Genomic DNA, 57,671 nt, shown 5'->3' on the forward strand with positions numbered 1-57,671 from the left:
CTTCAAGATAGTGTTTGGGAAATGAGAGAGTTCTTTGGACCAGGCTGGAGAATGTACTACATTAAAAAAGGTGATGTAGTAATTGTAATGCTTGGAGGTGGTGATAAATCTACACAGCAAAGAGACATTGATTGCGCTGTAGAGTTATCAAAATCATTAGAGGATTAAAAGATGGTTAAAATATCTGAACTACCTAGTTTTGATATGGCAGAAACTCTTAAAACTGAAGAAGATATTGTTACTTACCTCAATATTGTTCTTCAAGAAAATGATCCTGCCGAATTAGCTCATGCACTTGGTGTTATAGCGAAAGCAAAAGGTATGACTCAAATTGCAAAAGAGGCAGGCATTGGTCGAGAAGCTTTATATAAAGCCCTACGCCATGATTCTGCGCCTCGTTTTGATACAATTAATCGTGTATTAAATGCTTTAGGTTTAAAAATCACAGTTCAAGCTGTTTAAAAATTGCAAGAAGCAGTTGAACTTCTTGCAAGAAATTGAAAAAATCTACCGTCAAGAATAGGAGCTTTAACTGTCTAAAGCATCTTCCCAAACTTTTGCATAATCTGCTACTAATTGAGCTTTATCAGTACCATTGATGATTCGACGAGCATTAACATAGTCAGACTGCTGTAGATTAATATAGTCATCCAGCTTCTTGGTAGTAAACCATCCTTCTTTTGAACCAAGAACCAAAACTTCAGCTGAAATTGCAGATTGCATTGCTAAATCTGGGTTTTTAAGCAATTTACCACCTAGACCCAGTTTCTGGTCTGCTTTTTGATAATTTAATTGCCAGGTCAATTGAGTATGTCCACGACCATACCAAGGATAATAACGTAAGTTTTTCTTTCGCCAATCTTCACTTAACCAATAGGCTTCACGAACTGGTTCCATTGTCGCATTTGTCTCATGATATGCAGTCGCAAGCAAATATGCAATTTGTTGTAAATCACTAATTTTGTATTTACTTACTGCATTTAAAATTGCATTGATATTGTCAACATGAGCCTGTGTAAGTTTACCCTTAAAAAGTTTTTCGCGTACTAAATCAAAACCTTTCTTGCTTAAACCAATTCTAGGTATCGCAACTATAGGCTGAATTAATTGTTCATCAGGATGCAAAGATGGTTGCTTTTTTAAGCGAGCCAATATCATAGCAACACCGACAAATGCACCCACGTATTCTTTCCATTGTTCTGGAATTGAGTTTTTGACTTCTTGTGGAATAACATTCCATAAAGTCAAAAAGTGCTCAGAGAATAAACTCAAAGCAAAAAAAATGGCGCTTAAAGCGCCGATCTGTACTGATTTGAGTTTATATGACTGTTTCCAGTTATCTATTAATTTCATTATCTACCTTCTTTTCAATTAGATTGCTCACAAAATGAGTACCCATATAACCGATACCAGACGCCAGCCCGACAGCTACAATTTGCGGAATATGCATCCACTCTAAAAACGTCCAAACACCAACAGCAAAAAGACCGCACATGATTGATTCTGCGAAATCTCCTTTGCCTGCCTTCTTTTTCGTTCGTAAATACGCCATGACAAACCCCATAAAAAATGAAGTGATTGCAGTTCCAAATGTGCTAATCAGCTCTTGAAACCATTTCCATAATTCCATGCCACCCCCCTATTTTTGGCAATAAAAAAGCACCCGGTTGGGTGCCTTAGATGTTTGATGTTTAGTAATTTGTGACGTCTAGCACGAATGATGGTGCGTACCCTTGTCGTGTGGTTGAGTCAACCATCGTATCATTTAATGTTTCACTAAATTGGTAGCGCTGCTGATGCACCCTGTTATCAGATGTAATATAAAAAGCTGCTATGTTGATATTATGAATAGTCTGAGGTGTTCCAGTAGGACCCGGGGGAATGGAAGCATATACGTTATCACTAGCATCGCCTGTTATCATAATGGCTAACTTTTTTGCACTATCAAACTGTTCAGAGGTAGAAGAATTGGTACCTGAACCTGTAACAGGAACACCATTAACCGTCCACGTGGTTAAATTGTTGGCAGCCACACCTAATATTTTTAAATATGGCATGCCTGAATCGTATGTCACTCGACCATTGGCATCGTATACTCGCAGACCATAAGAAGATGATGTAACTACATTTGAACCATATAGGAAATATTTAAGAGTACCAGGATCTCCACTCACCCATATATAACATGTCATTCCAGAGGATGTATTACTCAGGTTGGTTTTGGAGACTCGCACAGTCTTATCCAACTGAATAGCTACACTAGGATTTAAAATAAAACTAGGATAGGTAAGTTTATACAATCTTCCCCCATAAGGAGGAATTGTATAACTACCTAAACTAGCAATAGTTCCTGAAACAATTACACCCTGATTCATGTAATTGTTATCAATAACAATGTTACCTGTATCAGGGTTATAAATAGTTAAACCATAGGTCATCAATAAACCCCATAAACAATAGGGCTATTGATATTTTCATATCTAATGGTACGTGCAGCATTATCAATAGCAAGTAATCGGTTAAAAGCGTAATTAGGCACATTAGTATCCTCTGCAGCAGGTTTTGTTAGACACAAATACGCAAATATATTTCCGGGTAAGGAAATATTAATTGTGCCTGTACTACCTTGCGCAGTTGCCGCAGGAGTCATAGTTCCTATAACTCTAGTTAATCGATCAGTTACCTCTTGAATCGGTTGTCCTGCTGCATTCCAACATTTTAATCCGTAAGTCATTACATCTCCTATTTTTTTAAGTTGCCTAATTGACAGCGCAACACTCCCCCATTTTCAGGATCAAATACCTTAATGAAATCATCAGATATTAAAAGTCCGTTAGTGAGAGTTCCTAATGTTCCGATTTTTACGGTTAAAGCACTTAAACTATCGGCATAAATGCGATTAGCATGCACATACCCAATATTTGCCATCTCAACATACATTCCTCTCGGTACCACGGTACCATTCGGTAATGTGATAGGCGTATTTTGCAAGACCATTAGCGGTTTTTCTGGTATCTCTTCCACGCCAGATGGTGCACCAAAATACACAGCATCATAGTTAAAGATCATTGTTGCAACTTTACCGTCATTCATTGAACCACGGCCTGCAACATGACCATTTACATCTGTTTTAATGAACTCTTGTGCATAAATGCCATCGATTGATGTTTGCTGAGTTTGAATACTCGCAGTGTTGTCATCTACAGTGGTTTGAATCGTATCAATACGTGAAGACTGTGCAGATTGAGCATCAGATATAGTTTTTATCTGAGTAGTCACAGAAGCTTGATTTTCATTCATCTGAGCAATCACTTGATCAGTACGAAGTGATTGAGCCACATCCTCCTCAATCCTCGCTGATTGTTCAGACCAAACGCCTGCAAAGCCACCCTCATTACCAATTAAGTCGTTTTCAGACCCAATTAAAGTGGGATTGACTTGAGCATAAACACCATCAACCTTAGTTGTTGTTGCTGTCAATTTATTGTCAACATCAGCAACTTTCGATTCAACAGTACTTAATGCACCAGTTGTCGCATAATTGCCTAGCTTCGCTTCAACAGCATCAACCTTCGATACAGCAGAACTTGCATTCGTCACAGCCACATCAGCCTTAGATAAAGCAGTTGCAGAATTAGTTAATGCATTATCGGCTGTACTTTTTGCCGAAGTTGCCGTTGCGTTGGCTTGTTGCGCCATTGATGCTGCTGCACTTGAATCGGTTACCGCAGTATTGGCTTTAGTTAATGCACTGGCTGCATTAGTTTTTGCTGTTGATACATCAGATTCAGCAACATCAACGCGGCTATCTAATGCCTCAATAGAACTACTGTTTGCTGTTGATTGTGTCACAGCAGTTTCGGCTTTTTGCTGTACTGAAGATAAGGCTGAATTATTACTCGAAATATAGTTATTTAGAGCAACTGTATTCGCAATATCCCCGTCAACTCGTGCTTGAACTTCTTGCTGTGCTAATGCCTGTACATCATTGATTTGCGCAACTGTTGTATCAATACGCTTACTAAGAGCAACATCCTCCTCAATTCTTGCAGATTGTTCAGACCAAACGCCTGCAAAGCCACCCTCATTACCAATTAAGTCGTTTTCAGACCCAATTAAAGTGGGATTGACTTGAGCATAAACACCATCAACCTTAGTTGTTGTTGCTGTCAATTTATTGTCAACATCAGCAACTTTTGAATCAACAGTACTCAATGCACCAGTTGTCGCATAATTACCTAGCTTCGCTTCTACAGCATCAACCTTCGATACAGCAGAACTTGCATTCGTCACAGCCACATCAGCCTTAGATAAAGCTGTTGCAGAATTGGTTAATGCATTATCGGCTGTACTTTTTGCTGACGTTGCTGTTGCATTGGCTTGTTGCGCCATTGATGCAGCCGCACTTGAATCAGTAACCGCAGTATTTGCTTTAGTTAATGCACTGGCAGCATTAGTTTTTGCTGTTGATGCATCAGATTCAGCAACATCGACTCGACTGTCTAATGCTGTAATTGCAGTTGCATTGGCATTTGACTTTGAAACTGCTGTTTCGGCTTTGGTCTGAACATTTGCAAGCGCAGTATCATTGCTAGACTTGTAATTGTTCAAAGCTAATGTATTTGCTGAATCTCCATCTTTTCGTGATTGAATTTCGGCCGTAAGTCCATCATTCAATTTTGAAACAGCGAGTAAACGTTCAGACTTTTCAGCTGCTAAATCAGTATTCGCTTTTTGAGCAATAGTCGTTACTTCTTGAATAGCAGTCTTGCGATCTGTAACTTCAGTGCTAACTGCTTTATTTACATCCTGAAATGCTTTTGTTCGCTCAGTACGTTCAGTCGCTAAATCATCATTTGCTTTTTGAGCTAAATCTTTCGCTTGCTGCACCGAAATTTCAAGTGCCGAAATATCACCATCAATCGCATCTATATGATCAATCTTGGTCTGCAAGTCTTTATGCAATTGGCTTTCAGTGATTTGCTCATGCAAAAGTTCAAGCACATCTGAAGCATCTGCAGAAGTCACACCACTGACCCAATCAGACCAATCACCCACATTACCGATTCGATCAACTAAACGACCACGGTAATACTGGCGTAAGTTTGGTTGCATCCCTTGAATGGTATGCACCGTTGTTGGATAGGCAAACAAACCCAGTTGAGTAATATTTGATGTGCTGTCTGGTGAAACTTCAATTTCGGTATAGGCAGTATCAAGTGCACCAACAGCAGGAAACAACCAAGTTAATTTCATACCAAATAAAATACCTTCAGCATGAATGTTCGCGAGTTTTGGTGGTTTGCCTTGCTTGCCTTGAAGTGCAGTAAGAGCTGAGTTTGCTGCTAAAGATGTAATATCGAAAGCAGAAATAGCCGTTACACGTGCTTGATAATTACCTGCATAAATGCCTGGTATTTCAACGGAGGTTGCACCAGTGGTCGGCATCTTGATCCAAGAATTATTATCTTTGCGCCATTCAACTAAGTATTTAACTGCATACTCTGCCTTGACCCACTTAATAATCATTGTTGCAACATTGATACCTTGTTGTACTGAATCATAGGATTCAATTTGCACATTCGTTGCTGGCGCTTGTACAACAGGATTAATGATTGTTGTTGGCACATCATCAATAAATGCACCATGATCAATGGCATCATATTTAGCAGCATTGTATTCAACAGCAGTAATGGTAAATTGATGTTCATCATCTTGAGTCAGTGAAACAACTCTAAATTTACGTGTTTTTAAATCCGTTGAATCAATATTCCAGGCATTTTGTGCTGCTATCTCCCCCACATTAAAAGCTTGTGTAACTTTAACGATCTGACCATTGATTGAAGCCAATTGACGTTGAACAGATTGGCCAGATTCACTATTAATATAAATAATGTCATTCGGCTGAGCCAAAACATCACGATCCAGAGTGATGGTTTTACGATCTGCTGAAATGGCTTTGATACGACCACCAATGAAACGGCCAGCAAAATCATTATCAGCCACAGAAATAATTTTCCCTGGTGGCGTGATTTGACCGTCTAGACCTACTTTAAAAGTGACTGTCTGAGTTTCATTTTGCTCTGAACGTAAAGCCCACAATCCAGCGCGCTGAGCCTGACCACGACTCGTACAGCCCCATGCATCAACATCTACAATTCGGACTGCTTTCGCTTCAGCAATTGCACGTTCATCCCGGACGATCTCATAATCAGTTTTGTAGCGATTCTTTGGATCATCCCATGCAACTTTCGCAACATTATGACGATCTCGATTACGGGTACCAGAGCCCTCAAAATTGCCATCAATCACATTGGCATTGGTATAGGCATAATAAACATCATCTGGGGCATCAGCCTCACAAATAATTGAATCACCATCCCAATAACTGATTGCACGAAACAAACCCGCCAATTTAGCGAGAATTGAATAAGCATCTTCAGCAGATTGAATATAAATATTGCAGGTGAAACGTGGTTCTAATCCCCCTTCACCATCTGACACCATGCCATCACAATATTGCGCTAAACGATACAGACTGGCTTTATCCAGCATTGCATCAGTGATTCTTTCACCTAAACCATATCTTTTAGCGGTACAAAGATCATAGTAAATCCATGCAGGATTGTTTGAATAAGCACGTTTAAATGAACCATTCCAAATACCTGTATATTGCCGTGTTTCAGGATTGTAATTTGTTGGTACACGTACCTTAATCCCCTTTGCTTCAACTGCTACCTTTGCAGCATTAGAAAAAGTTTGAGCATCATACTGAAGTGATAAAAGTGCTGTATTTGGATAGCTTAATTTTGCATCAATAACTTCAGAGTAAGAGTCGATATACATTTTATCGGTAATATAGTCGCTATTCGCTGGCGGTGTTAAGCGTCGAACACGAATATTCCAACCTGTTTCGGCTTTTGGCAGATCTATACGGTGTGGTCGTACATAAGCATCAGAAGTCTTGTCATCGATTGCTGTATTGATCATTTCAACGTAAGCCGCACCATCTGTACTGATATCAATTGCATACTTAATCAATACACCAGTCACATCACCATTTTTTGGATTAGTGGTTCTTAATGCACCAAAACGTAAAAGCACACGTATAGCATCAATACTGGTATTTGAAATAGATCTCACCCATTGAGTAGTAAGCTCTACATTGACATCGTTAATATTTGATGTTTCAACAAACCCCTCAATATAATCTTGGTCATTGGTCCCTGTGCGAAAATCACGTGTAACTGACTCAAAGTTGCTATTGCCTGAAGCATCTAGAATGGGTGTGTCATCAAGATAGACTGATTTCCAGCCATTGGCCAAGCCTTCAATTTCACCTTCAGTCATACCCATTAAGATTTTGTAATAAACAATACTTTGAGCTGAATCAGAGGCTACAACAGGCGTTCTTGATTTGCTTGAGCCTGCCTTAGCTCCTTTAATATTTGCATTCATACTTTATCTCAGGCAATAAAAAAGGCGCATAATGCGCCAGGAAATAAAAATAATTACAGTTGATCTTCGGGGTACTGGCCAGCGGAAATAATAAAACCACCAATCTCTCTTTGGCCGTATAAGATGGGGACTGGATTACCTTGGCCAACAGTGGTGACTGCACCGCCAAAACCTTTATTGGCTTTATTACCATCACTATTGGCTTCATCGGTTTGGGCTTTTGGCATGAGCATTGAGGCAATCCCACCGACCAACATCCCAATACCAGCTCCGATCACTGAAGGAGCCATAGCTTGCGTTCCAGGGATATACATCATCACCACGCCAACAACAATCATTACAGCCCCAAGAATGGTATTGAGTAATCCACCATCTCCACCGGCACCCGTAACAATGGGAACAATTCGAATTAATTCACTTGCTGTCTGCATGTCCACTTCTTTTTCGGAAATAGTTTTACGCTTATCAGTGAATACAGCAAAACGTAGGCCTTGTTTATGTGCATTCAACATAAAATGCTCAAGACCTTGTATTTGAGCTGAAAGTAATCGCATTGCTTCTTTTACAGAATTAACTTCTAGGCACCATTCTTTGCCAAACTGTTCTCTAAGCACTCCGTGAAATCGAATTGTTTTGTACATTTTTATGCCTCAATATTTTAACTGTGCGCTCTACCCAATTTGGTCCATATACAGTGCGTTCTGATTCACGGTTATATGGATGATGTAAAATCAAAGTCGAACCAATACATGGTTGAGTATTTTCAGATTTCAATGTCGCTTGATCGCCAAGCCATAAAACAGCATGATTAGGATGCTCAGTGCGTCCAACCTTACAAATGATCATGTCACCATACTGGGGTTCGAAAACTTCATAAAAGCCTGCTTTTTCAAAATTATCTAAATACAAAGAAGCATGTTCTTTTGATTCCCACCACTTATCATCACGCTCAAAATCATCAAGCTTTATGTCAAGTTCACGTAAATAAAAATCACGGACTAAAGCATAACAATCTTGCCAACCATGGAAATAATGACGGCCAATCAATGGCGCCTTATAGCCAGTTGGGTGAAACACCTGGATATCCGTATCAGGATAAGCACATATAATCCATGGTTTTCCGTGAAGTTCTATTTGATGCTTATCTAATGGTGAAGCAACTGCTGTACCATCAGGATGACTATGCACATAAGCGTCAATTTCACCTTGATCTTCTATTTCAGCTAAGGCTTGATAATCAATTTCAAAATGATTTTTTGCATCTGTTGAAATATTTGGAAGCCGAATAAATTCACCATTCTGAACAACTCCACACATTTCATGTGGATAGGCTTCCATAGCAGCAGTGACAATTTGTTTTTTTAGCTTTGCTTTGATTTTCATAGATCACCCAAACATATTTGAGGATGGAAACCCACCAAAATTTTCTTCGTTATCTCGTAATCGACATGAACCAAATCGCCCAACACACTTGTCTTGACTTGGATCGTCTGTTGGCTCGTCTTTATCAGTGAAATATTTCATCCCAGTATATTTACAAGATTCTCCACGGTAATCGCCACGCATTGCCCAATCACAATATCCAGTGATATTTCGAACAGGTATTTTTAACCCCTCAAAATCAATAGGATTTGAAAGTTCAAATGTCACTTGAGTAGAGTTTTCAGAGGTTTTTTGCTCAATGAACCAATGCTGTATTTTTGATTCATTTGGATTAGCCAATAGATTACCTTGTGTAAAGTTCTCAGCATCAAGGTACTTGGCCAAGGTACGAATTACTTTAAGTTTGGCACCTGCAAAATCTTTAAATCGATAACAATATGCAGATACAGCGCCTTGGATACCATTGATGTAATTGGCCATACTGAGTGTTGGTGATGATGCCTTACCATCACTGCGCATTTCCAAACCATCGACTTGTAACGCCATTGGCTCAAAAGTCTGGCCATTAAATATAATGTTGCGGTGCCAGACCTTTTCATCACCAACATCATATAGTTTACCGATTGAGCCTGTATCTGAACCAATCAAGCCATTTGAACCAATTGAGCTATAAATCTTTTCCCAGTCTTCATATGAAATATGGCCATGGAAACGCAAAACGCCAGCACCTAAAGGGCTGGCATCTAATTCGAATAATGTGATTAACCCATATACATACAGCTTTTGAAAATCACTGTTCAGGCTCATTATTTATACCCTTAAGTTGATCAATTTCAGCTTTTAGAACGCGAATAGCTCCCACTAAGTCAGCAATGATCGCACGATCATCCACTCCCCAATATTCACCCTCTGAATTAGGCGGTATTGCATATGCCGGGTCAATACCATTCACCTGTTGAGCCATGAAGCCTCTTTTTGGCTGAGATGAGACATCAGGATTAGTACTCATCCCCTCTTTTAATGTGTAATTCCAAAGTTCTAATTTTTCGAGACGATCAATACATTCATTTTCGTCAACAATTGAAACTTTATCTTTAATACGCTCATCAGAAGTCGCTAAAGCTAGTGTTCCAGATGCTCTTGGGAAATAGACATTTATACGACCAGTGTTAGATTCACCTTTATCCCTGTATGCGACATAAAAAGAAGCTCCAGATGATGACTCCAAAGCTGTAGAGTTACCAATTACAGAAGCATCAACAGAGTCGGGTGCGCTGAATCTCAGTCCAGCATAAGAGCCTTTAATTGTGGGCATAACAGCAAAAGTTTGCGCAGCAGCCCATGTATTTGGTGATGCTAAACGCGGTGGAGTCGGTAGCGTTGTTGCACCGGAAGTACCAGCCAGATTGTCATAAATTTCTGTAAAATTCGCATTCGTTTTAGTGCCAGTAGAGCGAAAAGTATCTCCACCAGCACCAGTAGGTGCAGTACCTAGATTGATTGTTTGCTTAGCCATATTTTTCTCACTAAAAAGCCCCAGCTAGTGGGGCGTGAAGTTGGTAGATTGAATTATTTTGCTCTAAGGGAGCCAAGCTCAGCTTGTAATGTTGTAACTTGGTTGGCTAAAGCAGTAATAGTGGCTGTACAAGAATCTATTTTAGATCGGTTTGCATCATTTGAACTTGTTAAGGCAGCAACCTCTAATTTCAAATCGGCAATAGTTTGGTTTAAATCTGACATTTTTGTATTCCTGTTTTAAGTTAAGGGTAAAAAACTTGGGTAAATGTGGTTGAGATTTGCCAAAGATTTGAACCCAAATCAGTAATCTGATAATCACCAGCTTTTACTCTGATCTGTCCATCATTAGGCGAAACCCATAAAAAAGAATCGGCACCTTTATGATCATCCAAGAAGTTCTTAATCTGTGTAATCACTGCTTCAGATGCTTTACGATTAAACGGCCAACTACCTCGCTTATTATTAATACCGACTGAGATATTTTGCTCGTAACCATCACCAAACTGACTACTTAAAACCTTAAAGCTACTTGTTCCTGAGTTGCCTTCTAAACTTGTTTCCCATGTAAAGATTCGATCACTCATCAACGACCTCTCACAAAATTAAATATCACACCACCTTGCCCGCATGCTTTTCTAGCCCAAGCATCCATAGCATTATTCAAACTTCCCGCGATTTGTTTTTGCCCTTTAGTATCAATTTTTGCACCTGAATCACTGAAAACAATACTTTGCGAGATTTGAATCTTTTCGGAAAGACTACCCTCACCTTTAGATTGTTGATCAAGGAATGCCGTAAAATCACTATTTTGACGCTTTGATAAAACTCGTTCACCTTCATCTAAAAGCCATGTTCCCTCTTCAGGAATATTATCTAAACCATCATGAGCCATACCGACTAAACTAATAGATTGAATAGTTGAAACAATATTTGCGGTTTCCATCGCTACAGTTGCAGCTGCTCCCAAATTTGCAGGGAATGGGAGTGACATTGCATTCGCAATACCAATCTGAATTGCCATAATTGACTGAGCAATCGCAAATCCTTTTTCAATTGCAAACATAGCCTTATAAGCTGATGACTGTTCACCCCCAATAGTTTTAAACATATCAGAAAATGAACCAGCAATTGACTCTCCAGAGTTAAATGCTAGAGAGGCCCGATCAGCTTGATATTGCCTCTCAGAATCCAAAAGTTTCTTTTGGTATTCATCCTGGGTAATTAATTGCCATTCGAGTGCTTGTTTAAATGCTTCATTTCGACTTGATTGTGCATCCTCTGCTGATGTGTCAATACCAGCAGCATTTTGAAAATCACTCCAAGCTGATCGACGTAATGAATCATTTTCAAAGTCTTGAGATCGATAGGAGGCGTTAATATAAACTCCTCTATCTTCAGGTGAGATACTTAAATCTTTTGATGTTTTTGCACGTTCAATCTCATATCGAGCTTCCATATTTTGAAGTTGAGTATGAAATATTTCTTGAGCATTACTTAACCTTTCAGCCTGCTCAAGTTGCAACCATGCCATCTGATTTTTATAAATTTCTTTTAAACTATTTATCCTTTCAGTTTTCTCACTATCGCTCATACCTTTAGTAGCTAAGACTTTCTGTTTTTCTAAGTCTAAAGTTTTTTGAAGCTTCTGTTCTTCTGTCCAAGACCATGAATCTAGATCAGATTCATACTCCAACAAAGTTACTTTCTTTTTTGCTTCACTTAAAGCTTTAGCCTCGTTAAGCATTAGAATTTTAGCATTAGGCTTTAATGCTGCACCTTGAATAAGTTTAGTTTGTTCAGCTAAATCGTAATCTATTCTTTGAAATTCGGTTCCATACTCATATAGTAGTTTCCTACCTTCTTCATATGCCTTATTTACATCTTTTTGTGCTTTATCATGTTTATTGGTCGATTTTGCAGCTTTATTCTGTTTATCTTCCCAATCCTTCAAACCATTGTTTAGACCTTGCATACCCTTTTTAGATTCTGCCATCGCTTGTACAGCTTTATTGACTGTATTGTCAAAAAGTTTAGTAATAGAGCTATCAACATCTTCCACAATTTTACTGTTGTCATCCATTGCCATTTTTGTCGCACTTGAGCTAGATGTTGCTACACCAGCCCAAAGAACAGCCATTTTAGAAAGATTAAATCCAGGAACAAAATCCATCATATTTGACTCTTTTTTAGAATCAATAATGTTTTTGGCATTAACAGCATCAACTGCTAATCCTGCTACTGCATTTGTAACCAATTTTACTGATGCATAAACTCCTAAAGCAATTGCAGCAACACCTTTTAATACAACACCTAAAGTCTCTCCAGCATCTGTAAATAAATTAGTTTCAGCAGTTGCACCTGATAAAGATTCACCTACCGCATTTACTGCTGGAATGAAACCTTGAATAAACTGATTTTTTACGCCTTTTACCTGAAGATTAAGCAGATCCATCTGAACTTCAAGCTCCCCAGCTTTTTCAATTACGGTTTCATCCATAATTACACCAGCACGTTCAGCTGCTTCGCCCCAAAATTTAAATCCTTCTCCACCATTTTTTAAAAGTGGTAATAGTTTAGTTGTATCTGAAGCAAGACTTTCTAAATAAAATGAAATCTGCTTTGTAGTCGCTCCTGCTTGTTCTGCCTTATCAACATATAGTTGTAAGGCTTGAGGCCCGCTTAGATTTTGCATTTCTAGGGCTAGTTTTCGGGCACCAGCTGCACCACCTTCTGTTTTAATTGCTATTTGTTCAAAAAAATCTGCAGCACCACCTGAACCTAAACTGGTAAATTCCCCTAATTTCTCATTTACATCTTTATATATATCAGCCAATTGTTCTGACTCGAAACCAAGCGTTTTGGCCCCAACTGCCATTTTTTGAAATTCAGTAGTAGAAGCTCCAGCAATTTCAGCAAAATTTGTAACTTCACTTGCTGCTTCGACATACTCTTTTGTCATTGCTGCAAGTGCTGCAGCAGCTACTGTTCCACCTGCTAATACTGCTGGCCCCATTTTTTTGGCACCATCTACAATTTTTGTGAAAGTATTAGATGCAGTTGTTTGAGCTGCTTGTAAACTTTGTTCAAAACGAGCGGTGTTTGCATCAAGCAAAATTTGCACACGGCTTAATATATCTGACATAAATACCACCCAAAAAAAACCTCGCATTTGCGAGGTCAGATTAAATAAATATGAATAAACCAACTAAAAACCGATTTATATAAAAAAATTACCAATTTAAATTTGATACATCAAAAGTAAATTGTTTTGCACCTTCTTGATAAAATTTAACTTCAATTACTAATTTTTTGGATGACTTTAGCTGCTTAACAATTTCTTCTTCTGTTTTATCAAATGCTACAAATAAAGTATCAGATTTATGTGTATCCGATTCTGACATTGTTATAGATTTAATAGGTTTATCGTCAAACTTAAATTGTGCCTCACATTCGCGAATACCACAAATAAATTGCCCTTTTGATATAACCAACATGACGTCTTGATTTTTAGAGCTTTTCCTCAAAACTAAAATCAATTTTGAGCCACCGTTATATGGAAAATCAAAATCTACACTATTTAAACTGTCATTGTAGGCAAAATTAGTCTCTAAGCTTCTCATATCATCTTTTTTGCTATGATATTGCCAATTTTCTTTCTTAACTTCTTGCTGTTCATCTCCTTGGTTCGAAGAAACTACAGTCTGTGAACTTTCTTTTGGTTTATTAGAAATACAACTATACACCCATGCACAAGCAATAAATATGACAGCCACAATTATCCATTTTGGAACATGCTTAACTATTGTCGCACCACATTGAGGGCAACTTTTTGCTTTATTACTTACAGGCCCACCACATTCCTTACAAGGCTGTATTGCCATTCTAACCTCTTAATTATTATCAAGAGGTTAGAATATATCCTTTACTTCATTAAGAATTCAAGCCAATTGGCTTTTTCTAATACATTTTAAAATGCACTAACACTATTTACCGAAAAAAGACTTTATATTGGCAATTAATTCAGCTTTAGATTTGCCAACTTTCTGCTTAAACAACATAAAACTATCAAGCTTTAAACCATGTTTAGGCGCATGAATGTCAGCCAAAGTTTTAGTAATATTAGCTTGCAATAAATCTTCACGTAAAACCCCAATGGGTTCTAAGGTACTGAATGACTGCCAATACTTGAATTCAACATATGACATTTTCTGCTGCAATTCACCTACTGTCATACCAAGCCGACAAGCTAACTGAAATAGAAACTTCAGTTCTGGTCGGCTTCGGAGTTTTTTAATTCAGTAGGTTCATCCTTTTCCAATTTCTCATCACCTTTTAAGGCTATATCATTTTGCTTATAAACTTTTTTGGTAATGTTACTGAGAACTTTTAAAGGTAATTTTTTTAATTCATCATCTGGAATTTGTTTTAAAACCAACTCTCCAGTTTCAGGATCACATACAGTATTTTTAATTAGTGTTACAAGACCTAAATCTTGACCAGCAGCAGCCCATTCTTGTTGTGCGGCAAGACTTAATTGTTTAATACCAATCTTGCCCAAGCCATCAATATTATGAACTTCAATGACTGGTTTTTCTGCTAATTGTAGAAATGCGGTTGCTAAAGCTGATGTAACTAATAATGTCATGATATATCTCACTTCAATACAAAAATAAACCCGCATATAGCGGGTAAGAGTTAATAAAAAATTTGAGTTATGGAACGGTTACAACCACATCATTTTCTTTGTGTACAACTTCACCAGAAATCCCGATTTCTAATTGCAAACGGTTTTTCTTATTGGCTGCACGAACTGGCGCACATTTGCTCAGAGTTCCACAAAACTCATAAGTGGTTTTTTCTTCATCACCTAAATCAATTTTCCATTCTAAGCATGTACCTAATTTAAAATGATGAATTAAAACTTTTTGCTGTGCGTCACCAGTTTTTTGTAATGTTTCTACAGCTAGATTTCCACTGGTAATAACACCTGCTGCTGCCTGCATCTGAAACAAAGATTTTACTGTTGTAACATCATCCAATGTTCTTGTTGGAGTTGGTAAAGGAATATCGGTAACATCCCCCACTTCCACATAAGATCCAGCTGGCGAACCACCTGGAATACGAAAAAATAATCCTACACCCTGACTATCAACTAAACCTTCTACACAACCTGACATAAATTTCTCCTAACAAGCTTTTTGCCATATATAAAAATCAATTTGTATTTGCCATAACTGGGTTTCCACATCTAATCCAGCATAGCGTTCGCCGATTAACTCACTTGAAGCAATTGATTGATCATCCATTGCACGTTTAACTTTGATTGCTTCTTTTTCACATTGAATATTATCGTGATTCATCACATTTACTTGAATTCGAACAAGGTCATGGCCTGTCCACTTTTTAACTGTAATTTCAGGTATAGCGGTAATACCTTCATAGGTAATGTATGTTTCAGATTTATCATAACCTTCAGGTAATGGGCTTGGCCCTACACGATCATTAAACAATGGGCCAAGTACACTATAAATAACTTCACTCGCTAGCATCTCCAGCCCCTTGTGTTAAATCTTCTATACGACGTCTTTCAATAATTTCCTGCACATATATGCGATATTTTTCTTTGAACTTATTCAAAGCCTCTTGTTTTTTTAATTCAAAAGATACGCGAATGAATGGAACAGCAACCAAATTGGGTGTGCCATATTCAATAAAACGCCAATAAAATGCTTTTGGCTTAATCATTATGGCTGTACCCACATTGTTATCGAACTTGACTCGTTTTCTAGAAACAGATTTTTTCAATGTTCCTGGCTTCATCAACTTTCTATTGTTACTTCCATGTTTCTTTTTACTGTAGTAACGGTAATATGCTGATTCTGCTTTTGGCGCTTGTTTTTTAACTTCATCTTGGAAAACTTTAGCTGCTTCAAATGTGGCTTTTTGGGTTTTTTGTTTCTCTCCAGCCAAAGTCGTTAGGGCTTGAAGCTGTTGATTTAAATCGTCTAACCCAAGTACTTGTGCTGATACATCAATCATTACAATTTTCCTATGCTACACATTAACGCTTGCTTACCCTTATGAATTGGTAACTTGCCATCAATTCGGTAAACATCTCTGCTGTCCACATCCTGAAGCATGTGAGTAGCATTCAAAGATGGAAAATCATCTGGGCGCATCACTACACGGCAAACCAGTGCTGATCCTTGAGTGTGTGATAAGGTAAAAACTTGTGTACTTAAGGGTTCTACACCACCATAAAACTGTCCAATGACTGACCATGTTTGTTTAACTTGGCCACCACTATTTTTTTCTTCAGTTCTTTGTAAAACATCAAAAAGAGTGTCTAAATCACCTGATTGCATCTAAACCCCCATATTTCTTGATGGATTCATTAAGTTTTCACACGCAAGATTTATATATAGATTGACTTCAGTTTGAGATGCGCGGTTCTGATACATATCAGAGATAATTAGTAATGCAGCTACAGACAAATTTTCAGGAATTTCACCTTTATATTTTTCTTTAACTGCATCCCAATCCGAAAAATCAATGAAATCCAGTACATTACGTGTAGCTGCTTTTATCAGTAACTCAATATATGCATCATCACGGTCATGTATGACTCGCAAATGCTTTTTTGTAATTTCTAATGTAATTAAGTCACTCATAAAAAAAGCCTTTTTTTGACATAAAAAGAGGTAAAAAAAGCAGTCCTAAGACTGCTTTTCTAAATAATTATTATGCTTCACCAGTAACAGATAAAGCTTGAGAAGTATTGTCAGCTTCATCTGTTGCTGTTACAGATCCAACCTCACCAACAGCTAATGGATTCGGCTTGATTGACCAGGCACCCGCGTTATCAGCATATGTAATTCCAATTAGGCCACCTTTAGCGGCACGAACTTTAATAACTGCACTAGCTTCAGCTGTACCACTTAATTCTTTTGCAGAATTGACCAATACTACTGGTAATGCTGGTGCAACTCGATCTGCTGGAACATTAGGCAAATCCCCTGCGACATTTGCATCAGGAATAATAACCCCACCCGCTGCACGCATTTCCGAACGAACTGTAGCCAAGTTTTTACGGAAATTATCACCATCTTCAAGCGAGACTTGAGTATCAACATCTTCACGAATATACCCATCAAAACCGATAGATAAATTTCCACACCAGAATTTGGCAGGTTTCTGAACAGGACTAAAACGAACTGGTAGACCCCATAAAAAAGCTTGTACACCAGTACCAGTAGGAACACCAATTAAATAGTGACCATCAGAACCTTTTAAGCGTTCAATAACGCCCCAGTCTTGTGGATTAAGCACATAACATTCTGGTTGTAGGAATGATAATGCTGCTTTGTATTTTGCGCGGTTCAATACATCAAGTGCTGTATCGCCAGCTTCAACAGTAACTGTGACGTGATTTCCTGCTTCCATCAAACCGCTAAAGTTTTTTGGTTGTCCTGCTGCTGGAATGTGTCCATTAACCACAAAGTATTCAAGTTTATAGCGGATACCATAGGCTAAACGGCTTTCAATATAACTTGCCAACATTGGCATATCTGCCAAAACTTGATTTGATACTTTGATCCAGTGCGCAATTACACCAACGTTTAGTACCAATGGGCCGAATTCGAGACTAGACTCTGGTTTTTCTTCACCTTCAGGCACAATATCTGCCATTAAATCCCATGCTGTTTCACGCAATAAAGTCACAATGTCATTGGTTAATGGTGCCCAATTGATCAAATCAACCAGACTTAATGGCTGGAAAGGCACACGATTTAAATCATTTTTTGCATATTGGTAATTCTCACCAAGACTACCTAATGACACGATATTACGTGCTTTAATACCATCAAACGAGACAGAAGTATTTTTCTGACGCTTTTCAAGCATTGTTTTAGCAATTTCTAAAGCTTCAGTATTACGAATTAAAATTGCAGCAATACCACCCTGCTCATCTTCGGAACGCGTTTTCGCTTGGTTGACCAAATCAGTTTTGATCTGATCGATATCTGCAACGAGCTTATTAATTTCTGAAGCACGTTTTTCAAGTTCAGCTTTAGCATCATCAGGTAGATTAGCTAACTGCGCCTGACGACTTTCAATTAAATCATCTAATTGTTTTAAACGCTTTTTTAACTCTGCGGATGCCGTATCAAGTGGGTTCCCGTTTTCGTCACGAGTTAAAATTTGCTTTGCACCTGCAAGTGGGCGTTTTTGATATGCAGTCATATTATTTCCTTTTAAAAAAGAAAACCGCCAGTTAAGGCGGTTATGTTTGTTTCATTAAAAAATTTAAACTTGATCTAACCAGGCAAGAGGATCTTGTTTTGGCGCTGGTTGATCTTGGCCAATTGATTGAACACGTTGGATTAAGGATGATGCAGCTGCTTCATCAAGATGGAACTTTCGTCCAAGATAAAGCTTCATATCTGTTTCTGTTTGAATATCTCGCATATCAGAATCAGACACACGCGCATTTCGATCACTTGGTTCATCACATACACTGATTTCATATAGACTCGCTCGTTTAATACGAACAAATTTGCCCATATCTTCAATGTCCATTGGATCAGGATAAAAGAATGCTATCGACAAACCATCTATCGTTTCATCTTCAAGCATTGCACGTACATCTTTGGCAAGACTCAAACCTGGTGTAAGCCGTCCTGAAACTTTAAAACCAATATCATCTTCTTCAAGTGTCAACCATTTGCCGATGCGCATCGCAAATTCAGGACTAATCCAGTCATAACGATGGCCATGGTTGTAATACATATGACATCGCATTGCACCAGCTGCCACCGCATTAATAAAATCTGTAAAAGCTCCTTTCACAAATTGTTCACCATGTGAATTGATACTTTCCCAACGAACAGCATATCCATCAAATTCAAATGCAGAATTCTTGTCTTGATTTTCATCGAATCTTAATTTGACATCTGAAAATGGCAAAAGCCGAATTTGGACATTCGGCTTTTGCACTTGTGCATCACGTAAATTTAAATGATTACGGCTCATTTTTTTGTCCACCTCGTTGCCCCTCAATAACACGATCCAGCGTCAATAACTGAGCTGCAACCATTAAATTATCTCCACCTTCAACAGGTGCATAACCTTCTTCGATACGTACTTCATTAATTGTGGACTGGCCACTTTCAATCCGAACTTTATTATTAGCAATACGAGAGGCTATAGAGGCACGTAACAAGTCCTTAATTTTGAATTCAAACTCGTAAGTATCCCAATCAACACGGTCTAATAGATTTAACCTTGCTGACTCTTCAATACGCTCAAAATAAGGACGCAATCCAAAACGGTAAAATGACTCTACAAGCTGCTCGATACCACTACCCCAAACAGTTGAACCACTGGTATCGTTAATCAATACACTTGGAACCCCATAGAAGCGACAAACTTCCTCAACGGTAAAACGTCGAGTAGACAAAAGTTCAATGTCTTCAGGTGTTAAGCTTATTTTTTCAAATTTTAAGCCACCTTCAAGTACTGGAAGAAACCAATCATCACCAGAAACAAGGTCTGACATTTCCTGACGGAGTGCATCACGTTGTTCTTTTTTCAAAGTTTTATCAGTTGAAAGTGTTCCCGATGGTTTGGCGCCATTTTCCATGACTCGTCCGACTTTATCATCGGTTGCCAACCCAATACCGATTGATCTAGCACCAAATGCCAAAGGCGACATTCCAACCAAGCCAGTACCAAATAATTTAACGTGCCAAATCTCTTTGTCCGTTAAAATTTCCTTTTTCCCATCAAAATAAGTGATGTGGTATTCTTTTTTGCCTTTATCATTCAATTTTGGTAAAACTGAAGCATTATTGATCACCACTAGCTGATTTAACTGCTTATGGTAATAATATTTCCGCACATAGACATTTCCACTGATTAAATTCAGCATAAATGTTTCTTTAAACTCAATATTTGTTTGATCATCGTTCGGTTTATTACGAAATAATCGTGCTAAATCATGGTCAAATATCTGTTTACGATGCCGATTTTGGTCAAAAATGAACATCTCAAGTGGTAAACTTGCAACTGTTTCAGCTAATATCTTATGACATGCAAAGACTGCTGAAAGCGTCATTGCTCGTTCAAAAGTAGCGGTACTGGCTATTCGGCTATTAGAACGTGGAAAATCAATCAAAACCCCACGTTTTGGACTTTCAGGGCCTGTACTTCTGGCCTGAATATCCTTGGTTTCATTAACTGCCCGCTGGATTTTGTCCTTTTCAAGACACTCAAACAGCCGACTTTTTGCAATTTGTGCTGTCATCGTCGCCCCACTACCATATTTTTGATGTAATCATCCGCATCCCATTCATCAAGATTTTCACCAGGCACTAAATCAAATACGCTTTCATCGTCATAATGCATTGCCCTTGAAGCTGCAATGATCATCCCAATTGCTAAGTCAATTTTTTTCCCTGGTGAGGTTTTGCGCGGGAAAATATTTTCTTTTGCATCAGGACGTACAACAACATTTAGTACACACCACTGCAAGACAGGATCACCATCATGATGCAACCGCCCTTCAGCAAGTAATTGTTCAAGCCAGCGCATCGGTTCAGACAGATATTGAGTTGTTTGTGGAACCTCAATGACATTAATTCCTTGATCCATCAGATTTGAAGTCAATTGCGCTGCATGGTATGGATCATGACCTAACTCATAAAATGAATTCTCAGTATGAAAATTCTCAATGTCTTGTTGAATTCGGTCAAAATCAGTAGATGCACCTGGTGTAACTCTCAGAACACCTTTATCACGCCAAACTGGATATTCATCTGGTCGCTTTTCACCGTTAATGGCTTCTTTGGTATCAACAACACGCTCATTGATATAAGGTGTTGCAAAGATATGCCAATGAATCTTGCCACCATGTAGACGTGGACGTAACCGCCCCCACCCAGCCAAGTCAAGACGACTCGCTAAGTCATAGCCGCCAAAACAAACTTGCCCCTTAAACTGTGATTCTGGTATCTCTAACTTGGCCGCTTCCCAAATCGAAGGTGCTATCCAACCGTCTACAGCTCCGACCCACTCATTTAAATGTTTTTGTCGTGTAATACCTTCCTGCTTTGGACTAACTTTGACTTTTTCAAACACTGAATGAAGATATTTTTCAGTAACTGAAATTCCAAAATTAGGATTAGCCTTTGGCCATACTTTAGAATCTTGCCAATCATCACCACGATCTAAGCAAAACACCATGCCAAAATATTGGTCATGTGCTGCTTTGCCTCGTAAAATATCAACTACAACTTGCCGTTCCTGATAACACTTGCTTGTCGTGTCATCACCTGCTGTGGTAATTGCTAAAATTAAAGGTTCTTCACGTGATGCTACACCATTGGCCACAATGTCATACATATCAGCAGTTTTATGTGCATGTAGCTCATCAATAATAGCTGCATGAACATTCAGACCATCCTTTGTTCCGCCCCGATCTTGTGATAGCGCCTTAAGCGTGCTGTTTGTTTCTGTTTGAAACACTGAATATTGTGAAAATTCAATACCGAAGTTCGAACGCATTCTTGGTGAGAATTCCACCATCTTTTTTGCATCTTCAAATACGATCTTAGCTTGATCACGCGAAGTCGCAGCTGTGTAAACTTCAGCGCCCATTTCACCGTCGATAAATGCCAGATACAAGGCAACGGCAGCCAACCAAGTTGATTTCCCATTTTTCTTTGCGACCTCAATATAGACATACAAAAATCGACGCTTATTATCAGAATCTACCCAGCCGAAAATATTCATCATACAAAATATTTGCCACGGCTCCAGCATTAGACGATGCCTTGTACCATCTGGTTTCATCTTTGCAAGCTTCCCTTTTACATGCGGGCAGGCTTCAACAAATTTACAAGCATGGGTAACTCTTTCCAGATTTAATTCATAATCAAAATCAACATCTGGCTTAGTTTTATATTTCAGGTCTTTTAATAAGTTCTGAGTATCTTCATCGACTAGATCGGTAATGAATCCTGATTTGGCCAAGTCTGATAAAAATCTTTTTATGGCAAGTTTTTCTAACTGTCCTGCAACGCGAACTCCAGAGCGCACGTCTAGGCAATACTGGAGCGCAATTTTAAAATAATCGCGCATAACTTCTCACTTAACTTGATCTAACAGACATTCCAGAAAACTCATCATCTTCTGTAGAAGTTGCAGCACCTAATAAATCAAGTTGCTGCTGTTTATTAACTTTGACATTTGAACGCGCGGCAGGCGTTAAACCAAATTCACGGGCAGTCTTAATAATTAATTCCTGTAACTTATTTCTAATCTGGAGCCATGCTGATTGAACTTCAAATTTATTTGGAGTAGTCGCCACCCAGGAATTAATATCTTGTAATTTTTCTTGGACATCTTCATAAGCTGCCATGTTGTCGCAGTGCAGTAAAAACACATCACCATCGACAACACTTAATAAACCTGCCTGTACTAATTTTGGTCCCAAAGTATCCCAATGTTTACGCGCTTTTTTATTTAACCATGCTGGGCATGGCGGCATTCCTAAATCTACTGCGGCATTTGCAACTTGCGCATCGGCATCACGATCATCACGAATGCGGCTACCACTGAGCATTTTTTCTTGCAGTGATTTAGGAGGGCGTCCAGCTGACATATAAACCTCCAAAATTTCAAAAAGTTTTAAATATTAGAGGTATACCCCCCTATGGAATTTTGACCACGTAAAAATTTGACGGGGGGCGGTCTTCTAGGGGCAAGGCCTTGCGACTTTGCACCCCCTATCCCCTATTTTTTTAAAAAATTATTAATATCTTGAACAAGAATATTTACTTCTGATTCTGGAATCTCATAGCCTGTGATCCCATGCTCATGTTTAACGTCTACAAACCATTTGCCATAACTATCAGAAGCGGTCTTTGTATTCCTTCTAATTGCTACAACGTCAGAAGCAAGTACAAAACGATTTGAATTAATTTTCACTAACATACTTCAATCCGATCCTTTACTAATTATTCTGCAATGTGTATCAACCTCTGCAAGTGATGCAGGTCGCAGTCGATCATATTGTTCAGTTCGTGAATGAAGCTCATCATTCCAAAGTACTTGAAGTGATGAACCATTTGATCTAGTCACCACACCAACACTATCAAAACCTTTTAGATCATCACGATAGACAACAGGATCACCCAATAAGATAATTTCTTCACTCATAATCAAACCTGCTTCTTGAAATGACTATGATGTAAGCGGTGAGTAAAGCCATCATTGTCTTCAATGGTGATTGAATTACTCTCAACTCTAATCACTTCAAACTCAGCATCAACTTTGCAGTTCAATGACTCAAATACAAAACCCGTTACAGGCAAAGCAATATCACCCTCAAAGAATGGGTTAATACTATTCATGTTTGCTTTGGCTGGTTGTTGCTGATAGTTCCAACTGCCACGATCTTCTAGCTGTGTCTTGCGGTCATGGCATGACTTGCATAATGATTGCCAATTGTTCTTATCCCAGAATAAATCTTTGTCACCTTTGTGCGGAATGATGTGATCCACCACTGTGGCCACTTCAATATATCCACGCTTCTGATGATCAGCACAAAGCGGATGTTCAGCCAAGTGTTCAAGACGTTCTTTTTCCCATCGTGCATCATAGCCACGCTGGTGCGCTGTACCACGCTCCCGATCTTTCTTTCGAATCTTATCTTGATGATTGTCACAGTAACCTTGATTGGTTGCATATTCTTTGCAACTCGATACAAGGCATGGACGTTTAGCACGTTGTGGTGCTTTCTTTCCCATGATGACAAACTCCAGATCAAAAAAAACCACATGAACCTCCGAGGGAAACATGTGGTATGAAAAGAGTCTTTCGACTCTGGGGAAACTTACAGCGCTGAATAATTACAGTTACTCATTGTGGTGAAATGTAGAATACTTTTGGCTCACCTGTCAACATATTTAAATAAATTATTAGGTGATTTTCAATTGATGCATTATTTTTGATTCTATTTCCTGCATTTCCTTTTTTATTTCAGTTTTATACTGTGAAATCAAATTACCTAAATTTCTTTGTATTTGCATTCTGCTAACTGAACCGATAACTGCTCTGTTTCTCTCAGATGGTTTGTAATCAGCTGGACAATTAAATATTTCAACCAAAGCAATGTACAAAGCTGTTTCATCACGTTCATGTTTTATTGATAATTTTAAATTTTTGCTGAGTAGCAAAATTGTCTTGGTTGCTTTGGCAATATCTTCTAATTGATTCAATTTAGAAATATGTAATCTCAAAAGAATACTTTGAACTGGTGAAAGTTCTGCATAGCTAATTGCAGCACATACATCTTGAGCAGTTAAAGCACCATACGAACCGCCACCAACTGAATCAAAATTAGTAGTTTTTGGGTTTAATAACCTTAAAAATTTTTCCATTATTAAATACCTGTATGAAAATTAAACATTGTTACGGGCAAAAGCTATTTTGTTACATGGTTGTTACGGGTTAAGGTCTATAAATAATCTTTAAAATCAATAGTTGTTACGGGTGTTACGCTTGTTACAGGGGTATTTACCTCGCGCGAGAAGAATTTATTTTGAAATTTAAATAGAATAAATAAAGGGAGTGAAATTTTTCCCGCGTGCGCGCGTGTGCGAAAGCCCGTAACAGCTGTAACAGACCCTCTGTATGTATTGATATGAAAGGCGTAGACACTGTTACGGGGTAGCGAAAAAGCCCGTAACAAGCCCGTAACAGGCGTAACAATCAGAAGCAATATTTTAGAATTTATTTTAAGCATCTTCAGTCCCTCGCAATGTATCACGAAATCGTTTCACTTGTGAAGATAACCATTCAGCTTGTTTAACGTCCTGTGGTGGCACTTGTGTAAATACAATTCTTCTTTGCACTTCTTTCCTATTTACAGCTGAGTAACTGCCGCCAAAAGTATCTTCGTATATTCGGCCATGCCGCTTGGCTACAATTTTTTCAGATGTAATTAATTCGATGAATCTGTTACTAGGTAATGTTTTTTCACCATTTTTATGACAGTACTTAATGTAGGCACTATACAAATCCTCACTTAAACAACATATGAATGGGTATTCAAGCTCACCTTTAGACCAATCATTTAGAAACAATTTCCATCCAGGCAAACCGAATTGAATAATTTTCTGTTTTGCCTTGGTCATTGGTGGTTCTGTGTATTGCGTAAAATCGCCAAGATCAAGATTTAAAAGATAAGTATAAAATGCACTGATTGCATTACTATCGGGTTCTAGACAGATTTCGATTTGCTTTCTGAGTTCTTCAGGCAATTTCTGGTTCGGCTCTAACACACAAAACCGACGATCCCTTTCTTCAATGGCCAATGGCTGAACTTCATTTGATAGAAAGACACAGTTGATATGGTTATTTTGGCTATAACCTGACATGAATTTTTTCTCAATTCGAATCTTTTCACCAGTAATCATGTGTTTGATCAAACCCATCATTCCGAACTTTGATTTATTGTTAAATATTTCTTCAAATAAACAATAAAGTTTGCGCTCTGCCCAATCTGTATAAATTGATTCAAGACCATTTTGCCCTAGCGTAACTGAATACTGTTCACCATATATTCGTGTCATGATCTTTTCAAAAAATAGCGATTTCCCTGCACCTTGGAAGGGACTACACAGCAATAATGATGAATTCATTTTTGCACCAGGATGCTGGAGAGGAAATGCTAACCATTTTAAAATCCATTGATAAGCCTCATCTTCTCGACCACATAAAAATTTAAGTAAGCTTATGATTGGTACACAATACTCGAATGACTCTCCTTGACTCATCATCTGATCTTTTTCATCCAATAAGGGCAGAATAGTCATCCCATCATAAGTATTAATTTGCCCTTCCTTAGTTTTCATCGTTGGATCAAATACAAGATTTTCATGCCAAATCATTCGTTTATCTTTTGCTTTAGCCCACAGTTCATAAGCACCTGCCCAATTATCTTTCATGACATCTGTGCCAACTAACTCACGCCTAAAGGTATCCCAACATGCTTTTTTTCCCTCAAGCATAATGAATCGCTCTTGCATTTCTTTAGCAACTTTATGACCACCATCCTCCAAGCGACCATCAACATCATCACGACTAATTGTTTTACGATGGCTATGCGAGTTCCAAGCATCAAACATTTTTTTACCACCAAGCATGGTGACAAATGCAGATTTCTTCCAAACCTTTTTACTATAGTCATCCCAAACATTTGTTTCTGCTTCGATCAAACAAAATCGAGCTAGATACTTATTAAGCAAATCTTCACTAGATTTTTCTTGATCAGATACACCTACATTTTCTGACGAAATACCCACACCCTCCACTTGTTCAACAGCCAAGGATTTTTGTAAATCTTGATCTAATTGAGAATTTTTCTCGATTTGACCATTCAACTGGCTGTTGGGCTGTTTAGGGGGTTCGGGGGAAACAAACGGTATAGAGGAAATAGCTGTCATGATCTGCCTTTTCACAACCTCCAACCCTTGAAGCAAATGCAAGTCATTAAAATCAGTAGGGTGAGATATTGCTTGTGGCTGTGTCATATTCTGATCTTGATCCACTTATGCCACCTCTTCAAATTGTGGTAAAACTACAATACCGCCAGTCACAGCCACAGCTTTGTTAGCGTAATCCTGACCTGTAGATTCTTTTGCACTGTCATCATCTGCACAATAAACAAGCTGTGCATTTGGGTACATTTCTCGCACCTCAGTACCAACTTTGGGTAAATTATTTGCAACGAAAGCAAGAAATACGGGTAATCCTGTAGCTAAATGAATACTGGCTCCAGTTGCATACCCCTCAGCAATACATAAAACATTACTATCAAGCTCAACAGTGCCGATCAGGAAAAAACATCCGCCTGTACGTCCACCCTTTTTATTTCCCGTGGTGTCTTCTTTATCAGCTACAAAATATTTACCACCATCTGGGTAAATTGTTTGCATATTCCACTGGAAACCAGAGCGATCAAAGGCTGGAATAAGCACATTCCCATGATGATCTATTTTGACTCCTGGAAGTGCTGGAACTTTTTTTCGATCTAAATACGGACTAGACTCACCTATATAAGGATTTCTATATAAACCTTGCGCCTGACGTGCTACCTGTTGTTGTTTTTTTAACTCCATTTCCTGGGCAATTCGTTCACGAATTTTCCGTTCCTCAGCCCATTTTTTCCGCATTGCTGGAGTGATCTTACTTTTGGCATTCAACCCTACTGAAGCCGCAACTTCCTCAATAATCTGTGAAAATGCCAGGCCAGTAACTTTACCAATTAAATCAAAACCATCTCGATTTTTACTTTCAGTACAGTTATTACAAAGCCAATCACCATTTTCATATTTATCGTCAAAACGAAAACGATCCTCACCACCACAATTAGGACATGGCCCATGTTCATCAATTTTAGGTACTGTTATATTGAACTGTGTAAATATATCAATCCATTTTCCGCGTGCTGCCTCTTTAACATCTTGAAGCTCGAATTTAGCCATGATTACGTTCCTTATGGTTTTTCACCATAGCAAGCAAGGTTGCTGTGACTCTGAACAAATCAAATACTTCTTTATAAATTTCGTCATGTTCCTGCTGAGTTATGCGGCCATCTGAAATTGCTGAAGCGACTGACTGGGATAAATGACCCTGTTCTTGAGCAAGTTCACCTATTTTTGTGATATACGATGCATGATCTAAATCCTCAATAACTTGAGGAAGCTCAAACCAAGCAGCATTACCATGAATCGCACATAAACTATCCATAATACGGAAATCCTTAGTTTCAGAAAGAACAGCTTCTAAATGATAGATATTTGCTTTATGTGTTTGAGTCGTAGGACAAAGCGAATTACGTAACGTTGTAATATTCCAACCGTTTTTTTCTGCAATTCTTGAAATTATAGATTGCTCTTCACTTGTGTAGATTGCAGCCTTTAAAGCCATTTCTAAAGATAAAACTGTATTAGATTTTATAGGCATGATTTTTCACCTCTCAAATAATCATATTTACTAAGTAGAAAATCACCTAAGCTACTTTTAAATCATAAAGCCAATATACGAATTGTGCTTTGGTAAATTTACCCTTAGATGCCATTACCAGTGATTCAATGGTATCCACACGTGGAATTTTTGCTTTATAAATCAGATGGTTCCTTAAATATTGAACTGTTGTCCCTGAATTAGATGCAAAATTTTCAAGTTCTTCAGCTGTCAAACTAATGATAAATTTATGAAAATCAAAATCATCTTTAAACACTTTAAATCACCTATAAGGTTATTATTTATGAGCATATTGCTTAAACACAACAATAATGTCAATACCTATAAGGTGATTAAATCAACTTCTGAATAGCTATTTTAATTCTTAATTTTTGGGAATAATCAAAAAAATTTAGTCAATCCAGACTTTATTTATAGTCATGTATAATTTTTAAGTTATTCAAAAGACACGATGCAATCGACATCACTTTTCGATATGTTAGGACGCTCACATCATGCTTACTGTTTATGAAATAAGAAAAAAAAATGTTGAATCTATGATTGAATATTCGAGTTCAAGACGTGCGTTCGCTCAAAAAATTGGTATCGAATACAATCTACTTAACCAATATATGAGCAAAAGAAATCCAAAAAATATTGGTGATAAATTAGCACTTAAGATAACAGCTGCTCACCAATTACCTGAAGGATGGCTGGATCATGAACATGATCAATCTGCGATTAAAAATATGGTGAGTAGTCAATCAACGTCAAATGATGACGCAAAAAATACAATAAATACTGATTTATTAGAAAATCACCCTAGCGCTAATCAAAATTTTGCTGTTAAATCTATACCAATACTCAACTTTCTAAAAACAAATAAAGGTGAAGAATTGGAAGTCTCCAGAGATGTTATAGAAACAGCAAATGTCTATGTTCCTCCTAGCATAATTAATCCAATTGCTTATCAAATTAAGGGAACTGGATATGGCAAGCCATACAGAAATGGTTATGTCGTTGTTTGTGAATTTAAAGGAGAACCCATTTCAGGCGAAGATGTACTAATCTTTTGTAAAGATGGAACTATTTATGCTGGAGAATTTCTATATCAGCAAGATATATTAATTTCGATCAATTCTATTGATGGTGAAAAGGATGAAATCCTTAAAGAAAATATCGAGAGAATCTCACCCGTTAAACTTTTTATATCTCAGAGTCAAGTAAACAAATAACGAAAAAATTTAATTAAATTTAGCAGGCAAAGCCTGTTTTTTTTGTCTTAAAAATAAATTTATTAATTATTTTTTGTAAAAAAATCAATTATCTTGAATTTGTAACAATTTCATTGATCAACCTTTAATAAAATAAATCACCTTACAGGTATTGACAATTGATTTTATAATAATCAATAATTCAAAACACAAAATAACCTAATAGGTGATTTAATAAATGAAAAACTTATCTTTTGAATCAGTAATTATCAAAAGACTTCTATCAGAAGACTTCGCCCAACCACAAAGATTTGGTTTTTTCAAACGTATCTGGAGAAAGCTATGTGCTCTGAAAACAGCTTAAACCAGATTAATGCAGCTATAGAAAGACTGAAAAATGCGACTTCAAAAACTAAGCTTTTAGATGCTCAAACTGAATCACTTGCATTTGTCCTGGCTGCATTCGAAGCGAAAGAAATTACCCAAAAAGAAAAACTAAGTTTCGATAGAAACATTAGAAACCAATATAGAAAACAATTAGTTGAGGAACATGTATGAACATTAAAATTCCAACACTCACTGGCTTACAAGTTCAGGTTGTACCAATTAATACAGTTATTAAAACTGAAGCTGGTGATGTCACTGTAAACGATCAATTTTCAGCAACAGATGGTAATAGCATTTGGATGACTGAAAAATCATTTCAAGAAATCAAAAGCTTTAAGGAATGCACAAATGGTGCTTGGGATGCTGAAGCTCTAATACCAGCTCAATCAGTAATTGACACTTGGCCAAAGCTCCAGCGCAAATCTGTTACTGGTCAAGACATTGCCAAGTATCTGGAAAAAGCAAAGACAGCCTTGGAGTATGTGCCATGACAAAACAGGAATTAATCATCGGTACTCTCTTCACCGTTTTATTGCTATCGGCATTTATTGCTGTTGATTGGCTGGAGAAACTCTAATGCTTAGATTCATTGATTTAAACCATATCAAGCATGCAATTGATATCACTAAAGTGACAAATGTTGCTATTCGCCCACAAGATAAAGATTGGGTTTGTTCTTTTCACTTCGGTGGTTCTCATATTGCTGTAGCTATAGTTGATCAAAAAACTGCTGAACAGCTTCACAATGATTTGGGGATCAAAAATGAACACTAATATTGATCACGATGTATTCGCCAAAAAATTGCAGTCAATTGAGTTGGCCAACCAAGTAGAAGAGTTCTTAAAGAGTCAGAATCTTGAAGAACCTGTTCAAATCCCCTTTGGATATTCCGCTGACGCAGACCGTTTTAAAAACAGTGAAAAGTATGATGCACAAGAAACAATGCGCCAAATTATGTTTAGCAGTGTTTCCGAAGCCAGGAAGAAAAAATCAGGTTTTATCCAAATGTCTGATCCCGCTGTGATTTCTGAGCATGCTCGACTTGATCACAATCGCAGTGAACGAAACAAAGCTTTTAAATCTAATTTTTCAAGATTTACAGGCATTTGCAAAAAACATGGCTCTACCGAATTTGCTATTTATTCAGACGGTTTAGATCACAAATGTTTGTTATGTAAAAAACAAATTGCACAGAAATTTCAGAAAAAGGCAGGTGCAGCATGAGTACTCAAAATTTTTATTTAATAAAAAAACTTGGTCTCAAGAAAGCCCGCGATATGCTAAACGGTTATATCCCTGCTTATGAGGATATGACCGAATTAAGAAAACAATATGATGCCTGGCATGCACAAACTGTTGATCATGCACGAGTTAGTCCAAATACTGTGGTTATCAATGAAGTGGTGGCGAAATGAGTAAAGTTTGTTTTATACCTAAAGATTTTCGCAAAAGCTCAGTTGAACTTATTGAGTTCATGAACACTTTGATTGAATCCTACCAAGACCAAGGTTATACACTTACAGTCCGTCAGTTGTATTACCAGTTGGTGGCGCGTGATTTAATCCCAAATGATTTGAATTCTTACAAACGAACCGCTGCAATTATCAATGATGCAAAACTTGCTGGCCTAATTGACTGGGATGCCATTGAGGATAGAACACGTGATTTTATAGTTCGGTCTAGATGGAATTCTGTTTCAAGCATTTTAGATTCTTGTGTTAGATCTTTTCATATGAATATGTGGCAAGAACAAGAATATCAAGTTTATGTTGTGGTTGAAAAAGAAGCCTTGGTCGGTGTACTTGAACGCACTTGTAATACTTATGATGTGCCTTTACTTGCTGCACGTGGTTATCCGTCTAGTTCGGTTTTATATGATTTCGCGCAAAGCCATATAATCCATAAATCTATGCATAAGCAACATATTATTATTCATCTGGGCGATCATGATCCATCTGGAATTGATATGACAAGGGACTTAACAGAAAGATTAAACCTATTGTGTGGAGGCCGTGTAAATCTTGCTGTAGAGAGGATAGCACTCAACTATGATCAAATTGAAGAACTTCGTCCACCAAAAAACCCAGCCAAGGATACAGATTCTCGCTTTGAAAGTTATCGTAAGAAATTCGGTTCATCTAGTTGGGAATTGGATGCTTTAAGCCCACAATTCTTAAACGATTTTGTAGAAAGCAAAATTAACGAGTTTATAGATTTTGATGAATGGGATTTGCGTAAAAGCGAAATCAGTTCAAAGAAACGACAGCTTCAGGCAATTTCAGATGGTTTTAGAGGATAAGGGGCAAGCCATGACTTTAACTGACCAACTCCAAAATACTCCTTTAAAAAAGAAAATGGAAAATAAGATTGTGGCTCATGTAACTCATGAATTTTCTAAAGCTGGTTTAACGCTTCCATTACCAAAATTTAGAGATGATATGGCGACATATGATGAACCAACAGCTGCAAAAATGGCGAATCGTTTAAGAACTGGAGCAATGCTATTTGCTCAAGTTTTAGATGAAAGGGAGGTGAAGCTAGATGCCTGAGTTTATCGTGACCATTGAAGCAGACTGCGCACCTCAAGTTGTTTTAGGTCAAATCCTGCTAGGCGGAACCGTTACTGCGCTTAAGTTAGAAAAACGCAAATTAGTATCTGTAGCAGAACTGGTTGCAAAATATGGCTTATCAGATGAAACAATCCGTACACGTTTGATTTCAATCAACCAAGGCAGTAATGGAAAACACATGTATGATCCTGACGCTGCTGAAGCAATTTTGAAAAATACAAAATCTCGACGTGGGCCTAAACGCAAAAATTAAAAAATACCCGCTTCATGCGGGTTTATTTTTAACCGTTGAAAGCTGCAACCAAATCATCTGCATTCGGATTGTAATAAGTATTGATTAACACATCAATTTTCTTATGCCCTGTTATTTTAGCTAAAATCTCAACTGGTAGCTTTCTTACCCTGACCATTCTTGAAATCGCTTCATGCCTAGTATCGTGAAAATGTAATTGATTTAAGCCAATTTCAGCTTTACGTTTTTCCCAAGTTTGCCGAAAAGCATTTTCTGACTGTGGAATGATCTTTCTTCCATCATGCTTAATCAGATCCAGCAATGCCCTGGCTTCTTCAGAAAGCGGAACATTTCTAGCTTCACCATTTTTAGTAGCTGGCAGATGAACATATCCCTGTTTTATGTCTATCTTATTCATTGCCAGTATTTCCCCACGCCTCATTGCTGTTTCTATTGCAAATAAGAAACCCCAAGCAACGTAATGATGTGGATATACTGGCTCACACCCTCTTTCGTATTCCATAACACTTAGAATTAAATCAATTTCGGATGGATGTATTCTGCGATTTCGGGCGGCTGGCTTAGATGGTTTACTAATCAAAAACCAAGGGTTTTCATCCAGGAGAAATAATTCCTTTTGAGCGTAAGAAAATATTGCACTGTAATGTGAGATTTCTTTAAGAATTGTGTTTTCACCAACTTCCTTCATTCGCTTATTTCGCCAAGCTGTCAAATCTTTAGGAGTTATGTCATATATTGATTTTTGGGCCAAAGCTCCAAATTTATTTTCAAAATTCTTATATTGACCTGCAATCCAAGCCCGTGAACTTTTTGATTTATTGTGCTGGCCAACATCTTGATAATATTTTGTATTGAGATCCCGAAATAGAAACTTTGGTTTCACTTCGCCAGACTCAATTCTAGATTGAGATTTTAATTCTAATAATTTTAATGCTGCCCATTGCTCACATTCTTTCGCAGTGTCTCTTGTGCAGTAGTATCTTTTATTTTCATATGAAACCGTAATAGTATACGTTTCACCACGTTTTCTTGGCGTTGGAAGCTTCATTTTTTGTCGCAGACTTGTCGCAAATGGCATAGAAATATTGCCATTTTTTACCAATAATTCCAACTCTGCCAACAATTAAATGCGACAAATAGGCAAAAAAAAAGACTTATAAGCATTTGATTCGCCTATAAGTCTTTGAAAAATATATGGTAGGTATATCCAGACTCGAACTGGAGACCTCTACGATGTCAACGTAGCGCTCTAACCAACTGAGCTATACACCTGAAGTGCTGAGAATATTATTCATTTTTTAATAAGATGACAAGCCTTATTTCTTCACTTTTAATGCATTCGCACACTCTTTAAGCAATTTCTTGATATTTTTAATATCCTGTTGATTTTCATTACCTAAATAGACAATTTTTTGAAAAATCTGATTCACTTGCTCAAACAGATGTTTTTGTTCAGCCCGCAAGGTTAAACGCTGCATCCATTGTTGAAACGTTTCTGCTTCTGCTTTTTGATCAACCACAGATAATTGATGATTAAATTGAGCAATGATTCGCTCAAGTCCTGACATTTGACGAATGCGCCAAAATTGCGTCACACCCCAATAGATCAACAGTAATCCGAGAATTCCAAAAATTAAAACCAAACCATAACTATAGGCCGATGTTAAGCCAAGTTTCTTCATCCAGCCGCTTTGCTTCTCTGCATCGTAACCGACAACCTTACTCTGCCATTGAAAACCAGCATAGTCACTCCAAACACGCAATGTTCTAAGCAGCGATGAATGCTGAAAACGCAAATTTGAATAACCCGCATCACCAAAAATCGAACGATCATCATTCATCACATTTTGCATACCACGATCAATACGTGTTGGTGCAATGATAGCTGTTGGATCAATGCGTTGCCATTGCCCATGTTGATAAACCTCAGCCCAAGCATGTGCATCTAACTGGCGTACTTCCCAACTCTGACCATCAGGAGACAACTCCCCCCTTGGTAGCCTGTGACCACACGCGCTGGAATCCCAACATAACGCATCAGCAAGACAAAGCTTGAGGCATAATGTTCACAAAACCCCTGCCGTGATTGAAACAAGAACTCATCAACACGGTGATTCCCTAACTTTCCAGGGGCAAGTGTATAAACAAAATTTTCTTTCTTGTACCAGTTCAATACATTCTGAATATAAGCTTCAGGATTAGACTGACTCTGCTGATACAGATTTAAAGCAAACTTCTGAGCTTGTAGATCACTCTTTTTAGGATAACTGAGGTTATTTTTCAGCATCATCTGTTCAAAATGTGAATCCTGACTATCTCTAACCTGACCTCCCAACCACTGTAATTCAATTGGCTGGGTTCGCTGTACCAGTCGTTTAGGTGTAATCGACCAATCTTGGTGTAACTCAAAATGTTGTTCTATTGGAATGGACTTTTCCAAACCGGTAATCCATTGCTGACTTGGATCACTGGCAAGATACTGATAATGAAATCCATCAATCTGCCCTGTGATCTTGGAATAGGCTTTTACCTGTTTATTGGGAAATTCACTTGTCCATGTTGTGCCATCATAGCGATCAAGCACCATCGCACGCCAATATAGTTCATTACGGTTTGGTAATTGCTTCATATTGCCAATAATTCGGAATGCTAATGAACTAGACTGTGAAAGCTCAGCGATATCACCAGGTGACATACGATCACTCAATCCCGTTACCGCTTTATTATTGGGAATGGGGATTTGCCAAAGTGGTGGCAACCGCGGGAAAAACATAAACAGTAAAACAAAGAATGGCAAAGCTAATGCAATAAATTTAACAATATGTATTGAATCAGTTTTAAATGACTGAAAAATCGGTTGATCTATTTCAAAATTAACGATTTGTACACGATATAGCCCAACCAAGCTACTGATTAAACAGCACAAAACTAACAGTGCCATCCAAAAGGCTTGGCTGTGTAAAAACAAACTGGCACTGACGAATAAAGCGAAGTTAAACAGAATAATGAAGTCTCGTTTTGATTTGGTTTCAAGCGCTTTAGCAAATAAAAAAGTGGAGAGAACGGCTGTCCCTGCTTCTACGCCTAAAAATGTGCGTGAATCAAAATAAATGATGAGCAAAGCTAAAAGTGCAAAAACTAATTTTGGGATTTGTGTAAATAATCGAGGCAGATTATAGACTTGATGTTTATTATTTTTGTCATAATACAGCGCCAAAGTCATTATATTAATGAGGAATAAAATAGACAATGCAATAGGCATATAAGCCAGTTGTGCCAACCAAAGTAAACTCAGCACAACTAAAATTGAAATTTGTATCGATTTATTCATTGTTCATCCTCACGCTTGCGCCAATAAGGTTTTGATATGAATATAGTGCTGTTCTCCAATCCCATTTTCAGTTTGTGCATGCGGTAAAATAATGCTGTACGGCGTTTCAGTCTGATGACATCGATCGACCAACTCCATCATAAAACTCAGCTTCTCTTCATGGTCTGCACTTGGCATTTTGCTATATTCAATTTGCATCGCATGGGTATCGACCAAATCATCGAATTGTTTGACAAATAATCCTTGTCCACGCGCAGCCTGTTTCCAAGAAATGCTTTGCAATGAATCACCTGATTTAAAAGTCCTTAACTCTTTAAATTCATCTAAATCAGGTTCGCCCGTATTAGAATAATTCTGTGATTGATGCGTTAAAGGCTTCGCTTCAGGAGCAATCCAATAACTTTCAGTTAAATAAATATAGGTCCATGCCCGCACCAAACCGAGTGGATATGTGGAGTAAATTTGAATTGGGGGGACTGAAAATTCGCCACGTTGTTGTGGGATAAAATTCAATTCAAAACTTTGTTGTTTTTCTTCAAATAGAAAAGATTGTAATTGTTCATCAAATTTAAAGTTTAAAAATTTAGGCGTAGCACGGTCCTGTTGTAGGTTTACTTTCACTTTAAAAACTTCATTAACCTTACCCACCTCATCGACAATTACGTCTAATGTAATCGCATGTAATTGTTTAAAACTGAGATAGAAACTAATACATAAAATCGCACTCATTAAAAAACAAAAGCCAAGAATTAAATTATTGGCATAATTAATACCAGCAATAAAAGTAATCAGAATGAGGACTAGATATAAAAAACCCTGCTGGTATATAAAAACCAACACTTGGTTTTGTTTCAGTGTACGAGTTCCTGTATAGCGAAACCGAAGATGCAGCCATTTAACAAATCGTTGACCTAACATAAGCGTTTCCAATTAGCCCTTTACAGGAACTTTTTGCATAAGCGCTCGTGTCTCAGACTCACCTAATCCTATACGATGAGACACCACAGCAACAAATACGGCTTGTACATCATCTGCAATTACAAATTGTCTTTTTTCAATCAAAGCATAGGCTTGTGCTGATTTTTTTAACGCCAATAATCCACGTGGAGATAAGCCATGACGACCTTTACGTGTTTCTTCTGCTAAATCAAGCATATATTCAAAAACCACATCGCTTAATGTAATTTGATTTACCATACATTGTAATTGCAAAATTTCCTGATGTTGAAAAATTACTTGCAACTTTTCAATCAAATCATGTCGTGAGTTTTGTTGTAGTAATAGTTTTTCTGCTGCGCGTGATGGATACCCCAAAGACAGTCGCATTAAGAAACGATCAAGTTGTGACTCTGGTAAACTATAGGTTCCACTTTGAAAAAGTGGGTTCTGCGTTGCAATCACCCAAAATGGATGAGGTAAAGAGTAACGTGTACCATCTATAGTGACATTGCCCTCTTCCATTGCTTCAAGCAAAGCACTTTGGGTTTTAGGGCTACAGCGGTTAATTTCATCTGCAAGCAGAATTTGGGTAAAGATTGGACCGTGTTTAAACTCAAATCGATGCTCTTTTTGATTAAACATATTGATCCCAATCACATCACTTGCCAGCATATCATTGGTAAACTGAATCCGTTGAAAATCGAGACCTGCTAGACGTGACAAACTGCTGGCTAAGGTGGTTTTTCCAAGTCCGGGTAGATCTTCAAAAAGTAAATGTCCACCAGCTAATAGACTACATAACGCCAGTTTAGTCTGATGACTTTTATCTAAAATAATTTGGTTAATTTGACTTAAAAAGTCATCAATTTTGGGGTAAAACTGAACGAGGTCTAAATTTGTTACAGGACTATGTTGTTCTGATGCCTTTACTTGTGTTGTTCCCCAAATCACCTTATATTTCCCCAATAAAATTATTGTAACTTCTTTAACATACACGGTTTTAAGGAATACTCAATCTTGACTGCTATAATTCCTTATTTTCATTTGCTGAATATTAGATATACTTCAAAATTTATAGCCCCCATCAACTAAAATTTTAACTTTGCAGCATGTTTTAACTTTATTTTTAAATCATCTGCACCAATTGAAAATTCACTTCCTGAAATTTCAGCCTGTTTAATCAATTCGATTAAGATTTTATTGATAGGCGCTTGTTTACCTAACTGCTGGGCGAGCTGAACGACTTCGCCATTAATCCAGTCCACTTCTGTGGTTCGCCCTGCCATCAGATCATCTTGCATAGATGATCGCGCCAAGGGATCAATTGCCAACATTTTACGGCTTAATATTTTAAAAATGAAATCGGGCAAACTGATTATTTTAGGCAATAGATGTGCCGAAATTGCTGTGAGTTTGGCTGGCTTAATTTGTGCTAAATCTAAGAGATATAACGTTTCTTGTTGCGCCATAGCAAGGCATTGTCGATATTGATGATTAGACAATTGTTGTTTTAACGGTAACTTTGATAAAGCATTGATTGAATTATTTAAATTCAGCAAAATTTTTGCCCATTGCACTGCAAGCATATCCTGATCAAAAACAATTTCTAATTCAGCTTGTTTAAAAAGCTTGGCTAAATCCTGTTGCTGTGCATACGCTTTCACATGCAACGCACCAGATGTCCCTTGATGAAAATGCCCAACTGCTTGAACTGCAACATTAAAAGGCACCATACCTTCTAAAATCGAATGATGTTTTAAAATCCGCTTTAAAATCGGAACATTACTCAACCCGTTTTGAAAACTCACAATATAGGGTCTGTGTGCGCCCAAGTTGTCATAAAGTTCCTTGGCAACTTGCTCAGTCGCAGCCGACTTTACACATACAAAAATAATATCAGCATCTGTGACTATTTTAGGATCAACACTGAGCTGTAAATCATTTGCCGCGATTTTTATCGTTTTACCAGTGTAATCTGTCAGTTTTAAACCAGACGTGCTTAATTCTTCATATACACGAGAACGTGTAATAAAGCTCACATCAGCACCTACCGTTGCTAATCGACCGCCAATATAACATCCAATACTACCAGCACCATAAATATAGATTTTCATAGCAGTCTCCTTTTCATTTATATGTATTACATGATTTTAGCGGAGTTAGAATTTGCCAACTGTCAGTTATACGACAAGTCTAATCATGAAGTGTGCTGTTATTGCGTTAAACCGATAAATCACTTCGCTCATCTTCAATAAAAAACGGCACCCAAGTGCCGTTTCTATTTAAGCTTTAAATCAACTTATACATTCCATCAACATGGGCATTTCTTCATTGTTCCACCAGCTGTTGGATAGCGGGCATCTACACAATAGCGATGAAAAGTCTTTTCATCCATTGCATCCATATCGGGATGATGCTTTTTCATATGTTCCAGATAATTTTGATAATCTGGAACACCCACCATCAAACGGAAACTTTGTTGTAAGCGTGTCCATAATGTTGCAATTCTAGACCAATTTTTAGGATTAAAAATTAGTTCCTTTTGCGACATGATGGTCATCTTGATGATTTTATAAATCACCGTTTTACCACCTTGAGCAAATTTAAGCTTCATCACTCACCTCTCACTCTATCTGCAATATCAACTTAGTGTGATTTAGAAACAGACACTTCTTCAGGATCTGCATATACCGCTGGAGCTTCATTTACTGTTGGTGTAGGACTCGCCAATGCACGACGAATTGCGCCAATAGCGGCAAACAGCATCACAATCGCAACAATCATAAAGAATGCACATAGTGCAGCATTGATTTGATTGGACAATACAATGGTTTGCATTTCTTCAAGTGTTTTGGCTGGTTTTAAAATTTCACCATTGGCAATTGCTGTTGAGAATTTATCCGCCTGAGCCAAGAATCCAATCTTAGGATTAGTATGGAAGATTTTTTGCCAACCCGCAGTCATACAGGTAATGAATAAGAAAATTGTTGGGATAATGGTAACCCATACATATTTCTCTTTCTTCATTTTAAATAAAATCACTGTACCTAAGATCAAAGCCATTGCCGCAAGCATTTGGTTACCAATACCAAACAAAGGCCATAAGCTGTTAATACCACCAAGTGGGTCGACTACACCTTGATAAACAAAGAAGCCCCATCCCGCAACAGCAACCGCTGTACCGATCATATTCCCCACGAAGTTGTGTGAGTTTTTAAGTGCTGGAACAACGATACCCACCGTATCCTGTACCATAAAACGACATGCGCGAGTTCCAGCATCGACTGCAGTTAAGATAAACAGCGCTTCAAATAAGATCGCAAAATGATACCAGAACGCCATCATTGAACGATTATTGAAAATATCCGTGATGATATGAGCCATACCAATTGCAAATGTTGGTGCACCACCAGTACGCGAAAGAATCGTACTTTCACCGACTTCTTTTGCCAGCAAGCTCAATGTTTCAGGTGTAACCACAAAACCAAGTGTACGTACTGCTTCTGCCGCGCTTTCTACTGTAGTACCCAATACTGCCGCTGGCGCATTAATCGCAAAATAAACACCCGGTTCAAGCACTGTTGCACAAATCATTGCCATGATTGCAACAAATGATTCCATTAACATACCGCCATAACCAATGACACGAATATTGACTTCGTTATCAATCAGTTTAGGTGTAGTTCCAGACGAAACTAAGGCATGGAAACCAGAAATCGCACCGCAAGCAATGGTAATAAATAAGAATGGGAACATGGATCCAGCAAAGACAGGACCTGTACCATCGATAAAATGCGTAACAGCCGGCATTTTTAACATTGGCATTGCAACCATAATACCCACTGCTAAACCTGCAATTACACCAATTTTTAAGAAAGTTGATAAATAATCACGCGGTGCTAATAACAGCCAAACAGGTAATACTGAAGCGACGAATCCATAAATGATCAAAGCCCAAGTGAGTTGTGTTCCTGTTAATGTGAAGAATGGTCCCCAATAAGGATCAGCGGCAACATTTCCACCATAAACAATTGCAGCCATCATCAGAACAAAACCAATGATAGATACTTCAGCAATCTTACCTGGGCGGATATAACGCATGTAAATGCCCATAAATAAGGCAATTGGTATCGTCGCTGCAATACTAAACACACCCCATGGGCTATGTGCAAGTGCTTTTACCACTACCAATGCCAATACAGCAAGGATGATAATCATCACGCCTAATGCACCAAGCATGACCACAACACCAGCAAATGAACCAAGCTCTTGCTTTGCCATTTCCCCAAGTGAGCGGCCATCTCGACGTGTAGAGATAAATAAAACCAAAAAATCCTGAACCGCACCTGCAAGAACAACCCCGACTAAAAGCCAAATTGTTCCGGGTAAATAACCCATTTGGGCAGCAAGAATAGGTCCAACCAATGGCCCCGCTCCTGCAATAGCAGCAAAGTGGTGGCCAAAAAGTACATATTTATTGGTCGGAACATAATCCAAGCCATCTGCTAAACGATGTGCTGGAGTTAATCGCCGAGAATTTAGTTCAAAAACTTTATTGGCAATAAATAAACTATAAAAACGATATGCAATGCTATAGACACATACCGCTGCAAGTACTAGCCAAACCGCATTGACATGCTCACCCTTGCTCACCGCAAGTATTCCAAAAGATACTGCACCAATTATGGCGACAATCACCCAGATCAATTTTGATAAGGGTGATGATTTTGTTTGAATATTTTCCATTAAAACCTCACATCTTGATTACAAAAAGCAGTTCCATTGTTTTTATAAAGCGTAATGCATTTCCGTGACTCATTCCTTGGTGACTCTACTCCTCATTTTTTTGTTTTCATCTAAGACTTTGGCATTAAAACTGATCTGAATATGTACTATTAGCATGACATCACAATGACTTAAATCGTGACTTTGTTATTTTTATCATTCATATAATAATTCGACTATCTGACTCTACTATTAATTATGGGCTATCATTCTACGACTTTAGTCGAAAATTTAGCCGTTATTCTCTATTTTATAAAAGCTTTTACCCTTAGAAAGGCTTATACAAACTCTAATCTAAATACAATAAAAAAGGGATGATTTTCATCATCCCTCAGCTTCTTCATTTTTCAAAAAATGCTTAAGCACGCTCTAAGTAATCACCAGTACGAGTGTCTACACGAACGCTTTCTTCTTGCTGTACAAATAATGGAACACGTACAACTGCACCTGTTTCAAGTTTAGCTGGTTTACCACCACCACCTGAAGTATCACCACGTACACCAGGATCAGTTTCAACGATTTTCAATACAACGAAATTTGGCGCACTTACGTTTAATGGAATACCATTAAATAGCATAATTGTGCATTTTTCGTTTGAATCGTCTTTCAACCATTTCGCAGCATCACCCATTGCAACTTTATCAGCAGCAATTTGTTCAAAAGATACGGGATCCATGAAGTTCCACAATTCGCCATCGTTGTAGAGATAATCCATTTCTACTTCTACAATATCAGCTGCTTCTAGAGATTCACCTGATTTAAAAGTTTTTTCTAATACTTTGCCAGATCTTAGGTTACGTAGTTTTACACGGTTAAACGCTTGACCTTTACCTGGTTTTACATATTCGTTTTCCATGATTGAACATGGGTTACCATCAAGCATAACCTTTAGGCCAGCTTTGAAATCATTTGTAGAATAATAGGCCATGAAAGGCACACTCCGAACTTACTAATTTAAATCTCTACTGCGATGCTATCAGCAAATCACCCGATTTGTGATAGTGATCATTCCAAACAGCAAAGAATGTATTTTACATTTTTCGTATTCTAAATGAGCAATACATCGTGAAGCAATGAAAAATTACCCATGTTCGGTCAGATTGAGGGTAAAATCTTCGATTCATTGGTGATTCACTGCTGTTCAATACAAATCAACTGTACTGAAAGCATTTTTCCATTGAAATATTTCAAATTGGACCTGACAAATTCAATCTGAACAAGCAATACAATCCGCTTTCCCTATCTCCAACTATTTATCGCACGTGGCATGTTAAATTACTTATATCAAGAGCAAAATTGGCAATCTCAACTCAGTGATTTAATTACTGACCCAATAGAGCTGTTAGAAACACTTGAACTTTCTAAAGCCCAGTTACTGTCTGGCGCTATCCTCGCGTCTGGACAATTTAAACTACGTATACCGCGCGCATTTGTAAAAAAGATGGAGGTTGGAAACCCCCTAGATCCGCTTTTACTACAAGTTTTACCACATCATCTTGAAATGGAAGAACATGAAGGCTTTATCATAGATCCTCTTGATGAAGAACAAGCCAATCAGATTCCTGGATTATTACACAAATATAAGTCACGTTTTTTACTTACCCTTACCGGTGCTTGTGCCGTACATTGCAGATATTGCTTTCGTCGTCATTTTCCTTATCAAGACAATTTACCTAAAAATGAAGATTGGTTGAACATTAAAGGCTATTTAGAAGATCATCCGGAAATTAATGAAGTGATTTTGAGTGGTGGCGATCCGTTGACGCTATCTAATCGAAAATTAGCCATCTGGATAGAACGTCTAGAATCTCTCAGTCAGATTAAAATCTTGCGAATTCATTCACGAGTTCCAATTGTAATTCCAGAAAGAATCGATGAAGAGCTAGTTTCTTTATTGAAAAACAGTAGGCTACGTGTAATTCTAGTGGTACACTCAAATCATCCAGCAGAATTAGATAATTTGACCTGTTCAAAGTTATCTCATTTAGCAAAACAAAATATTCTTGTGTTGAATCAAGCAGTCTTACTTAAAGGTGTGAATGATTCTGCACAAACTCTTGTTAATTTGAGTCAACGACTTTTTGAAGCACAAGTTTTACCCTACTATCTTCATGTTTTAGATAAGGTAAAAGGTGCACATCATTTCGATTTAGGGGCGGAAAAAATTGATCAGATCTATAAGGATGTATTGGCCAGTTTACCGGGTTATCTAGTTCCTAAACTGGTTCGAGAAGTCGCGGGAGAGAATAATAAAACACCGCTTTTTGGAGTCACAACCTTTTAAGAGTTGAAATACTCATGATAAATAAAGAAATTTCAGAAATTTTTCAAAATATCACGGTTCTACAACGAGAAAGTCTAAGTTTTGCAGAAAACTCTGTGGCGTCTGTCAATGCATGGGTGGCCACACTTTCTATTATGCAACTTGGTGACACCTCAGAGTCTGTCTTAAAAGCCATAAGTGAAATCAGTGAATTAGATTGTAGCGAAATGCTACGCTTTGACTTAATTCAAGTTTTACATCCAATTACAGAAAGTATTTTATCTAGCCTTGAAAAAAATATCTTAAATCAAGGTCTTTCTCAAAATGCGCGTATTGAACATATTATTGATCTTTCTTCTAGAATTCGCACCTATTTTGCCAACGTGTACATCAATATTGTGCGAAGAAGTCATCAAACACTAGTTTCAAATAAATTCTCATTTTTTAATTTCAAAGAAAAACGAAATTTACAGACAGCACGTACACTTGCAACCTTTTATGCTTTAGAACAGCTTGGTTTATTATTAGTTCAGCAACAAATGCTCTACAGTGGTCCATTGACCCATCAATGGTTAACCACCCACCTTCTTTATGAGCTCGCTGTTAAGAATCAAGAATTTAATATTAATATCAATCAATTACAAGGCACACATTTTACCATTCAAAATATCCAGCAAGCCTATGCACAAGTACTGCTTTTGGATATTTTTAATACGCATCAGATTCGTCCAACAGAAACACAAGCGCTTTATCAATGTACATTTGATTGGGTTAAACTTATTCAAATATTACCAAGAGAAACCAGTTTATCGCGTTATGTGATTGATGGCTCAAAAGACGTTCCGCCCATTTACAATCGCAAACAACATGCTAACTTTCGGACTTCTTTATATATTTCTACACAGAATCTGCTGAAACATATTAATTCAACGATTCATAAAGATGAATATCTGTCTAAAAATGAACAGATCTATTTATCCGCTGCATTAAAGTTTCATGTGCAAAATGTCTTGGGTACGACAACTGAACGTCAACATGAGCGCTATGAATACTCTGCACAACTTCAAATTTGCTTTAGCTTACAAACAGCGCATTTCTATTTATCCAAAGCTAAGAATTTCTATGAAACACTCAATTTAAATAACAATTATGCATTTCAGTCTGAATCCAATATCCATTCATCTATTTCAACAGGCTCAAGCACCGCATCAAACTTAGGACAAATTAAAAGTTTAGACCGTGAAGCAAAACAAATCTATCAAACTCAAGTACTAGACATTAGCGTCAGTGGTTATCGTATTCGATGGTCAGATGAAACCCCACGAAACTTAAGAACAGGGGAATTTATCTTGGTCAATGAAAGCCTCAATGACAAATGGAAAGGTGCAATCATTCGTTGGATCAAACAGTCTGTTAAAAAAACCTATGAAGTTGGTCTAGAGGTTTTAGCCCAAGATATTTACCCATGTGCAGTAAAAGTTCCAGCAGATCGCTCAACCATTAACTACCACCCTTGTCTTATGGTTCAAGTACAAAATTTGAATGAATCAAATATTTCTATTATTTTGCCAAATTTACCGTTCTTCAAAGAACAGCAAGCCATTTATTTACGTTTAGACACTGAAGAAATTAAAGTGTATTTAACAAAAACACTGTTAATTACCCAGAGCTTTATTCAGTTCGAATTTGAATTGATCAATGATGAAGAAAATAATCGTATAGATCAGTTCATTCAACACCAATCAGCCAATTTGAATAATCAAGATGTATGGGAAGCTTTAAAGTGAGAAATCTATTATTATCGAAAAAATTAAAACTGTCTGAAACTAGATTACTCATTATTGATGATAACCAAATTCGTTATAATCAAATTATTGATCTTTTTCAAAGTAAGAATCATCAAGTACAAGCGATATTACTTGATGATTTAAAAAGTTTTGAAAAGCAGCTCAATACTTCATGGGACTTGATTATTTTTGGTCGTGCTTATGACATCAAAATTGAGCAAGCTATTACATTGATTCAAGCCTCTGCTGATATTGATCTACCTGTTTTGTTCTTAAAACCTGAAGATTATCAAACCAACCAATATCAATCCTATATTCAAAAAGGCATCTATGATGTAGTTGACTTAAAATATACCGATCGTTTTTATATTAGCTTAATTCGTGCACTGTCTTACAGTCGCACCTTACAAGCGAAAAAACACCTTTTAAATGATCTTGAAAATGCCAAGAACCAAGCTCAAGCCTTGGTTGAAGAACAGCACAAAGCAATTGCCTTAATTCAGGAAGGTATTCATACCCAAGCCAATACTGAATATCTGAAATTGTTTGGTCTAAAAGATGAAGCAGAAATTATTGGATTGCCTTTATTAGATATTTTAAAGCCTAAGAATATCCATGATTTTAAACAACGTTTTAAAAAGATTTCTCAAGGTAATTTTGATTTAGCACGTTTTGAAATAGATACCCTGAATAGCGATGCTAAATCAGAAAATCCTTTGAAAATTGAGTTTCTTCCTTCAGATGAAGAAGACTGTATTCAAATCACCATTGAGAACAATTCTACAAGTCAAGCCTCTCAAGCTCACTCATTCGACTCTGCTAAAAAAGGAATGAGTAGTGTCGCTAGTAGTTACCAAAAAATTCAGTATGCTTTAATTAATCAACCCGCTAAATCTAATGCTTTAGTCCTTTTTAGCTTCGCCGCTTGTCCTGAGAATATTTTAACTTCGCCTTGGAAAACAGCTATTCAGTACTTAGAAGGCTTTAAAAATTTTATTCAAGAACAAACCAATAGCACAGTATATCAAATTGATATGTTATTGTATGCTGTTATTTTACAAGCAGAATCAGAGACGATTTTAGAGTCACGCATCCATGGACTTCATGCTTTAGAAAAGCCACAATTACTTGAGATTGATAGTCATACTTATCCACTGAATATTAAGATTGGATATTCAAATATACAGCAAAACAACTTTACAGAAGCAAATTTTGAGGATGTTTTAGAACAAGCCTATGATCATCGTTTAGCAAAAAAAGAGTCTGTATCAGACCAACAATTAACCGCAACTTTACAAGACACTAAAATTGAATTGTCATTGGTTGAACAAAAGTTAGATGCTGAACCATTGCAGCTTCAAAGTGACCCGATTGAACCTACAGCAAAATCTCAGCTTGAAAATACATTGGTAGAGAAACAAGAACAAATTAAAGAAACTCCAGCGGCTCATATCTTTAAAACCTCCGCTATTCTTGGTCAAATTGCACAATCTCTTGAAAAAAGTGAGATTCAGCTAAAATACCAACAACTTTATGACAAACAAGATAGTAATTTAAATACTTATGAGGTTAGTAGCGGTTTTATTTTTGAAAATCAGTGGAAAAAAGTAAGTAATTTAATTGATTTAGATGATGATATTGAACTTTCAATTAAATTAGATCGCTGGATATTAGTTGAAGCATGTAAGCAATTACATAACTTTATCACCCAGTATCCAGAAGCAAAATTAATCGTTAATTTAAATCGCCATGTCCTATTTCACGACAAGCAGTTCCCTGAGCTTATTTCTAAACTCTTAACGATTGTTGGAAGCCGTCAATCCCATCCTCTGATTTTACAATTTGATGAAGAGGATATAGCAAAAAATATCATTGAATCTCACAAGCAAATTGGTGTTTTACGTGATCATGGTGCCGAAATTTCAATTCGACGTTTTGGTTCTAGTATTTCAAGTGAAGCTATCTTAAAACAATTGGATGTAAGTTTGTTAACACTGGATGAGAAGTTTACGCAGCAGATGAATAGTGAGGCCAGCATGACTCAATTCCAACATACCCTGGAAAAATATCACACTATTAAACCAATTGAATTTTTGCTGAAAAATTTAAATGATATGAACTCTTTTGCAAATGCTTGGAATGTAGATGTAAGATACTTACAAGGTGAATATTTTCAGAAAAAATTGGACCATTTAACTGACGTCCAAGATCAATAAAGCATAATATCAAAAAAGGTTGAGCGCCTAAAAAACTCAACCTTTTTAATTGATAACATAAATAGATTAAAACTGGATAAAATTCAGCAACAAAAAAAACGGGCTTTAGCCCGTTTTTTATGTTTTGTCGTATTAACGTTTAACAGAACGTGACATACCAGCAAAACGTTGTTTGAATTTATCGATACGGCCACCAGTATCAACATTCTTCTGTTTACCAGTATAGAATGGGTGGCAAGCTGAACATACGTCTAAATAAAGTGTCTCTTTACCTAAAGCTGAACGAGTTTCGATAACGTTACCACATGAACAAGTAGCAACTAATTTTTCATATTTTGGGTGAATATCGGCACGCATGGTCGATTCTCCTAAGTTAAGAAAGGTTTAGCTGTCATCGCAATTAACCACTCTCAAAATCTAATAAAACTTTGAGGAAAGCAGATTTAAATTCTAAATCAACAGATTAACACCATAACAGACCATTTCTTTTGGCCCACCGAGACTATAAGCGTCAGAGCTAAGCACAACAAGTGGGCAAGATTATACTTGAAAAATTTATAAATTGCGAGCCACTTGATTAAAAATCAATATAATTTACTCGTCAGTATGGTTTTGCTTAGACCAATAGTTAGCAATCACTCCACAAACCATTAACTGGATTTGATGGAAAATCATTATCGGTAAAACTATCATGCCTAAGGGCTGTCCAATAAATAGAATCTGCGCCATAGGTACACCACTGGCAAGAGTTTTCTTCGAACCACAGAAGAATATCGAAATCTGATCTGCTTTACTAAAACCAAGCCATTTTGGAACATACAAAGCCAACAACATAATCACTGTGAGTAGAATTGAACATGCTAAGGTTAGATAGATCAATGTAGATAAGCTGACCTGATGCCATAAACCAGCAACTACTGCCCCACTAAATGCACCATAGACCACCATCAAAATAGAGCCTTGATCGAAAACCTTGACGATCTTTGGCATTTTTTGCATGAGTGGGAATACATATGGGCGTAATACTTGTCCTAATACAAATGGAACCAACAGTAATAAGGTAATTTCTATAATAGAAGATGTTGGGTCATAATTATGTTTAGATTGACCAAAAATAAATAAGCTCACTAAAATCGGAGTAATAAACATACCAATCAGGTTGGAGAATGAGGCACTACACACTGCAGCTGCCACATTGCCTTTTGCAACAGAGGTAAAGGCAATGGATGATTGTACTGTCGATGGCAAAAAGCACATGAACAGAAAACCCCAATACAATTGTTGTCCAAGCAAAGGTTCAAGCACAGGTTTTGCCATTAGGCCCAATAGTGGGAAAACTAAGAAGGTAAAAGCAAAAACCAGTGCGTGCAATTTCCAATGCAAAACCCCCTCAATCACGGCTTCACGTGATAATTTTGCGCCATGTAGGAAAAATAAAATCGCAATTGCAATTGTAGTGATTTTTCCAAAGATAAGCGCTGCCTGTCCTGAAATCGGAAAAATAGAAGCTAAAACCACCATTGCGATTAAAAGTATCGTAAAGCGATCTAATGCTAATAATTTCAACATTTTCATAAGCAACGTCCTGTATTCTAAACATGAAAAAGCCCAGTAGTTAAATTTTACTACCAGGTAAAATTCAATCTTACTGAGCGAAATAAATAAAGCTATTCATTTGGCTAAATATTCACTATTTATTTACGACACATCTCAAGTTAATTTAAGGCCTATTGATATTTCTTTGCTAAATAAGCAATAGACCCTCATCATTTTTTTAATGATGGGGGCTGTAGACATTTCATAAATGGCTTGCGTTGTAGGTTAACATTGAGCATGAGACGTATACGTCGTAAAGCATGAATGAGAATAGCGAGACTATTTTCGAGTTCCATAACATAGGCTGAGATAATTTTAGCCACAACCCTGAGCAAGAACAAAGCACGGCTTTGTTTGCAACGCAAGGCACAGCGGGGACTAGCATGTTTTTACCGGTACATTGTTACCTTGCGAAACGATGTTTTTCATCATTTAGAATGGCTAAATTTCGTATCTCGCGCCTAGTATCGCCTAAAAAACACACCTAGTCGCAAACGTAGACAAATTGTCAACGGCCCCTAATTATTTCGAGCATCTTGATCTTGTTGGATCAATTCAATTTTATAGCCATCTGGATCCTCAACAAAAGCAATGACTGTGACACCACCCTTCATAGGACCCGCTTCACGTACCACATTACCACCACGTGCTTTGATCTCTTCACAGGCTTTATATGCATCATCGACACCAATAGCAATATGTCCATAGGCATTACCTAATTGATAACTTGCAGTATCCCAGTTATGGGTAAGTTCTAATACAGTATGATGCTCTTCATCACCATAACCCACAAATGCTAAAGTAAACCGCCCTTCTTCATAATCACGTTTACGAAGTAATGTCATACCGAGAACTTCAGTATAGAACGCTAAAGATTGTTCTAAATTGCCTACTCGTAACATGGTATGCAACATGCGCATGATTTATTTTCCTGTTTAGTCAGATATTATCTGCCAATATAGGCAATACAATTCAATATTTCAAATTATCTATATTTTGTCAGATCAATGAGACAATCTTCTGGATTATTTTTAAGCAATAACAGCTTATTTTAGAAGAACACTACAACTTTATCTTTAGAATAAACTATTTGAATGTGTTAGCAATCCAATGGTTCAAACTCTCATCCTGTTAAAGAAGCCTATTTTATCTATAAGATAAAATAGGCTTCTTGTTATCCTCATAAATCTATCTTGAGTAATTCAGTCGCTTACTCGATGGATTGATTCATCTTTTGCGCTTGATGTTGTCGCAACAATTTTCCAACCCATAACACAAGCAATAGGATTGGAATACCAATTAAGGTGGTCATTAAAAAGAATTTAGGATAACCAATGTGGGTAACAATTGTTCCAGAATAGCCACCTAAAATCTTAGGTGTAAGCGTCATCAATGAACTAAAGATCGCATATTGAACTGCTGTAAATGACACACTGGTCAAACTAGACAAGAACGCTATAAATGCTGCACCCGCTAAACCCGAAGCTAAATTATCAACAACGATAGCAAAATACAGCCAATCAGAACTATATTTTTCAATCACTTTACCCTTAATCTCAACGGCTGCAGATGAATCTGCTTTGATCACTGGAAGTGGTTGAATATCTACATCGATATCACTTTTTATCGCTGTTAATTGATAGCTTTGTTGAGTACTCAATGCTGCTTTTGTTTGTTGATAGTTTACCACAGCTATCACGTTTTTTGTGCCAGAAGCATATAAAGCTTTACCATCAATCGCACCGCTAAATAAACCATCTCTATCTAATTTTGCTGGGTATGTTTTGTCATCGAGTTTAAGTGTAATCGGCTGATCTGGATTAAGCTCAGATACAGGTATTCCCGCAATCTGCCCCTTAACCACAATACTTTGCTTCGCTTCTGTTGCAGATAATTGATTATCACTAGTGATAGGTAATAATTGAATTTGAGCCTTGGCTTCTTCTTTTAGATAGGGCACCGTATATTCATTTGCAACAGCCTGATTAACCAATGCTGCTTTAATATGAATGGTATTTTCCCCTATCAAGTCCTGACCAGGCACAGAAACCTTCCAATAACCTACTTCATCAGGTTGAGCTTGAAATTTCTTATCGCCAATCTGTACAGATACTGCTTGCATCGGTGCACCAGATTTCACCAATCCAATAAATATTAAATTAGTTGAGCTTGCTAAAACTGCACCCACAAACATCAATTTCATAATGTTCATACGTTGTGCAAGTAACCCCCCTAAAAAACCACCCAATAGACTAAAAATCACCCCGTAAATTTTAACAGCTTCTGCAATTTGTTCTTTGGTAAAGTTTAAATCTTGATAGAAAACATTCGAAATAACACCAGCAATAATGTCTGAAATTCGATAAAAACCAATCAATAACAGTAAAACCAATGCCAGTTTTACCCCATAACGCTTAAAAAAATCAGCAATCGGGTTAACCCAAGTCTCATAGGCCATCTTTTTATTAACGACACCAAAACGTATCAACGATGTAGCAACAAGAATTGCACCGAGACCTGAGCCTAAAAAGCGCACAGCTTCCATTAAAAACTTAAGCAAGTTGTCTTCGACTTTCCAAGTCGCTTGTAAATATTGAACCATGTCATCAGAGTAAATATATAAACAAACAAAACTCGCCACAGCCAAGATAAAAACCAAAACCAAACGATAGTAATCAATATTTTTATAGTGTTTATCAACTCGATTAACCAAGGGTTCTCGAATCACTAAGGTTGTGATAATGCCCACCAGCATCACCAGTGCCATCGTTAAATAAGTATATTTCCATGCTTCATAAATATAGTTCCCTTTTGCAGTTCCCAAAGAAGCAGCAAGGAATAAAGCGCCTGCACCAGCAAGAATCATCCCTAAACGGTAGCCTGCGTTATAGGTCGATGCCAACACCGTTTGCATCTCAGTTTCAGCCAGCTCAATTCGATAGGCATCAATCACAATATCCTGTGTTGCTGCGGAAAACCCCAGTAATACAGCCCCCACAGCCATTTGGTAAATATAACTTTGGCCCAAAGCGGGATCAGAAAACGCCATAATACAAATCGCACAGATAATTAGTACTTGTGCAATCAACAACCATGCGCGTCGCCGCCCCAGTCTTTTGGTGAGTATCGGGACGGGTAATTCATCAATCAGTGGCGCCCATACAAATTTAAAAGAATAGCCTAGCGCAGCCCAACTAAAAAAAGTCACTGCACTTTTTTCAATTCCGGCCTCACCTAGCCATAAAGATAAACTTGAGAAAATTAGCAGAATGGGAATACCTGCCGAAAACCCAAGAAAGAGCATAATTGCAGCACGCCGATCGATAAAAGCGGCAAAAGCAGATTTCCATCCTTTTTTTGCTGTGGAATTCTGCTCAGCTGATTGCTGAGATAATTGCGTTGTCATTGCGTTGTTATTTTCTGAAAAATGAAATAGTGCTATTCAACCGCTTAATGCTTAGAGTTTCAATCACTTTTATGCAACTGATGAGCGCTTTTACAGATATTTCCGCTTTTGGCGCTTGATCTTTACCCCCAATCCTGTATACCTTTAACTTTTCAACCCATATAAGTTTTGGATTTCACCTGTGACCCAAAGACACGATCAATTAAGCTCTACTACTCTTTCAATTACGACGACTGCAACCCCAATACAAAAAACTGAAACGATTTTTCCATCTGCTTTTGATCAAACGGAAATTCAAAACACGTTGACACAAACCGCACTAAAATCAGAACAACTGACGCATATCCCCAATCTGAGCAAGATTCCTACGTCAACCAAGAGAATCAAGCCTTTAAATAATTTCTTAGGGCAAGATCGTGCCAGAGCCTCTGTAGAAGCAGGGATTGCTTTACCTTATTCAGGTTACAACATTTTTGCTGTGGGCACGGCAGGTCTTGGAAAAAGGACCATGATCAAGCGCTTGTTGCAACAACATGCCAAAACTATGCAAACGCCTGATGATTGGGTCTATGTTTATAATTTTAAAAATGCGCGACAACCGATTGCCCTGCGTTTTCAAGCAGGTCAAGGCAGTAAGTTTCAAGCTTTAATCCACCAAGCTTGGCAAACCATTCTTAAACAACTTGAACGTCGCTTTAGTGCAGAAACGTATCACAATCGTATTGAACGCATTCGTCAGATTACGGGAAATGAGCAACAACTCGCTTTAGTTGAACTGACCAAAGAAGGCGAAGACCTAGACCTAAAACTAATTAATCGTAACGATGAACATATTTTTGTGCCGATCCATGTCAAAGATGACAAAATATTGGAAATGTCACAGGAAGATTTAAATGCGCTTGACAGTAAACAGCGTGCAGAAATTAATTCCAATATGCGTTATATGGATAAGAAACTTGAACGGCTTGGTCTTCAGTTAGGTGATTTAGAAGATGATGCACGTGATCAAGTTTCTGAACTGAATCGTGATATTGCCAAACAAGTGGTAATTCCTCGTATTGATTTAATTTTAAGTAAATTTAAAACCGTAAATGGACTAGATCAATATTTAAAACATTTTGCTGCTGATATCATTGAAAATGTTGAAACGATTCTAGATCAAGAAGGTGAAGAGTTCTCTCCTGCTTTATTTAATCGTGTTCCTTCACGTTACCAAGCCAATGTCGTAGTGAGCAATAAACCGAATTCTGGTGCACCGGTTATTTTTGAAGACTTCCCAACACATTACAATTTACTTGGACATGTTGAACAGTTGACACAAAATGGTACGATTACCACTGACTTTACTCTGATTCGTCCAGGCTCATTGCATCAAGCCAATGGTGGTTTTTTAATTTTAGAAGCGGAACAACTGTTAGAACAGCCTTATGCATGGCAAGGTCTAAAACGCGCATTAAAATCAGGACAATTAAAGTTATCTTCTCTTGAGCACATGCTGACTTTAACAGGCAGTATTTCAATTGAACCGGCATCTGTGCCACTTAACTTAAAAGTGGTTTTATTGGCAGAACCTGAAATTTATTATGAAATTTTAGAATTAGAGCCAGAATTAGGCAGTGTTTTTAAAATTCGTGCTGATTTTACCGACACTCTGCAACGTAATGATGATAATGAGCAAGCCTATATGCAACTGATTGCAGACTATGTTCAACAAGATAAATTACTGCCATTTGATCGCTCTGCATTGGCAGCGTTATTAACAGATTCAAGTCGCCAAGCTGAAGACCAAAGCTCATTGTCTTTACATGCTTTAACGCTTGGTGATTTAATTCGTGAGTCACATCATCATGCAGCGCAGTCGGACGAAAAGTTAGTTACGTCTCATCATATCAATACAGCCCTGAAACATCGTCAATACCGCTTAGGCTATTTAAGAGAGCTCTATTGGCAAGACTTGTCACGTGGCACTCAGTTAATCGAAACTCGTGGCCATCGCTTAGGTCAAATTAATGCTTTATCTGTGATCCAATATGCCGACGTTGAGTTTGGTTTACCTTCACGCTTAACCGCTTCTGTATACCAAGGTGGTGGTGACATTCTAGATATTGAACGTAGTGTGGAACTGGGTGGTTCATTACACGCCAAAGGTGTCTTGCTCATGTCAAGCTTCTTAAAAGCACATTTTGGTCGTGAACAGATTTTGCATTTTTCTGCTGCCCTCGCCTTTGAACAAAGTTATGGTCAAGTAGATGGTGACAGTGCCACAGTTGCAGAACTCTCTGCGTTAATTTCTGCGATCTGCCAATTGCCTATCGATCAATCTTGGGCAATCACAGGCTCAATGAACCAATTGGGTCAAGTTCAGCCTATTGGTGGAGTTAATGCAAAAATTGAAGGATTCTTCGACGCATGTAAGCTACAAGGATTAACCAGCAAACAAGGTGTGATTATTCCTCGTCAGAATATGCAGCATTTGATGCTTCGTCATGATGTAATTGAGGCTGTCAATGAAGGTCAATTTCACATCCACGCAATTGACACTATTGACCAAGCTTTAGAAATCCTAATGGCGCGCCCTGTTGGTACCTTAGACAAGAAAGACCGCTATACCAAGGGTTCAATCTATGCAGCAGTGATGGCACAGCTTGAATATTGGCAGGCATTGGAAGATGGTGTTGAAATAGAACAGAAACCAAAGAAAAAGAAAAAAAAGAAGAAGGAAAAAAAACTGAAAAAGGCTGAAGCTGAAGCACCAACTGTCTTCACTGAAGAAAACCAGCTTGAAGTTGTGGCAAAGCAGAATAAACGAAATTCATCTTAAGTTGATTGTTAATTTACAGCCTCACATAGACAAAGCTTTGAATATTCAAGGCTTTGTCTTATTTTTCATGATCATTAATGAGTTAAACTTCCTGTTTTTTTAAAATATCTAAACACTTAAACTCTTTACCAGTTATCGCAAAGTCTTGTCTAGGCTGTTGATCAATTTTCCCATCCTAGAACAAAATAAATCTTAGCCAAATAAAAAAGCACCTTCCGGTGCTTTTTCTACATCATCTACTCATTAAGCATCTGGCGCTGGGCTATACTGCTCAATCAATGGTTTTAATTCACCATTTTGGAACATTTCTAGAATAATGTCGCTACCGCCGATCAATTCACCATTAATCCACAATTGAGGGAATGTAGGCCAATTTGCAATTTGTGGCAAAGTTGCACGAATATCAGGATTTTCCAAGATATTTACATAAGCAAATGGACGACCAATTTGGCTAAGTGCTTCAACTGCACGCGCAGAGAAACCACATTGTGGAAATTGCGGAGTACCTTTCATATAAAGAAGTACTGCATGTTTAGCTATTTGATCGCGAATTAACGCTTCTGTATCACGCGCTTGTTCAGTCATTGATTAAATCCTCAACTCATCTGCCTGCATTATACCTAAATCCACAATAAAGAATATGTCTAGACGATTATTTCCAATTTTATTTATATTAAAGCTTTAAATCTTCCGCATATTTTGGTTAGATAATCTTTCACCCTTTCCACTCCTAACAGATAAGAGTTAGTTATGAATAACATCACCCTCGCTCCGGTACAAACTGATCAACCTTCACATTTGATGCCTGTATTCAGCCGTCAACCGATCAGCTTTATACGAGGACGAGGTTCTTATCTTTATACAGAAAATGGCACTGAGTATTTAGATGCATTGACGGGTATAGCCGTTTGTGGCTTAGGGCATGCTCATCCTGTGTTGGCTGAAGCCATTGCAGAACAAGCAGCTACGTTAATTCATACGAGTAATATTTACGAAGTCGCTTGGCAAACTGCAGCAGCACAAAAGCTGGCTGAAGTTTCAGGAATGGAAGAAATCTTTTTCTCAAACAGTGGTGCAGAATCGAATGAAGGTGCAATTAAAATTGCACGTAAATTTGGTCATTTACAAGGTGTTTCCACCCCTAAAATCATTGTTGCAGACCAATCATTCCATGGTCGTACGCTTGCAACACTTTCTGCTACTGGCAATAAAAAAGTTCAGGAAGGCTTTGCACCTTTGGTTGATGGCTTTATTCGTGTACCTTTTGGCGATATAGAAGCCATTGAAGAAGCCGCTATTCAGCATCCTGACATTGTGGCAATTTTGGTTGAACCAATCCAAGGTGAAGGTGGTGTCAATACGGCTCCTCAAGGCTTTAGCTATCTTGAAGATATTCGTCGCATTTGTAATCAACATAATTGGTTGATGATGCTGGATGAGGTCCAAACAGGTAATGGCCGTACTGGTAAATACTTTGCCTATCAACATACCAATATTATTCCAGATGTTTTAACCACAGCAAAAGGTTTGGGAAATGGTTTTCCAATTGGTGCTGTGATGACACAGGGTCGTGGTGTTGGTGTTCTTGCTGCTGGGAATCATGGGTCTACTTATAGCGGCACACATTTAGGCTCACGTGTCGTCTACACTGTGATTGATTTGATCCAAAAAGAAAATATTGTCGCAAATGCTGCAGAAATTGGAACCTAT

Annotated in this window: 61 protein-coding genes, 1 tRNA gene and 1 pseudogene (2 of these 63 cut by a window edge); 16 read left to right on the top strand and 47 right to left on the bottom strand. The window is 37.7% G+C overall.

Features of this window, described 5'->3' with window-relative positions; all coding sequences use genetic code 11:
• Positions 1 to 168 carry the 3' portion of a type II toxin-antitoxin system RelE/ParE family toxin gene (locus tag AC4CVF_RS10185; protein ID WP_490789353.1) on the top strand. 129 nt of this gene lie to the left of the window's left edge, so only the last 168 of its 297 coding nucleotides appear in the window; its start codon lies off the left edge, out of view; its stop codon occupies positions 166 to 168.
• A gap of 3 nt (positions 169 to 171) precedes the next feature.
• Complete coding sequence (locus AC4CVF_RS10190; protein ID WP_490789354.1) at positions 172 to 462, top strand: addiction module antidote protein; 291 nt, start codon at positions 172 to 174, stop codon at positions 460 to 462.
• Between the two features lie 66 nt (positions 463 to 528).
• Here AC4CVF_RS10190 and AC4CVF_RS10195 read toward each other — a convergent pair whose 3' ends face one another.
• From AC4CVF_RS10195 to AC4CVF_RS10355, 33 genes are all read right to left on the bottom strand, one after another.
• Positions 529 to 1,353, bottom strand: a complete 825-nt coding sequence (locus tag AC4CVF_RS10195; RefSeq protein WP_490789355.1) for a DUF7940 domain-containing protein — start codon at positions 1,351 to 1,353, stop codon at positions 529 to 531.
• On the bottom strand, positions 1,337 to 1,630 hold the full coding sequence (locus AC4CVF_RS10200; RefSeq protein ID WP_034614483.1) for a phage holin family protein: 294 nt from the start codon (positions 1,628 to 1,630) through the stop codon (positions 1,337 to 1,339). The genes AC4CVF_RS10195 and AC4CVF_RS10200 overlap by 17 nt, the downstream gene beginning before the upstream one ends.
• A 61-nt stretch (positions 1,631 to 1,691) precedes the next feature.
• Complete coding sequence (locus AC4CVF_RS10205; protein WP_490789356.1) at positions 1,692 to 2,438, bottom strand: hypothetical protein; 747 nt, start codon at positions 2,436 to 2,438, stop codon at positions 1,692 to 1,694.
• Positions 2,438 to 2,734 carry a hypothetical protein gene (locus tag AC4CVF_RS10210; RefSeq protein ID WP_419259580.1) on the bottom strand — a complete coding sequence of 99 codons (297 nt, stop codon included), beginning with the start codon at positions 2,732 to 2,734 and terminating at the stop codon, positions 2,438 to 2,440. Before AC4CVF_RS10210 ends, AC4CVF_RS10205 begins: the two co-directional genes overlap by 1 nt.
• Before the next feature lie 8 nt (positions 2,735 to 2,742).
• Positions 2,743 to 7,458 (bottom strand): TipJ family phage tail tip protein, encoded by a 4,716-nt coding sequence (gpJ, locus tag AC4CVF_RS10215; RefSeq protein WP_490789357.1) that lies wholly within the window; start codon positions 7,456 to 7,458, stop codon positions 2,743 to 2,745.
• Positions 7,459 to 7,511: 53 nt separating this feature from the next.
• Entirely contained in the window at positions 7,512 to 8,099 is a 588-nt protein-coding gene (locus AC4CVF_RS10220) for a tail assembly protein (RefSeq protein ID WP_490789358.1), read from the bottom strand.
• A complete protein-coding gene (locus AC4CVF_RS10225; RefSeq protein WP_490789359.1) occupies positions 8,065 to 8,841 on the bottom strand; it encodes a C40 family peptidase in 777 nt (258 codons plus the stop codon). Before AC4CVF_RS10225 ends, AC4CVF_RS10220 begins: the two co-directional genes overlap by 35 nt.
• Positions 8,842 to 8,844: 3 nt before the next feature.
• Positions 8,845 to 9,648, bottom strand: coding sequence for a phage minor tail protein L (locus AC4CVF_RS10230; protein WP_490789360.1), 804 nt, complete (start codon positions 9,646 to 9,648; stop codon positions 8,845 to 8,847).
• Positions 9,632 to 10,357, bottom strand: coding sequence for a tail fiber domain-containing protein (locus tag AC4CVF_RS10235; protein WP_490789361.1), 726 nt, complete (start codon positions 10,355 to 10,357; stop codon positions 9,632 to 9,634). Before AC4CVF_RS10235 ends, AC4CVF_RS10230 begins: the two co-directional genes overlap by 17 nt.
• Before the next feature lie 53 nt (positions 10,358 to 10,410).
• Positions 10,411 to 10,581: a hypothetical protein gene (locus AC4CVF_RS10240; protein WP_490789362.1), complete on the bottom strand. Its 171-nt coding sequence runs from the start codon at positions 10,579 to 10,581 to the stop codon at positions 10,411 to 10,413.
• Positions 10,582 to 10,601: 20 nt separating this feature from the next.
• Positions 10,602 to 10,943 (bottom strand): phage tail protein, encoded by a 342-nt coding sequence (locus AC4CVF_RS10245; protein ID WP_490789363.1) that lies wholly within the window; start codon positions 10,941 to 10,943, stop codon positions 10,602 to 10,604.
• On the bottom strand, positions 10,943 to 13,501 hold the full coding sequence (locus tag AC4CVF_RS10250; RefSeq protein ID WP_490789364.1) for a hypothetical protein: 2,559 nt from the start codon (positions 13,499 to 13,501) through the stop codon (positions 10,943 to 10,945). The genes AC4CVF_RS10245 and AC4CVF_RS10250 overlap by 1 nt, the downstream gene beginning before the upstream one ends.
• Positions 13,502 to 13,589: 88 nt before the next feature.
• The gene (locus AC4CVF_RS10255) at positions 13,590 to 14,240 is read right to left on the bottom strand and encodes a hypothetical protein (RefSeq protein WP_490789365.1); all 651 of its coding nucleotides are present in this window, start codon (positions 14,238 to 14,240) and stop codon (positions 13,590 to 13,592) included.
• 102 nt (positions 14,241 to 14,342) lie between these two features.
• A complete protein-coding gene (locus AC4CVF_RS10260; RefSeq protein ID WP_490789366.1) occupies positions 14,343 to 14,591 on the bottom strand; it encodes a phage tail assembly protein T in 249 nt (82 codons plus the stop codon).
• 32 nt (positions 14,592 to 14,623) lie between these two features.
• On the bottom strand, positions 14,624 to 15,004 hold the full coding sequence (locus tag AC4CVF_RS10265; RefSeq protein WP_490789367.1) for a hypothetical protein: 381 nt from the start codon (positions 15,002 to 15,004) through the stop codon (positions 14,624 to 14,626).
• Positions 15,005 to 15,071: 67 nt separating this feature from the next.
• The gene (locus AC4CVF_RS10270; protein WP_490789368.1) at positions 15,072 to 15,536 is read right to left on the bottom strand and encodes a hypothetical protein; all 465 of its coding nucleotides are present in this window, start codon (positions 15,534 to 15,536) and stop codon (positions 15,072 to 15,074) included.
• Between the two features lie 9 nt (positions 15,537 to 15,545).
• Positions 15,546 to 15,908: a hypothetical protein gene (locus AC4CVF_RS10275; RefSeq protein WP_490789369.1), complete on the bottom strand. Its 363-nt coding sequence runs from the start codon at positions 15,906 to 15,908 to the stop codon at positions 15,546 to 15,548.
• Positions 15,895 to 16,398 carry an HK97-gp10 family putative phage morphogenesis protein gene (locus tag AC4CVF_RS10280; RefSeq protein ID WP_490789370.1) on the bottom strand — a complete coding sequence of 168 codons (504 nt, stop codon included), beginning with the start codon at positions 16,396 to 16,398 and terminating at the stop codon, positions 15,895 to 15,897. The genes AC4CVF_RS10275 and AC4CVF_RS10280 overlap by 14 nt, the downstream gene beginning before the upstream one ends.
• Entirely contained in the window at positions 16,398 to 16,724 is a 327-nt protein-coding gene (locus tag AC4CVF_RS10285; RefSeq protein ID WP_490789371.1) for a head-tail adaptor protein, read from the bottom strand. Before AC4CVF_RS10285 ends, AC4CVF_RS10280 begins: the two co-directional genes overlap by 1 nt.
• The gene (locus AC4CVF_RS10290) at positions 16,725 to 17,030 is read right to left on the bottom strand and encodes a head-tail connector protein (protein ID WP_419286449.1); all 306 of its coding nucleotides are present in this window, start codon (positions 17,028 to 17,030) and stop codon (positions 16,725 to 16,727) included. It lies immediately after the preceding gene.
• 70 nt (positions 17,031 to 17,100) lie between these two features.
• A complete protein-coding gene (locus tag AC4CVF_RS10295) occupies positions 17,101 to 18,603 on the bottom strand; it encodes a phage major capsid protein (protein WP_490789372.1) in 1,503 nt (500 codons plus the stop codon).
• A 63-nt stretch (positions 18,604 to 18,666) separates the two neighbouring features.
• A complete protein-coding gene (locus AC4CVF_RS10300) occupies positions 18,667 to 19,392 on the bottom strand; it encodes an HK97 family phage prohead protease (protein WP_479734149.1) in 726 nt (241 codons plus the stop codon).
• Positions 19,382 to 20,665, bottom strand: a complete 1,284-nt coding sequence (locus tag AC4CVF_RS10305) for a phage portal protein (protein ID WP_490789373.1) — start codon at positions 20,663 to 20,665, stop codon at positions 19,382 to 19,384. Before AC4CVF_RS10305 ends, AC4CVF_RS10300 begins: the two co-directional genes overlap by 11 nt.
• Positions 20,662 to 22,500: a terminase large subunit gene (locus tag AC4CVF_RS10310; protein WP_490789374.1), complete on the bottom strand. Its 1,839-nt coding sequence runs from the start codon at positions 22,498 to 22,500 to the stop codon at positions 20,662 to 20,664. The genes AC4CVF_RS10305 and AC4CVF_RS10310 overlap by 4 nt, the downstream gene beginning before the upstream one ends.
• A 10-nt stretch (positions 22,501 to 22,510) precedes the next feature.
• Complete coding sequence (locus AC4CVF_RS10315; protein ID WP_419286454.1) at positions 22,511 to 23,023, bottom strand: phage terminase small subunit P27 family; 513 nt, start codon at positions 23,021 to 23,023, stop codon at positions 22,511 to 22,513.
• Between the two features lie 131 nt (positions 23,024 to 23,154).
• On the bottom strand, positions 23,155 to 23,355 hold the full coding sequence (locus AC4CVF_RS10320; protein WP_490789375.1) for a hypothetical protein: 201 nt from the start codon (positions 23,353 to 23,355) through the stop codon (positions 23,155 to 23,157).
• Between the two features lie 3 nt (positions 23,356 to 23,358).
• The gene (locus tag AC4CVF_RS10325) at positions 23,359 to 23,580 is read right to left on the bottom strand and encodes a phosphohistidine phosphatase (protein ID WP_490789376.1); all 222 of its coding nucleotides are present in this window, start codon (positions 23,578 to 23,580) and stop codon (positions 23,359 to 23,361) included.
• Between the two features lie 2 nt (positions 23,581 to 23,582).
• A complete protein-coding gene (locus AC4CVF_RS10330; protein ID WP_266125971.1) occupies positions 23,583 to 24,170 on the bottom strand; it encodes an HNH endonuclease in 588 nt (195 codons plus the stop codon).
• 171 nt (positions 24,171 to 24,341) lie between these two features.
• Complete coding sequence (locus AC4CVF_RS10335) at positions 24,342 to 24,803, bottom strand: hypothetical protein (RefSeq protein WP_490789377.1); 462 nt, start codon at positions 24,801 to 24,803, stop codon at positions 24,342 to 24,344.
• A gap of 357 nt (positions 24,804 to 25,160) precedes the next feature.
• Complete coding sequence (locus tag AC4CVF_RS10340) at positions 25,161 to 26,975, bottom strand: DUF5906 domain-containing protein (protein WP_490789378.1); 1,815 nt, start codon at positions 26,973 to 26,975, stop codon at positions 25,161 to 25,163.
• A complete protein-coding gene (locus tag AC4CVF_RS10345; RefSeq protein WP_419286460.1) occupies positions 26,976 to 27,911 on the bottom strand; it encodes a primase-helicase zinc-binding domain-containing protein in 936 nt (311 codons plus the stop codon).
• A complete protein-coding gene (locus AC4CVF_RS10350) occupies positions 27,904 to 28,392 on the bottom strand; it encodes a phage regulatory CII family protein (protein WP_479734158.1) in 489 nt (162 codons plus the stop codon). Before AC4CVF_RS10350 ends, AC4CVF_RS10345 begins: the two co-directional genes overlap by 8 nt.
• Positions 28,393 to 28,438: 46 nt before the next feature.
• Entirely contained in the window at positions 28,439 to 28,669 is a 231-nt protein-coding gene (locus AC4CVF_RS10355) for a hypothetical protein (protein ID WP_490789379.1), read from the bottom strand.
• Between the two features lie 238 nt (positions 28,670 to 28,907).
• Here AC4CVF_RS10355 and AC4CVF_RS10360 point away from each other — a divergent pair, with 238 nt between their 5' ends.
• From AC4CVF_RS10360 to AC4CVF_RS10400, 9 genes are all read left to right on the top strand, one after another.
• Positions 28,908 to 29,627, top strand: a complete 720-nt coding sequence (locus AC4CVF_RS10360; protein WP_479734159.1) for a hypothetical protein — start codon at positions 28,908 to 28,910, stop codon at positions 29,625 to 29,627.
• A 321-nt stretch (positions 29,628 to 29,948) separates the two neighbouring features.
• Entirely contained in the window at positions 29,949 to 30,164 is a 216-nt protein-coding gene (locus AC4CVF_RS10365; RefSeq protein WP_009585968.1) for a hypothetical protein, read from the top strand.
• On the top strand, positions 30,161 to 30,484 hold the full coding sequence (locus AC4CVF_RS10370) for a hypothetical protein (protein ID WP_490789380.1): 324 nt from the start codon (positions 30,161 to 30,163) through the stop codon (positions 30,482 to 30,484). Before AC4CVF_RS10365 ends, AC4CVF_RS10370 begins: the two co-directional genes overlap by 4 nt.
• A gap of 85 nt (positions 30,485 to 30,569) precedes the next feature.
• Positions 30,570 to 30,767: a hypothetical protein gene (locus AC4CVF_RS10375; protein ID WP_490789381.1), complete on the top strand. Its 198-nt coding sequence runs from the start codon at positions 30,570 to 30,572 to the stop codon at positions 30,765 to 30,767.
• Complete coding sequence (locus AC4CVF_RS10380) at positions 30,757 to 31,218, top strand: hypothetical protein (RefSeq protein WP_490789382.1); 462 nt, start codon at positions 30,757 to 30,759, stop codon at positions 31,216 to 31,218. The genes AC4CVF_RS10375 and AC4CVF_RS10380 overlap by 11 nt, the downstream gene beginning before the upstream one ends.
• A complete protein-coding gene (locus AC4CVF_RS10385) occupies positions 31,215 to 31,409 on the top strand; it encodes a hypothetical protein (RefSeq protein ID WP_490789383.1) in 195 nt (64 codons plus the stop codon). Before AC4CVF_RS10380 ends, AC4CVF_RS10385 begins: the two co-directional genes overlap by 4 nt.
• The gene (locus tag AC4CVF_RS10390) at positions 31,406 to 32,293 is read left to right on the top strand and encodes a toprim domain-containing protein (RefSeq protein WP_490789384.1); all 888 of its coding nucleotides are present in this window, start codon (positions 31,406 to 31,408) and stop codon (positions 32,291 to 32,293) included. Before AC4CVF_RS10385 ends, AC4CVF_RS10390 begins: the two co-directional genes overlap by 4 nt.
• A gap of 10 nt (positions 32,294 to 32,303) precedes the next feature.
• The gene (locus tag AC4CVF_RS10395; protein WP_490789385.1) at positions 32,304 to 32,543 is read left to right on the top strand and encodes a hypothetical protein; all 240 of its coding nucleotides are present in this window, start codon (positions 32,304 to 32,306) and stop codon (positions 32,541 to 32,543) included.
• A complete protein-coding gene (locus tag AC4CVF_RS10400) occupies positions 32,536 to 32,817 on the top strand; it encodes a DNA-binding protein (protein ID WP_419304908.1) in 282 nt (93 codons plus the stop codon). The genes AC4CVF_RS10395 and AC4CVF_RS10400 overlap by 8 nt, the downstream gene beginning before the upstream one ends.
• 28 nt (positions 32,818 to 32,845) lie before the next feature.
• On the opposite strand, the gene AC4CVF_RS10405 is transcribed toward AC4CVF_RS10400, so the two are convergent.
• The 9 genes and pseudogenes from AC4CVF_RS10405 to efp all read right to left on the bottom strand — a co-directional run bounded on the left by AC4CVF_RS10405 (position 32,846) and on the right by efp (position 42,800).
• A complete protein-coding gene (locus tag AC4CVF_RS10405; protein WP_096735498.1) occupies positions 32,846 to 33,865 on the bottom strand; it encodes a tyrosine-type recombinase/integrase in 1,020 nt (339 codons plus the stop codon).
• A 147-nt stretch (positions 33,866 to 34,012) separates the two neighbouring features.
• A tRNA-Val gene (locus tag AC4CVF_RS10410) sits at positions 34,013 to 34,089 on the bottom strand.
• Positions 34,090 to 34,133: 44 nt separating this feature from the next.
• A pseudogene (locus tag AC4CVF_RS10415) lies at positions 34,134 to 36,148 on the bottom strand (transglutaminase TgpA family protein).
• A gap of 9 nt (positions 36,149 to 36,157) precedes the next feature.
• Complete coding sequence (locus tag AC4CVF_RS10420; protein ID WP_483770014.1) at positions 36,158 to 37,066, bottom strand: DUF58 domain-containing protein; 909 nt, start codon at positions 37,064 to 37,066, stop codon at positions 36,158 to 36,160.
• Between the two features lie 12 nt (positions 37,067 to 37,078).
• On the bottom strand, positions 37,079 to 38,038 hold the full coding sequence (locus AC4CVF_RS10425; RefSeq protein ID WP_336953182.1) for an AAA family ATPase: 960 nt from the start codon (positions 38,036 to 38,038) through the stop codon (positions 37,079 to 37,081).
• 137 nt (positions 38,039 to 38,175) lie between these two features.
• The gene (locus AC4CVF_RS10430) at positions 38,176 to 39,201 is read right to left on the bottom strand and encodes a 2-dehydropantoate 2-reductase (RefSeq protein WP_490789386.1); all 1,026 of its coding nucleotides are present in this window, start codon (positions 39,199 to 39,201) and stop codon (positions 38,176 to 38,178) included.
• A gap of 197 nt (positions 39,202 to 39,398) precedes the next feature.
• Complete coding sequence (locus AC4CVF_RS10435; RefSeq protein ID WP_004721243.1) at positions 39,399 to 39,701, bottom strand: YbdD/YjiX family protein; 303 nt, start codon at positions 39,699 to 39,701, stop codon at positions 39,399 to 39,401.
• Between the two features lie 32 nt (positions 39,702 to 39,733).
• Complete coding sequence (locus AC4CVF_RS10440) at positions 39,734 to 41,833, bottom strand: carbon starvation CstA family protein (protein WP_336953186.1); 2,100 nt, start codon at positions 41,831 to 41,833, stop codon at positions 39,734 to 39,736.
• A 397-nt stretch (positions 41,834 to 42,230) separates the two neighbouring features.
• A complete protein-coding gene (gene efp / locus AC4CVF_RS10445; RefSeq protein ID WP_004721246.1) occupies positions 42,231 to 42,800 on the bottom strand; it encodes an elongation factor P in 570 nt (189 codons plus the stop codon).
• 339 nt (positions 42,801 to 43,139) lie between these two features.
• Between efp and epmB the strand changes: the two genes are divergently transcribed.
• The 3 genes from epmB to AC4CVF_RS10460 are packed head-to-tail and all read left to right on the top strand — an operon-like array spanning position 43,140 to position 48,138.
• On the top strand, positions 43,140 to 44,156 hold the full coding sequence (gene epmB, locus AC4CVF_RS10450; protein ID WP_419328295.1) for an EF-P beta-lysylation protein EpmB: 1,017 nt from the start codon (positions 43,140 to 43,142) through the stop codon (positions 44,154 to 44,156).
• Positions 44,157 to 44,170: 14 nt separating this feature from the next.
• The gene (locus AC4CVF_RS10455) at positions 44,171 to 45,922 is read left to right on the top strand and encodes a cyclic-di-GMP receptor FimW-related protein (protein ID WP_490789387.1); all 1,752 of its coding nucleotides are present in this window, start codon (positions 44,171 to 44,173) and stop codon (positions 45,920 to 45,922) included.
• The gene (locus AC4CVF_RS10460; RefSeq protein WP_490789388.1) at positions 45,904 to 48,138 is read left to right on the top strand and encodes an EAL domain-containing protein; all 2,235 of its coding nucleotides are present in this window, start codon (positions 45,904 to 45,906) and stop codon (positions 48,136 to 48,138) included. Before AC4CVF_RS10455 ends, AC4CVF_RS10460 begins: the two co-directional genes overlap by 19 nt.
• A 132-nt stretch (positions 48,139 to 48,270) precedes the next feature.
• On the opposite strand, the gene rpmE is transcribed toward AC4CVF_RS10460, so the two are convergent.
• From rpmE to AC4CVF_RS10480, 4 genes are all read right to left on the bottom strand, one after another.
• Positions 48,271 to 48,495 carry a 50S ribosomal protein L31 gene (gene rpmE / locus AC4CVF_RS10465; protein WP_004721254.1) on the bottom strand — a complete coding sequence of 75 codons (225 nt, stop codon included), beginning with the start codon at positions 48,493 to 48,495 and terminating at the stop codon, positions 48,271 to 48,273.
• Positions 48,496 to 48,732: 237 nt separating this feature from the next.
• On the bottom strand, positions 48,733 to 49,713 hold the full coding sequence (locus tag AC4CVF_RS10470; RefSeq protein WP_336953192.1) for a bile acid:sodium symporter family protein: 981 nt from the start codon (positions 49,711 to 49,713) through the stop codon (positions 48,733 to 48,735).
• A gap of 539 nt (positions 49,714 to 50,252) precedes the next feature.
• Complete coding sequence (gene gloA / locus AC4CVF_RS10475) at positions 50,253 to 50,654, bottom strand: lactoylglutathione lyase (protein ID WP_336953193.1); 402 nt, start codon at positions 50,652 to 50,654, stop codon at positions 50,253 to 50,255.
• Between the two features lie 290 nt (positions 50,655 to 50,944).
• Positions 50,945 to 53,140, bottom strand: a complete 2,196-nt coding sequence (locus AC4CVF_RS10480; RefSeq protein WP_490789389.1) for an AmpG family muropeptide MFS transporter — start codon at positions 53,138 to 53,140, stop codon at positions 50,945 to 50,947.
• Between the two features lie 181 nt (positions 53,141 to 53,321).
• Here AC4CVF_RS10480 and AC4CVF_RS10485 point away from each other — a divergent pair, with 181 nt between their 5' ends.
• A complete protein-coding gene (locus AC4CVF_RS10485) occupies positions 53,322 to 55,961 on the top strand; it encodes a Lon protease family protein (RefSeq protein WP_490789390.1) in 2,640 nt (879 codons plus the stop codon).
• Positions 55,962 to 56,204: 243 nt separating this feature from the next.
• On the opposite strand, the gene grxD is transcribed toward AC4CVF_RS10485, so the two are convergent.
• Positions 56,205 to 56,546 (bottom strand): Grx4 family monothiol glutaredoxin, encoded by a 342-nt coding sequence (grxD, locus tag AC4CVF_RS10490; protein WP_336953200.1) that lies wholly within the window; start codon positions 56,544 to 56,546, stop codon positions 56,205 to 56,207.
• Positions 56,547 to 56,711: 165 nt separating this feature from the next.
• Here grxD and AC4CVF_RS10495 point away from each other — a divergent pair, with 165 nt between their 5' ends.
• Positions 56,712 to 57,671: the 5' portion of an aspartate aminotransferase family protein gene (locus tag AC4CVF_RS10495; protein WP_336953202.1), read on the top strand. 252 nt of this gene lie beyond the right edge of the window; the window shows 960 of its 1,212 coding nt (coding positions 1-960); its start codon is at positions 56,712 to 56,714; its stop codon lies beyond the right edge, outside the window.

Source organism: Acinetobacter sp. LipI_19 (genome assembly GCF_058242925.1).

Coding starts and splice junctions, on each gene's coding strand:
- AC4CVF_RS10190 (WP_490789354.1), top strand. CDS start 172: ATGGTTAAAATATCTGAACTACCTAGTTTTGATATGGCAGAAACTCTT.
- AC4CVF_RS10195 (WP_490789355.1), bottom strand. CDS start 1,353: ATGAAATTAATAGATAACTGGAAACAGTCATATAAACTCAAATCAGTA.
- AC4CVF_RS10200 (WP_034614483.1), bottom strand. CDS start 1,630: ATGGAATTATGGAAATGGTTTCAAGAGCTGATTAGCACATTTGGAACT.
- AC4CVF_RS10205 (WP_490789356.1), bottom strand. CDS start 2,438: ATGACCTATGGTTTAACTATTTATAACCCTGATACAGGTAACATTGTT.
- AC4CVF_RS10210 (WP_419259580.1), bottom strand. CDS start 2,734: ATGACTTACGGATTAAAATGTTGGAATGCAGCAGGACAACCGATTCAA.
- gpJ (WP_490789357.1), bottom strand. CDS start 7,458: ATGAATGCAAATATTAAAGGAGCTAAGGCAGGCTCAAGCAAATCAAGA.
- AC4CVF_RS10220 (WP_490789358.1), bottom strand. CDS start 8,099: ATGTACAAAACAATTCGATTTCACGGAGTGCTTAGAGAACAGTTTGGC.
- AC4CVF_RS10225 (WP_490789359.1), bottom strand. CDS start 8,841: ATGAAAATCAAAGCAAAGCTAAAAAAACAAATTGTCACTGCTGCTATG.
- AC4CVF_RS10230 (WP_490789360.1), bottom strand. CDS start 9,648: ATGAGCCTGAACAGTGATTTTCAAAAGCTGTATGTATATGGGTTAATC.
- AC4CVF_RS10235 (WP_490789361.1), bottom strand. CDS start 10,357: ATGGCTAAGCAAACAATCAATCTAGGTACTGCACCTACTGGTGCTGGT.
- AC4CVF_RS10240 (WP_490789362.1), bottom strand. CDS start 10,581: ATGTCAGATTTAAACCAAACTATTGCCGATTTGAAATTAGAGGTTGCT.
- AC4CVF_RS10245 (WP_490789363.1), bottom strand. CDS start 10,943: ATGAGTGATCGAATCTTTACATGGGAAACAAGTTTAGAAGGCAACTCA.
- AC4CVF_RS10250 (WP_490789364.1), bottom strand. CDS start 13,501: ATGTCAGATATATTAAGCCGTGTGCAAATTTTGCTTGATGCAAACACC.
- AC4CVF_RS10255 (WP_490789365.1), bottom strand. CDS start 14,240: ATGGCAATACAGCCTTGTAAGGAATGTGGTGGGCCTGTAAGTAATAAA.
- AC4CVF_RS10260 (WP_490789366.1), bottom strand. CDS start 14,591: ATGACAGTAGGTGAATTGCAGCAGAAAATGTCATATGTTGAATTCAAG.
- AC4CVF_RS10265 (WP_490789367.1), bottom strand. CDS start 15,004: ATGACATTATTAGTTACATCAGCTTTAGCAACCGCATTTCTACAATTA.
- AC4CVF_RS10270 (WP_490789368.1), bottom strand. CDS start 15,536: ATGTCAGGTTGTGTAGAAGGTTTAGTTGATAGTCAGGGTGTAGGATTA.
- AC4CVF_RS10275 (WP_490789369.1), bottom strand. CDS start 15,908: ATGCTAGCGAGTGAAGTTATTTATAGTGTACTTGGCCCATTGTTTAAT.
- AC4CVF_RS10280 (WP_490789370.1), bottom strand. CDS start 16,398: ATGATTGATGTATCAGCACAAGTACTTGGGTTAGACGATTTAAATCAA.
- AC4CVF_RS10285 (WP_490789371.1), bottom strand. CDS start 16,724: ATGCAATCAGGTGATTTAGACACTCTTTTTGATGTTTTACAAAGAACT.
- AC4CVF_RS10290 (WP_419286449.1), bottom strand. CDS start 17,030: ATGAGTGACTTAATTACATTAGAAATTACAAAAAAGCATTTGCGAGTC.
- AC4CVF_RS10295 (WP_490789372.1), bottom strand. CDS start 18,603: ATGACTGCATATCAAAAACGCCCACTTGCAGGTGCAAAGCAAATTTTA.
- AC4CVF_RS10300 (WP_479734149.1), bottom strand. CDS start 19,392: ATGAGCCGTAATCATTTAAATTTACGTGATGCACAAGTGCAAAAGCCG.
- AC4CVF_RS10305 (WP_490789373.1), bottom strand. CDS start 20,665: ATGACAGCACAAATTGCAAAAAGTCGGCTGTTTGAGTGTCTTGAAAAG.
- AC4CVF_RS10310 (WP_490789374.1), bottom strand. CDS start 22,500: ATGCGCGATTATTTTAAAATTGCGCTCCAGTATTGCCTAGACGTGCGC.
- AC4CVF_RS10315 (WP_419286454.1), bottom strand. CDS start 23,023: ATGTCAGCTGGACGCCCTCCTAAATCACTGCAAGAAAAAATGCTCAGT.
- AC4CVF_RS10320 (WP_490789375.1), bottom strand. CDS start 23,355: ATGTTAGTGAAAATTAATTCAAATCGTTTTGTACTTGCTTCTGACGTT.
- AC4CVF_RS10325 (WP_490789376.1), bottom strand. CDS start 23,580: ATGAGTGAAGAAATTATCTTATTGGGTGATCCTGTTGTCTATCGTGAT.
- AC4CVF_RS10330 (WP_266125971.1), bottom strand. CDS start 24,170: ATGGGAAAGAAAGCACCACAACGTGCTAAACGTCCATGCCTTGTATCG.
- AC4CVF_RS10335 (WP_490789377.1), bottom strand. CDS start 24,803: ATGGAAAAATTTTTAAGGTTATTAAACCCAAAAACTACTAATTTTGAT.
- AC4CVF_RS10345 (WP_419286460.1), bottom strand. CDS start 27,911: ATGGCTAAATTCGAGCTTCAAGATGTTAAAGAGGCAGCACGCGGAAAA.
- AC4CVF_RS10350 (WP_479734158.1), bottom strand. CDS start 28,392: ATGCCTATAAAATCTAATACAGTTTTATCTTTAGAAATGGCTTTAAAG.
- AC4CVF_RS10360 (WP_479734159.1), top strand. CDS start 28,908: ATGCTTACTGTTTATGAAATAAGAAAAAAAAATGTTGAATCTATGATT.
- AC4CVF_RS10365 (WP_009585968.1), top strand. CDS start 29,949: ATGTGCTCTGAAAACAGCTTAAACCAGATTAATGCAGCTATAGAAAGA.
- AC4CVF_RS10370 (WP_490789380.1), top strand. CDS start 30,161: ATGAACATTAAAATTCCAACACTCACTGGCTTACAAGTTCAGGTTGTA.
- AC4CVF_RS10375 (WP_490789381.1), top strand. CDS start 30,570: ATGCTTAGATTCATTGATTTAAACCATATCAAGCATGCAATTGATATC.
- AC4CVF_RS10380 (WP_490789382.1), top strand. CDS start 30,757: ATGAACACTAATATTGATCACGATGTATTCGCCAAAAAATTGCAGTCA.
- AC4CVF_RS10385 (WP_490789383.1), top strand. CDS start 31,215: ATGAGTACTCAAAATTTTTATTTAATAAAAAAACTTGGTCTCAAGAAA.
- AC4CVF_RS10390 (WP_490789384.1), top strand. CDS start 31,406: ATGAGTAAAGTTTGTTTTATACCTAAAGATTTTCGCAAAAGCTCAGTT.
- AC4CVF_RS10395 (WP_490789385.1), top strand. CDS start 32,304: ATGACTTTAACTGACCAACTCCAAAATACTCCTTTAAAAAAGAAAATG.
- AC4CVF_RS10400 (WP_419304908.1), top strand. CDS start 32,536: ATGCCTGAGTTTATCGTGACCATTGAAGCAGACTGCGCACCTCAAGTT.
- AC4CVF_RS10405 (WP_096735498.1), bottom strand. CDS start 33,865: ATGAAGCTTCCAACGCCAAGAAAACGTGGTGAAACGTATACTATTACG.
- AC4CVF_RS10420 (WP_483770014.1), bottom strand. CDS start 37,066: ATGTTAGGTCAACGATTTGTTAAATGGCTGCATCTTCGGTTTCGCTAT.
- AC4CVF_RS10430 (WP_490789386.1), bottom strand. CDS start 39,201: ATGAAAATCTATATTTATGGTGCTGGTAGTATTGGATGTTATATTGGC.
- AC4CVF_RS10435 (WP_004721243.1), bottom strand. CDS start 39,701: ATGAAGCTTAAATTTGCTCAAGGTGGTAAAACGGTGATTTATAAAATC.
- AC4CVF_RS10440 (WP_336953186.1), bottom strand. CDS start 41,833: ATGGAAAATATTCAAACAAAATCATCACCCTTATCAAAATTGATCTGG.
- efp (WP_004721246.1), bottom strand. CDS start 42,800: ATGGCCTATTATTCTACAAATGATTTCAAAGCTGGCCTAAAGGTTATG.
- epmB (WP_419328295.1), top strand. CDS start 43,140: ATGTTAAATTACTTATATCAAGAGCAAAATTGGCAATCTCAACTCAGT.
- AC4CVF_RS10455 (WP_490789387.1), top strand. CDS start 44,171: ATGATAAATAAAGAAATTTCAGAAATTTTTCAAAATATCACGGTTCTA.
- AC4CVF_RS10460 (WP_490789388.1), top strand. CDS start 45,904: ATGGGAAGCTTTAAAGTGAGAAATCTATTATTATCGAAAAAATTAAAA.
- rpmE (WP_004721254.1), bottom strand. CDS start 48,495: ATGCGTGCCGATATTCACCCAAAATATGAAAAATTAGTTGCTACTTGT.
- AC4CVF_RS10470 (WP_336953192.1), bottom strand. CDS start 49,713: ATGAAAATGTTGAAATTATTAGCATTAGATCGCTTTACGATACTTTTA.
- gloA (WP_336953193.1), bottom strand. CDS start 50,654: ATGCGCATGTTGCATACCATGTTACGAGTAGGCAATTTAGAACAATCT.
- AC4CVF_RS10480 (WP_490789389.1), bottom strand. CDS start 53,140: ATGACAACGCAATTATCTCAGCAATCAGCTGAGCAGAATTCCACAGCA.
- grxD (WP_336953200.1), bottom strand. CDS start 56,546: ATGACTGAACAAGCGCGTGATACAGAAGCGTTAATTCGCGATCAAATA.